Genomic DNA, 56,464 nt, shown 5'->3' on the forward strand with positions numbered 1-56,464 from the left:
ACTCACAAGCAGGGAAATATTCGAAACCGCCTTAGCCGCCGGTCACACTCATGTGCCTGCTGACGCTTGGCCGGTTGTGGCGGCGGTCGATAATGAAATCGTGGCCCTTCGGCTTGAGCCCGATCGCCCGGTCGATGGTGGCTGCGAGGAGGGAGTCGTCGCTGGATGCCCGCAGAGGCTTGCGCAAGTCGGAGGCGTCCTCGTGGCCGAGGCAGGTGTGGAGTGTCCCGGTGCAGGTGACCCGGACGCGGTTGCAGGATTCGCAGAAGTTATGGGTCATCGGCGTGATAAAGCCGAGCCTGCCGCCGGTCTCGGAGACGCGGACGTAGCGCGCCGGTCCTCCGGTGTCGTCCGGCAGGTCGGTCAGGGTATAGCGGGCGGCGAGGCGGGCACGGAGCAGTGACAGCGGCAGGTACTGGTCGATCCGGCCCTCGCCGATATCGCCCATCGGCATGACCTCAATCAGGGTGAGGTCCATGTCCTTGCCGTGCGCCCACTCCATCAGCGAGGGAATCTCGTCCTCGTTCAAGTTCTTGAGCGCGACGGCGTTGATCTTGACCTTGAGGCCCACGGAGCGCGCCGCCTCGATGCCGCGCAGCACCTTGTCGAGGTCGCCCCACCGCGTAATGGCCCGGAATTTCGCGGCATCGAGGGTATCAAGCGAGACGTTGATACGACGTACCCCGTTGTCCTTGAGCTCGGCGGCAAATTTCTCGAGCAGCGAACCGTTGGTCGTCAGTGTCAATTCATTCAGCGCGCCGCTGTCGAGATGGCGCGAGAGGGAATGTACGAGCGACATCACATTGCGCCGAACCAGAGGTTCGCCACCGGTCAGGCGCAGCTTGCGGACGCCCTTGGCGATAAACGCCGAACACAGCCGGTCCAATTCCTCAAGCGTAAGCAGGTCGGATTTGGGCAGAAACGTCATGTCTTCGGACATGCAATAGAAGCAGCGCAGGTCGCAGCGGTCCGTCACCGAGACGCGCAAGTAGCTGATCGACCGCCCGAAGGGGTCGGTCATCGCAGATGTCGTGGCCAGGGAACTTGGAAAAGGTTCACTCATTCAGCGCCATGCATATTGCTTTACCCGGCGGGCCGCGCCCGCCGTGGTATCCCAAGCACAATCTAGGCACGATGAAGCGCGCTTACAAACGAATCCAGCTATGCAGACAGCACTAACGGAACGGTGTCAGCGGGCCGGCGGCGGCGGAAACGGCGACTCCTCTGCGGGCGCGGCTGCGGCCGGCGCAGAGCGTGGCTTTTTGGCTTTTGGAGCGGCTTTGGGTGCACCGCGCGCGCCTTTCTTGCCGGGAAGCGCCGGTTGCAGCTCCGCATAGACCGGATTCGGGTCGACCGTCACGCCAGGACCGCTGGGATCTCTGAGGAGCTGAACGGGCACGGTTTCAGGCTGGTACTTCGGCAGCGAGAATGTCACGGAAAAATTCTCGGCCGCCACCACCGAAAGCGAGCAGGGGGTTTTACAGGTCTCGCCGCTCGACGCACGCGCCTCGGCGCCCGCCGGCAGCGATTCAAGCTGAATCGTCGCGCTCGGCGGCGTCGATTTGAACATGTCAGGCATGGAGAACGATGAGCAGCCCGCCAGGCCAAGGCCCGCCGCGACGACAACAATGATACGCATGGTGCATCCGTCATGTGATGCGGTGATAGCCGCATAGTCCCCGCGCGGGACCTTAGAAGTGTCATTCTGTCCGCGCAACCGGGCGCGGTACATTCCTTACGCAAAGGTTAACGCCGGTTCCGAATCTGTGTGAACAGGCAAAACCGTATACCTTTCATCGGCTTGCAAAAGAAGCCGCCAGATTTTTCACGGCCCCCGGCAGTTCCCGCATATGACCGATGACAAGGTCGGGTTTAAGTTCCGCGATGGGGATTTCTGTGTACCCAAACGTGACCCCAATTACCGGAATACCGGCCCGGCGCGCAACCCCGACATCCGGGCCGGAATCGCCAACCATGATCGACCTGGAGACGTCTCCGCCGGCCCGGGCGATGGTCTGGCGCAGGATGGTCGGGTCGGGCTTTGCCACACCGAATGTGTCGGCGCCGCAAATCGCCGCAAAGCGCTTTGTCATGTCCAGTTCCGCGAGCAGAAGCTTTGAAAGCCCCTCGAGCTTGTTGGTGCAGACGGCGAACCTGAAACCGCGTCCCTCCAGTTCGTCGAGGGCGGCGTAAAGGCCCTCGAACGGCTTGGAAGCATCCGCGATGTGCTCCGTGTAATAGGCAATGAAGTCGACGGTCAGCCGGTCGATGTCCGCCACGCTCATGGCGCGGCCCTCGAGTTCGAGCCCGCGCTCGATCAACTTCCGCGCACCGGCGCCGATCATGGTGCGAGCGGATGCAACCGGCACGAGTGGCAGCCCTTCGCGCTGGAGGACGAAGTTCAGGGCGCCGACGAGATCGGGGGCTGTATCGACGAGAGTGCCGTCGAGATCGAAGACAATAAGGGGGGAGGAGGTCATGGCGGATCGCTAGCGGGCGAAGCCGGATCATGCAAGGGCTGCGGCAGGATTGGACTTATGTCCGGCCTTTTTGGCCGTTTTTCAGCCCCAAGGCCGTATCCACCGTCGCGGAAACCGCGCTATATGCCTCGCGTTCCACGGGAACGGAACGTCGAGGATACGATGTCGATGGACGATCTAAAGAGGCAGGCGGCGGCGCGCGCGGTCGAGCAGGTGCGGGACGGCATGAAGCTTGGGCTCGGCACGGGCTCAACGGCCAAACACTTCGTCGAGCTGCTAGGCGAACGCGTGAAGGCAGGTCTCAAAGTCGTCGGCGTTCCAACATCGGAAGCGACGCGTGCTGACGCCGAGCGCTGCGGTGTCCTGCTGACAACACTGGACGAGGTTGATCGGCTCGACCTTACCGTGGACGGCGCCGACGAAATCGACCCCAATCTCGAGCTTATCAAGGGCGGCGGCGGGGCATTGCTGCGCGAGAAGATCGTCGCGGCGGCATCCGACCGAATGATTGTGATCGCGGATGAATCGAAATGGGTCCCGGCCCTCGGCCGCTTCCCGCTTCCGATCGAAGTCATCCCGTTTGGGCTCGGCGCGACCCGCCGGGCCATCGAGGCGGTCTTTGCTGAAAATGGCGTTTCCGGGCAAATGGATGTCCGCAAGGCCAAGGATGGCCATGCTTTCGTCACCGATGGCGGCCACTGGATTATCGATGCCCACCTTGGGCGGATACCGGATTCCCCCAGACTGGCGGCAGCATTGAATTCGATCCCTGGCGTGGTGGAGCACGGCTTGTTTATCGGTCTTGCGCGGACGGCTGTGCTCGCAGGCCCTCAGGGTATTCGCGTTGTTGAACGGCGCTAGTGTGGTGCGCAATTGAGGAGAATTGATATGAGAAAGTTTTCGAACGTTCTGCTCGCGGCAGGCGCAGTGCTGGGCCTGATGCTGGGCAGCGCGGTGGCGCAGGCTCCGAAGCCGCCGACCCCCGCGGCCATCGGCTATGCCAAGGAAATCCTGGCGTCCAAGAATGTCAGCGCGATCTATCAGGGCGCCGTTCCCGGTCTCGTGCAGCGGACCAAGGACGTGCTGCTGCAGGCCAACCTGAACTACCAGAAGGACCTCAACGAGGTTGCCGTTCAGGTCGCGAAGGATCTCGCCGGCCGCGAAAAGGAGATCGGCGAGGAAATGGCGCGGATTTACGCCACGGCCTTCACCGAGCAGGAACTGAAAGAGCTCGCCGCGTTCTACAAGTCGCCGCTTGGCGTCAAGGTGATCGCGCAGGAGCCCGTGGCATTCAACGCCGCGCGTCAATATATGGATCAATGGGCGCAGAAGTTCGGCGAAGAAATCAACGGCAAGTTTCGTGCTGAAATGAAGAAGCGCGGCAAGGAAATCTAAGCACGATCGGAAATTCCAGATGGCGGACTTGGACGTTGATCTGTTCGTAATCGGCGGCGGTTCCGGCGGCGTACGTGCTGCCCGGATCGCCGCCGGTTATGGTGCAAACGTCATGGTCGCCGAAGAATACCGGATGGGCGGCACCTGCGTTATCCGCGGGTGCGTCCCGAAGAAGCTGATGGTTTATGCGTCCCATGTCCGGCATGAAATCGAGGACGCTGCGGGTTTCGGCTGGACCATTCCACCCGCGACGTTTGACTGGCCGACCTTGATCGCCAACAAGGACAAGGAAATCGCCCGGCTCGAAGCGGCGTACACGTTCAACGTCGAGAAAGCCGGCGCCAAAATCGTGAAGGCGCGCGCGACGTTCGAGGATGCGCACAGGCTGCGGCTTTCGACCGGCGAAACCGTCAACGCAAAGTATGTGCTGATCGCCACCGGCGGCGCGCCAAACCATGGCGAAGCCATTCCGGGCATCGAGCATGTGATCTCGTCCAATGAGGTGTTCCACCTCCCGAAATTCCCGAAACGCATCGTGATTCAGGGCGGCGGCTATATTGCGTTGGAGTTCGCCGGCATCTTCGCCGGACTTGGTTCTGACGTGACCGTCATCTATCGCGGCGAAAATATCCTGCGCGGCTTCGACGATGATGTGCGGTCGCACGTTCGCAAGGAGATGGAGAAGTCTGGTATCAACGTGATCACCGGCTGCATCGTCACCAGGGTCGAAAAGCATGGCGACGCCTTCACCACGCATCTGTCGAGCGGTTCAAGCATTGCATCCGACCAGGTGATGTTTGCGGTCGGCCGGCATCCGAATGTCAAAGGTCTCGGACTTGAGGAGGCCGGTGTCGAGCTGAACCCCATCAACGGCGGCGTTGCCGTGGATGGTTTTTCGCAGACCAACGTGCCGCATATCTACGCCGTTGGCGACGTCACGCATCGTCTCAATCTGACCCCCGTTGCGATCCGCGAAGGACATGCCTTCGCCGATACAGTATTCGGCAAGCGGCCGACGCGTGTCGATCATGCTGACATTCCGACGGCGGTTTTCACTCAGCCCGAGGTTGGCACGGTCGGACTGAACGAGGCCGAGGCGCGGGCGCGGTTCACCCACGTCGACATCTACAAGACCGACTTCCGCTCGCTGAAATCGACACTGTCGGGAAGCGAATCCCGGATCATGATGAAGCTGATCGTCGACGCCGCGACGGACCGGATTCTCGGCTGCCATATTGTCGGGCCGGAGGCGGGCGAACTGATCCAGGTGGTCGGTATCGCCGTCAAGATGAAGGCGACCAAGGCCGATTTCGACGCGACAATGGCGGTCCATCCGACGGCCGCCGAAGAACTCGTGACCCTGCGCACGCCCAGCGCCCGGCACGTCCGTCAGGCGGCGGAATAGCCGTCTCCTTGCGCCACAGTGAGCGGAAGCGGGCTTTCAGCCCGGGCAAGTCCTTGAGACTTCATGCCGATTTGCATCTGGCAAGACCGTACCCACCTGTGTATAACCCGGCGCATCACAAGATTGCCGTTTCCTGAGGAGTTTCAGTCATGTCCGAGCGGTGGACGCCCGACAGCTGGCGCAAGAAGCCAGTCATGCAAGTGCCAGACTATCCCGATGCGAAGGCATTGGCCGATGTCGAGGCGCAGCTTGCTACGTTTCCGCCGCTGGTTTTTGCAGGTGAAGCGCGCAACCTGAAGAAGTCGCTGGCCCGCGTAGCTGCCGGTGAGGCCTTCCTGCTTCAGGGCGGAGACTGCGCCGAGAGCTTCGCCGAACATGGCGCGAACAACATCCGCGATTTCTTCCGCGTGCTGCTGCAGATGGCGGTGGTGCTGACCTATGCCGGCGCGCTGCCGGTGGTGAAGGTTGGCCGCATCGCCGGCCAGTTCGCCAAGCCGCGCTCGTCGCCGACGGAAAAGCAGGGCGACGTCGAGCTGCCGAGCTATCGCGGCGACATCGTGAACGACAACGCGTTCACGAAGGAAGCGCGCACGCCCGATCCGCAGCGCCAGTTGATGGCGTACCGCCAGTCGGCGGCGACGCTGAATCTGCTGCGCGCCTTCGCGACCGGTGGCTTCGCCAACCTCGGCAGCGTGCATCAGTGGATGCTCGGCTTCCTGAAGGATTCGCCGCAGTCGCGCCGTTACAAGGAACTGGCCGACCGGATTTCCGAGGCGCTCAACTTCATGCGCGCCTGCGGTCTCGATCTGGAGAGTCATCCGGAACTACGTTCGACCGATTTCTACACCAGCCACGAGGCACTCTTGCTCGGCTATGAGCAGGCCTTCACGCGCGTGGATTCCACGACCGGCGACTGGTACGCGACCACGGGCCACATGATCTGGATCGGCGACCGCACTCGTCAGCTCGATCATGGTCACATCGAATACTTTCGCGGCATCAAGAATCCGATCGGTCTGAAGTGTGGCCCGTCGCTGAAGCCGGATGAACTGCTCAAGCTGATCGATGTCCTCAATCCGGACAACGAGCCCGGCCGGTTGACGCTGATCAACCGGTTCGGCTCGGACAAGGTGGACGCGCATCTGCCGCAGTTGATCCGCGCCGTGCAGCGGGAGGGGCGTTCGGTGGTTTGGTCGTGCGATCCGATGCACGGCAACACCATCACCTCGACGTCCGGCTACAAGACCCGGCCGTTCGACCGCGTGCTGTCGGAGGTGAAGTCGTTCTTCACCATCCATGCGGCCGAAGGCACCCATGCGGGCGGCGTCCATCTGGAAATGACCGGACAGGACGTCACCGAATGCATCGGAGGCGCGCGCGCGATCACCGACGAGGATCTCAATGACCGCTATCACACGGTCTGCGATCCGCGCCTGAATGCCGAGCAGTCCATCGACATGGCGTTCCTGATTGCCGAACTGCTCAAGCAGGATCGCTCCGGCAAAGCGAAGCCAATGCCGGCCGTCGCGGGCTTCTAATGCTCCGTAAGGTGCTGTCGCGGATGTGGAGCGCCACGATCAACAGCCGGAACGGACTGGCGTTTGCCTTCCGTTCCGAGCAGGCTTTCCGTGAAGAGGTCGTCGCACTTGTTATCGCCGTGCCGCTGGCTTTCCTGATCGGCGTGTCGCCGGAACGCAAGATCCAGTTGATCTGTATCGTGCTGCTGCTGATGGTGGTCGAATTGTTGAACACGGCCATCGAGAAACTGGCCGATCGCCTGACGACCGACCACGACAAGCAGATCGGCCGGGTCAAGGACATGGGGTCGGCGGCCGTCGGCGTCACGTTGGTGATCGCCGGAGGGGTCTGGCTGTTCGCCATCGCGGAGCGCATAGGTCTCATCTGATTTATGCTCATATTGAGCAATTGCGGACTTCTCGCGGAGCGGGCTAAATGCGGTCATGACCAAAGCCACCCAGCTCACGATCACGCTCGCACAGCTCAATCCCATCGTTGGTGACGTCACCGGCAATGCCGCGAAGGCCCGTGCTGCCCGGAAACAGGCGGTGTCCGACGGCGCTGATCTGCTGGTCCTCCCTGAGCTGTTCATCGCAGGCTATCCGCCGGAAGATCTGGTGCTGAAACCGGCATTCCAGGCCGCATGCCGCGCCGAGATCGAGATGCTGGCGCGCGAAACGTCCGACGGTGGTCCGGCTGTGCTGATCGGCACGCCCTGGGTCGAGGACGGCAAGCTCTACAACGCCTGCGCGTTGCTCGACGAGGGGCGGATCGCGGCGCTGCGCTTCAAGGCCAATCTTCCGAACTATGGCGTATTCGACGAAAAGCGCGTGTTCGCGCGCGGGCCGGCGGCGGGGCCGGTGACCATCCGCGGCGTGCGGGTCGGCGTTCCCATCTGTGAAGACACATGGATGGAAGAGTCCGAAGACTACGAGAACGTTGTCGAATGCCTCGCGGAGACCGGCGCGGAAATCCTGATCGTGCCGAACGGATCGCCCTATACGCGCGAAAAGAACGACATGCGCCTGTCGGTATCGGTCGCACGTGTGGCCGAAAGCGGATTGCCGCTGGTTTATCTTAATCAGGTCGGCGGACAGGATGAACTGGTGTTTGACGGTTCGTCGTTCGCGTTGAATGCCGACCGCTCGCTGGCGTTCCAGTTGCCGGGGTTCGTTGAAAACATCACGACCGTCCGATGGACCAAGGGCGACGGCGGCTGGACCTGCAAGGGGCCGGTGACACCGGTGCTCGACGGCGACAAGGGCGACTATGCTGCCTGTGTGCTCGGCCTGCGCGATTATGTGGGTAAGGCCGGTTTTCCCGGCGTGCTGCTCGGCATCTCAGGTGGTATCGATTCAGCGCTGTGCGCGGCCATCGCTGTCGATGCGCTTGGCGCGGACAAGGTACGCGGCGTGATGCTGCCGTTCCGTTTCACCGCGCAGGAATCACTCGATGATGCGGCGAAGCTGACGAAGCAACTCGGCATCCAGTACGAGGTATTGCCGATTGCCGCTGCGGTTCACGGCTTCGAGGACATTCTCAAGCCCGTCTTTGCGGGCCGGGAGCGGGACGTCACTGAGGAAAACCTGCAGGCGCGCACCCGCGGCGTTCTGCTGATGGCTATTTCCAACAAGTTCGGCTCGATGGTGGTGACCACCGGCAACAAGTCGGAAATGTCAGTCGGCTACGCCACGCTCTATGGCGACATGAACGGCGGCTACAATCCGATCAAGGACATCTACAAGACCGAGGTTTTCCGGCTTTCGACCTTGCGCAACTCATGGAAGCCCGAGGGCGCGCTTGGTCCGTCCGGCGAAGTCATTCCGCCCAACATCATCACGCGTCCTCCGACTGCCGAATTGCGCGAGAACCAGACCGATCAGGACTCGCTGCCGCCGTACGATGTGCTGGACGCCATTCTTGTGCGGCTGGTGGAGCGCGAAGACTCGGTCGCATCGATCGTGGCCGAAGGCTTCGACATCGACACGGTGACCCGCATCGCGCGCCTGCTCAACATCGCAGAATACAAGCGCCGTCAGGCCGCGCCCGGCGTGAAGGTGACGCGCAAGAATTTCGGTCGCGATCGCCGCTACCCGATCATCAACAAGTTTCGCGACAACGGAAAGGCGCTGCCCGCGCCGGATCATTCGCTGGTGACGCGCTCCAGCCGAAATTCGGCGGAAGCGTTCGAAGGCTGATCAGCCATGCGTGCGCGCGGAAAAAATCCCGCGCATTTGATTTGCCCATATGGATCGGTCATTTCCGCACACAGCTAAGTTTAAAACAGAATTCCGATCGATCCGGATTGCGGCTATGCGCTTGGCCGCAATGGACTCATATGATTTTCGTCATCTAAATCGTCCGGATACTTCGGCGTTGCCGAGATTATCCGGGGGTGAAAATGACGATCGATACCGTTCAGCACAAGTTCGCTTACACAAATGGCATCCGCATGCATTACGTGGAGGCGGGGACGGGGCCGCTGGTGTTGCTGTGTCATGGATGGCCGGAATCCTGGTATTCTTGGCGTCATCAGATTCCGGCGCTCGCCGCGGCCGGTTTTCGTGTGATTGCCCCTGATCTGCGCGGCTATGGCGATACCGAAGCGCCAGCCTCTATCGAAGAGTATGACATTCTTCATCTCGCGAGCGATCTTGTCGGGCTTGTCCATGCCGTCGGCGAAGACAAGGCGATTTTGGTCGGTCATGACTGGGGCTCGATCATCGCGGGGCCAACCGCGCTGCTGCGCCCGGATATGTTTCACGCTGTCGCGCACCTGAGCGTCCCGTTTCTTCCGCGGCGTGCCGTGCGTCCGCTTGTCAGGTTCTTCAATCTGACGCGCGAGAAGCATTTCTATCAGGATTACTTCCAGCAGCCCGGGCGCGTCGAGCGTGAACTGGAGGAAGACGTGCGCCGTTCACTGCTGGGCATTCTCTATTCAGCATCGGGCGACTGCCGGCGAAGCGATGCGTCCTTCACGTTTGCGTCGTTTCCCAAGAACACGCGCATGATCGACAATCTGGCGATCCCTGAGAAGATGCCGGCATGGCTCACCGAAGCCGACATCGATTTTTTTGCCGCGCAATTCAGAAAATCTGGCTTTCGCGGGCCGATTAATTTCTATCGCAACTTCGATCGCAACTGGCTGCTGACACCGTTTCTCGACAAGGCCAAGTTGCGGCAGCCGTCGATTTTCATCGCCGGCTCTCTTGATGGCGTGCTGCTGATGGCGGCGGATGAGGTCAAGTCGATGCACGAGAACGTGCCGAACCTGTCCGGCAAGCATATCATCGACGGTGCGGGACACTGGATTCAGCAGGAGCGGCCGGAAGAGGTCAACAAGCTGCTCGTCGACTTCGCCGAGGCCAATCGCAACCCGCGGCAGCTCTTTACGTGAGGAGCGTCTGAACGCTAACGCGCCGGAATAAACGTCGGTCCTACCGAGCGGATCGGCTTGTCACCTGAAGCAGGGGGCGTTTCTGGCGCCGCGCCGGTTGGCAACGGTTGTGCGTTCGCGGGCGTTGCGACGGTGCCTGATTTCTTCTGCGCCGATGCTGGAGCCGCCTTTTGCGGCTGTGACATCTTCTTCGAGCTTTCATCAGTGACGATGATGTCGCCTTGCTGGGCGGCAGCCGCCTTGTCGTCGATATTCTTCAGCGCGTCGGACCAGGTCTGGCCGACCGCCTTGCAACTGCATGACTTGTCGAATGCCTGGCGATATTTGAATGCGTTCGGCGACTGCGAATAGGGCTGGCCGCTGATCGACACCGCCTGATTCATGTCTTCGCCGGGATTGCGATAGGTGAACAACGTCGCGTCCGCGGCGGGGCACAGGGCCTTGCAGGTGCGTTCGTCGTCGGCGAAACGGCTGGGCACAGTGGCGAACGAGATCGGGAAATAGAACCCGTCGCAGCTTCGTGCGCAGACCGTGCGATAGGTGCCGGATGCCGCACCGTTGTCCATTGGCGCGCTGCCGGGGTTATTATTGCCGCCGAACAGATTGTCGAGGAAGCTTCCACCGCCGCTGTTGCGAAGTTGTGCCGCGTATTGCGGGCCGCAATTGTTCTGGGCGAGCGCCATCAACACTGAGCGACGCTGGTTCTCGCGTTCCGAACCGCCAAAGCCGCCGCCGCGCAACCGCTCAAGATTGCCGGTGATCTGATCGAGATTCGACCGCATCTGCTGGATTCGCGTGTTGACCGGGCCGCACTGCGCGGACTGGCCGCTGAACAGCGAGAAAAATCCCGAACTGTCGCAGCCCTGGCGCTTGGCCTGGTCCTGCACGCGCTCCAGTTCGGCCTGCTGCCGGCTCTGCGCCTCTACATAACGCTGGATCTGATCCGCCTTGGCGTTGTCGCCACCGCCGCCGTCGATGGCCGATAACTGCCCGACCAGCCGCTGGCAGATCGGATTTGCGGTTCCGGGCTGGGCCGCCGGTGGGGGCGGAAAACCCTGTTGTCCCATCGCGCCATGGGTCAACAGCGCCGCGCTCACAAGCGCAGCGGTGGCAAAAGTCCGTCGCAAGAACGTAGAATTCGGCAAGCTGTCACGATCCTGGCTGACCGCGGCGCGGCCGACGGGCTCACATACAAGCTTCCGGCGGCAAGGTCACGTCGATTCAGGGGCCAGATAAGGCAGAGAATCGTGACAAAAAGAAGCCCCGTGGAACCGGGGCTATTAGCGCTGACAGGTGATGGCGACGAACTCACCGCTGCTGCGGGCCCCGCCTGTGGAAGCCGGAATAGCGCCGGTCACTTCATCTGGATCGACGCGACGGTAACCGGTAGCCTGCGCAAAATCCCGTGACTGGCAATAGGCGCGCGCCGCCGGAGCCCCGCATTTTTCACCCTTGGCAAGACACTCATCGACGCCGTAGCCGTCTGACTGATTGGCAATAATAAAAACGCGGCTGTCGGCGCGGGTCTCGGTCGCGGCAAGCAGGGATACGCAGGCAGTCAGTGTGAGCAGGAATCGCATGGTGGCACCGGTTCGGGAGAAGCACAGGCGCCTCCATTCTTAAGCCCGAACGGTTAAGAATGATTAAGGGCGGCAATTCCGTGGCAATGGGGGTATGAGACGCCGAAATCCTGGAGGTGTGACCTTGACGCGGTCCCCCCGGCTGGACCATTGTGCGGCCCATGAACGGTTCGATCTCCATTTTCGGCATTTGCCGCGAGATTATTAGCTAGCGATTCGCTGGCTGGAGCCGTCTTTTCTCAAACGAGATCATGGGAGGACGACCCGGCCGCAAGGCAAGGGATTCGATTTCCATGGAGCTCAAGCTCTACGACACGCTGACGAAGGAGAAGCTGCCGTTCCGGCCGCTCGATCCGAAGAACGTGCGCATGTATGTGTGCGGGCCGACGGTCTATGACTTCGCGCATATCGGCAATGCGCGTCCCGTCATCGTGTTCGATGTTCTGTTTCGCTTGTTGCGGCACATCTACGGCGTGGACCACGTCAAGTATGTCCGCAACATCACCGATGTCGATGACAAGATCAACGATCGCGCCGCGCGGGACTTTCCCGGCCTGCCGCTCAGTGAGGCGATCCGCAAGGTCACCGAGGAGACGGAAAAACAGTTTCATGCGGACGTCGATGCGCTTGGCTGCCTGCGTCCGACCGTCGAGCCGCGCGCGACCGAGCACATCGCGGAAATGCGTGCGATCATCGAGAAACTGATCGCGGGCGGCAACGCCTATGTCGAGCAGGATCACGTTCTGTTCAACGTCGCGTCCGATCCGAACTACGGCAAGCTGGCGCGGCGTTCGCTCGACGAGATGCTGGCTGGTGCGCGCGTCGATGTCGCGCCCTACAAGCACGATGCGATGGATTTCGTGCTGTGGAAGCCGTCAAAGCCGGGTGAGCCGTCATGGCCTTCACCGGGCGGCATTACAACGCAGGGACGTCCGGGCTGGCACATCGAGTGCTCCGCGATGGCGTGGAAGCATCTCGGCGAGCAGTTCGACATTCATGGCGGCGGGATCGACCTGGTGTTTCCGCATCACGAGAACGAACTGGCGCAATCCTGCTGCGCGTTCCACAAGGATCGCATGGCCAACGTCTGGATGCACAATGGCTTCCTGCAGGTCGAAGGTGAGAAGATGTCGAAAAGCCTCGGCAACTTCGTCACGATCAGGGAGTTGCTGACAGGCTGGCGCGGCCGTTCATGGCCTGGCGACGCATTGCGGTTTGCAATGATGCAAACCCAATACCGTTCACCGATCGATTGGTCGTTGGCTGCGTGTGACAATGCATTCAACACGCTGAAGGACTTTTTCAGCGTAGCGGCGCCGCCCTCAGGAGAACCGCCTCCTTCTGTTATCGAAGCCCTGGCTGACGATCTGAATACACCCAGGGTGGTTGCCGAACTGCACGCCTTGCGCAAGCAGGTTCGCGACCCGGGAGATGAAGCCGCTGTTGCGCTTGGTAACGCGCTCGCGTTTCTCGGTCTCGATGCCGCGCGGTTTGCGGCGTGGGTTGCCAAGGCTGATGCCAGCGCCGTTTCCAAAGCGGGCAATGTCGATGATTTGATCGCCGATCGAGCTGCCGCACGTGCGCGGAAGGATTTCAAGGAATCGGACCGCATCCGCGACGAACTTGCTGCCAGAGGAATCGTGTTGAAGGACGGCAAGGATGCCGACGGCAAGCCTGTGACTACATGGGAGATTGCGCGATGACAAAGCCTGACACGCCTTTTCCCAAGCACTGGCGCTACTATATCGCGATCAAGTGGCTGCTGATTGTTGCCGCCATCGCGCTCGCGCTCAAACTCGTCAACGTCTGGTAAGGCAATGGGCCAATCCATCCCAAAAGTAGGCTTGCGGCCGTTTCTTCCCGAGGACACTCCGGTGCTCGCGGCGATCTTCGTCGCCAGCATCGATGAGTTAGCTGAGGATGACTATTCGGATGCTCAGCGTGAGGCGTGGGCAGGTGCCGCCGAGGACGAAAACCAATTCGGCAGGCGGCTTGCGGGCCAGTTGACGCTGGTGGCGACCATCGAAAGTTCGCCGGTGGGCTTTGCCTCGCTCAAAGGCAAAGATCATCTCGACCTGCTCTATGTGCATCCGGGCTTTGCGCGGCAGGGCGTCGCCACGGCACTTTGCGAAGCACTGGAAAAACTGGCCGGTGCACGCGGTGCGACCGCGCTGACGGCCGAAGCCAGCGACACCGCCGAGCCGTTTTTCGTCAAGCGCGGTTATACGGCCCAGCAGCGGAATACGGTGTCGGTCGGCGACGAATGGCTGGCCAACACCACCATGAAGAAATCACTGGGCGGCGCTGCGCCGCAAGGCGAGATGCCGGGAAGACCATCATGAGCCGCGAGCGTCTCTATCTGTTCGACACGACGCTGCGCGACGGAGCGCAGACCAACGGCGTTGATTTCACGCTGCACGACAAGCAGATCATCGCCAACATGCTCGACGATCTCGGGATCGACTATATCGAGGGCGGTTATCCTGGCGCGAACCCCTCGGATACGGAATTCTTTTCCTCAAAACCGAAATTCGATCATGCGAAATTCACCGCCTTCGGCATGACGCGCCGCCCGGGCCGTTCGGTGTCGAACGATCCCGGCGTCGCGGGTTTGCTCGAGGCGAAGGCCGACGCGATCTGTTTTGTGGCCAAATCGTCCGAATATCAGGTGAGGGTGGCGCTCGAGACCACCAACGAGGAAAATCTCGCCTCGATCCGCGACAGCGTCAGCGCGGCGAAGGCGTCGGGCCGTGAAGTTATGCTCGACTGCGAGCACTTCTTCGACGGCTTTAAGGAGAACCCGCAATTCGCTGTGGCCTGCGCGAAAGCGGCGTACGACGCCGGCGCGCGCTGGGTGGTGCTGTGCGACACCAACGGCGGCACGATGCCGAACGAAATCGAGAGCATCGTCGGCGAGGTTGTGAAGCATATCCCCGGCGATCATCTCGGCATCCACACGCATAACGATACCGAGCAGGCAGTTGCGAATTCGCTGGCTGCTGTGCGCGCGGGCGTGAGGCAAATCCAGGGTACGTTGAACGGGCTGGGTGAGCGCTGTGGCAACGCCAATCTCTGCTCGCTGATTCCGACGCTGAAGCTGAAGAAGGAATTTTCCGACAAGTTTGAGATCGGCGTATCGGACGAAAAACTCGCCACACTGGTTCATGCCTCGCGCGCGCTGGACGATATCCTCAATCGCGCGCCTGATCGTCATGCGCCCTATGTCGGCGAAAGCGCATTCGTCACCAAGACGGGCATCCATGCCTCGGCGGTGTTGAAAGACCCACAGACCTACGAACACATCACGCCGGAAGCTGTCGGTAACCACCGCAAGGTGCTGGTTTCCGATCAGGCCGGACGCTCCAACGTCATCGCCGAACTGGAGCGGGCCGGTATTCCGTTCGACAAGAACGATCCGAAGCTGACGCGTCTGGTTGAGGAGATGAAGGAGAAGGAAGCGGCGGGCTATGCCTATGAGTCCGCGGATGCTTCCTTCGATTTGCTGGCGCGCCGGACGCTCGGCAAGGTGCCTGATTATTTCAAGGTTGTGCAGTTCGATGTGAACGTCGAGCAGCGTTACAATGCGCTGGGACAGCATGTCACCGTGGCGATGGCGGTGGTGAAGGTTGATGTCGCCGGTGAAATGCTGATCTCGGCGGCGGAAGGCAACGGCCCGGTCAATGCGCTCGACGTCGCGCTGCGCAAGGATCTCGGCAAGTATCAGAAATACATCGAAGGTCTGAAGCTGGTCGACTATCGCGTGCGTATCCTCAATGGCGGCACGGGGGCGATCACCCGCGTGCTGATCGAGAGTGAGGACGAGGCGGGCGAACGCTGGACCACGGTGGGCGTATCGCCCAACATCATCGATGCATCATTTCAGGCCCTGATGGATTCGGTCGTCTACAAGCTGGTGAAATCCAACGCACCTGCGTGATCCATCCAAAGAGGAAGCGTCAAAATGCTCGATCATGTTTCGGTGGGGGTTGCCGATCTTGAACGGGCGGCGCGCTTTTATGAGGCCGCGCTTGCGCCACTCGGCCTGACAAAACTGATCGTGCGGCCCGCGACCGTCGGATTCGGAAAAAGCTATCCGGAATTCTGGATCAATCTGCGTCCGAACATGGCGCGCGTGTCGCCGGACAGCGGCACGCACATCTGCCTTCGCGCCAGAACAACGGGCGAGGTTGAAGCGTTTTATGCCGCAGCTCTCGGGGCAGGTGGCGCGGACAATGGACCGCCCGGCGTGCGTCCGCATGACCGCGTCAAATACTTTGCCGCCCTCGTTGCCGACCCGGACGGCAACCGCATCGAGGCGGTGACATTTCTCAAAGACGATAAGCCGGATTACAGCCGGCTTGCGACCTGATCGTCCATCAGCTTGGCTGATTCCGGCACCTGCGCCGCAACCTTCTGAAGCGTCGGGAGAATATCCTCAACGCGATCAGCGGTGAGAACATCGACCCACAGGTTGGCGCGGATGAACGCCGTCTGCTTCATGTGATCGATCAGCACGAGCAGCGGATTCCAGAAGCCCGCGATATTGGCGAGCAGGATCGGCTTGCTGTGACGGCCGAGCTGCGACCAGGTCATCTGCTCGACGAGTTCTTCCAGCGTGCCGACGCCGCCGGGAAATGCGACGAATGCGTCGGAGTGCTCGAACATGAGCTGTTTGCGCTCGTGCATGTCCTTCGTGACGATGAGCTCCTGCGCGTCTTTCAGGACGTGCTCCCGTTTGGTCAGAAAGGTCGGGATGATGCCGGTGACCTTGCCGCCATTTTCAAGTGCACCGGCCGCAACCGCGCCCATCAGGCCGATGGAGCCGCCGCCATAGACCAAGCCGACGCCGTTTTCGGCAAGGGTCTTGCCGAAGGCTGTAGCGGCTTTAACGAATTCGGGATTGGTACCGGGGCCGGAACCGCAATAAACACAGACGTTCTTGATAGTATTCATCTTATGCGATGTGGCATCGCATTGCGACATCGTCAAGACGCGTATCTTGCGGCGCACAGTCGATTGTTTCTCGAATCGCCGTTTTTTAAGGAAAGAGCCGCCGGGCAGGGTGCGAAAGGGGCGGGAACGCTCTATATGACGCATATGACTCCACCATGCGATATGGCGGCAAGAGCCGCCTCCGGCAGCGTCCGGCAGCCCCAAGGCGACCGACGCTAAAATGGCCGATCTCTATCCCGCCGAGCCTCCGGAGGCGCTGAATGACGCCCAGCCGGCAGCAGCCACCGAAGTGAATGCCGAAAAAGCCACGCTGTTCGGAACGCTGGCGCATCTATGGCCGTATATCTGGCCGGGCGACCGTGCCGATCTGAAGATGCGCGTCGTCTGGTCGATGGTTCTGCTGTTCATCGCCAAGGCGGCGACACTGTTTGTTCCCTTCACATTTAAGTGGGCCGTCGATGCACTGACCGGCGCCGACACCGCGCCGGTCCAGTCGTCGAACTGGCTGCTGTGGCTGATCGCTTCGCCGCTCATCATGACGCTCAGCTATGGCGCCATCCGCATCGTCATGATGGTGCTGACGCAGTGGCGTGACGGTCTGTTCGCCAAGGTGGCGATGCACGCGGTGCGCAAGCTGGCGTTTCTGACCTTCGTGCACATGCACGAACTGTCGCTGCGCTTTCATCTGGAACGCAAGACAGGTGGCCTGACCCGCGTGCTGGAACGCGGCCGCACCGGCATCGAGACCATGGTTCGCATGGTCATTCTTCAACTTGCGCCGACCATCGTCGAACTGGCTTTGATGATGGGCGTGCTGTTGTGGCAGTTCGACTGGCGGTACGTGCTCGTGACGTTCGTCACCGTCGTCGTGTACATGCTCTACACTTACTACGCGACCGAATGGCGGATCGAGATTCGCAAGCGGATGAACGATTCCGATACCGAGGCAAACACCAAGGCGATCGATTCGCTGCTGAACTACGAGACGGTGAAATATTTTAGCGCCGAGGAACGGGAAGCACGGCGCTACGATAAATCCATGGAGCGCTATGAGCGCGCCAGCGTTCACACCTACACCTCGCTCGCGGTGCTGAATACCGGGCAGGCGGTGATCTTCACGTTCGGCCTCACCGCAACCATGCTGATGTGCGCCGTCGGAATCCGCAACGGCACCAATACGGTCGGCGATTTCGTCATGATCAACGCCATGATGATTCAGCTTTATCAGCCGTTGAATTTCATGGGCATGGTGTATCGGGAAATCAAACAGGCGATTATCGACATCGAAAAGATGTTCGGCGTGTTGTCTCGCAATCCGGAAGTGAAAGATATTCCGGGCGCGAAGCCGTTGCAGATTTCAGCCGGTACGGTTCGTTTCGAAGACGTTCGTTTCTCGTACGATCCTGAACGGCCGATCCTGAAGGGGCTCTCGTTCGAGGTGCCCGCAGGCAAGACCGTCGCCATTGTCGGTCCATCGGGAGCGGGAAAATCGACAATCTCCCGGTTGTTGTTCCGGCTGTACGATGTCAGCGGCGGTCAGATCACAATCGATGGCCAGAACATTCGTGACGTCACGCAGTCGTCGCTGCGCGCGTCGATCGGGATGGTCCCGCAGGACACCGTGCTGTTCAACGACACCATCCGTTACAACATCCGCTACGGCCGGTGGGATGCGACCGACGCGGAAGTGGAAGCGGCCGCGACGATGGCGCAGATCGACGGCTTCATCCGCATGTCGCCGGACGGCTATGAGACCGAAGTCGGCGAACGCGGGCTGAAACTCTCCGGTGGCGAGAAGCAGCGCGTCGCGATAGCGCGTACGATCCTGAAGGGTCCGCCGATTCTGGTGCTCGACGAGGCGACATCGGCCCTCGACAGCCATACCGAACGCGAAATCCAGGACCAGTTGGAAAAGGTCGCACGTGGCCGAACGTCGCTGGTGATCGCGCACCGGCTGTCCACCATCGTCGGTGCGGACGAAATTATCGTGCTGGATCAGGGCCGCATTTCGGAGCGCGGCACTCACGCGCAGCTTCTGGCGGCAAACGGCCTTTACGCCAGCATGTGGAACAGGCAACGTGAGGCCCAGGAAGCGCGGGAAAAGCTGGCCATGATGGCCGACGAGAACATCGCGCCCAATCGCACGCCGCCGCCGGTCGATGATCCGCTGGCAGCGCCGGAAGCCGCAGAATAGTTTTAGGTCAATTCAACCCAGGTTCTTGAACGCATGTCCGTCGTTAAGTCCATTCGCGACCAGATTCCGCCGATCCATCCGGAAGGCTACCCATTCATCGGAGCTTTCGCCTTCGCCAGCCTGATCCTGTTTTGGATATGGACGCCGCTGGGCTGGATCGGGTCAGCATTGACGGTCTGGTGCGCATTGTTCTTCCGCGACCCGGTCCGGGTAACGCCGGTGCGGGAAGGCATCGTGGTGTCGCCGGCCGATGGCCGCGTCTCGATGGTGGTGCAGGCCGTGCCGCCGGCCGAACTCGGTCTCGGCGACAAGCCGCTGCCGCGCATCTCGATCTTCATGAGCGTGTTCAACTGCCATGTGAACCGCAGCCCGGTGGCCGGACGGATCGATCGCATCGCCTACCGCCCTGGAAAATTCCTCAACGCCGATCTCGACAAGGCGAGCGAAGACAACGAGCGCAATTCGTTGGTGATCTCGACGCCGGCTGGCCGGATCGGTGTGATCCAGATCGCCGGGCTCGTGGCGCGGCGGATCGTGTCATTCGTGAAAGAGGGCCAGGTCCTCGGGGCAGGCGAGCGCTTTGGGCTCATACGATTCGGCTCGCGGCTCGACGTGTTCCTGCCCGAGGGGGCCAAGGCGCTGGTGTCGGAAGGCCAGACGGCCATTGCCGGTGAAACCGTGCTGGCCGACTTCAAGCTTGGCGACGGCGGCCGCAGCTACCGGGTGGATTAACCAAGCCCGCGATCATCCTCCTGCCGTTTTGCCACAATGGCGAAGCATTGAGGGGATTGCTATATAAAGGCTTATGGACATGCCTTCCGATCCCAGAGCGCCTGATCTGCGCCGTCGCCGGTTTCGCCAGATTCCGATCCGGATGCTTGTGCCTAACGTCATCACGTTGCTGGCGATCTGCGCCGGCCTGACTGCAATCCGGCTGTCGATCGAAGGGCGCAACGAACTGGCGCTGGCGGCGATCGTGTTCGCGGCTGTGCTCGACGGCATTGATGGCCGCGTGGCGCGCATGATCAAGGGGCAGTCCCGCTTCGGAGCCGAACTGGACAGCCTCGCGGACTTCGTCAACTTCGGCGTTGCCCCCGCGCTCATTCTCTATTTCTGGCAGTTGCACGAGCTGAAGAATGTCGGCTGGATCGCTGCGATGATCTTTGCGATCAGTGGCGGTCTGCGGCTGGCCCGTTTCAACGCCACCATGGACGATCCGAACAAGCCTGCCTTCGCCGGAAACTACTTCACAGGCGTGCCGGCTCCGCTCGGCGCGCTTTGCGTTTTGCTGCCCATGTACCTGGTGTTTATCGGCGCGCCGCAACTGCCGGCTCCGATTACGGCGGTGTTCACCTTGTCGATCGCGTTCCTGATGGTGTCACGGCTGCCGGTGTTCTCGGGCAAGATGATCGGCGGCAGGATCGCACCGGACATGGTTCTGCCGGTCGTCGTCCTCGTGGTGTTGTTCATCGCCGTTCTGATCAGCTATCCGTGGCATCTTCTGACCGGCGGCTCGCTGATCTATCTGCTCAGTCTTCCTCTCGGGTGGGCGTCCTATCGCGCACATGAGCGCCGCGCGCGCGAAGAAGCCGCCGCTGCAAGCGAACCAAACTATTCGAGCCCTGCGACGGCAGATTTCAACGTCGTTTCCGATTCCGTTGAGAATGAACGGCCGCCACGGCTGAACTGACCGTCAGCCGCCTTGGCGCGATTATGGTTAATGAATTCCTGAGATTTTTCACGATCGCTTCCACCGGAATGCGGCTTTCCGCATATATATCCGGTGTTTGCGTCCGGTTTCTGCGATGCTCACGGCAATCTTGCCGCGCCATGGCATCAATTCGATAACCTTTACCCGAACTTAATTGCACCGACGTTAGTGTTCAAATGCGCGCTCAGAACGGGCCGCGCCGTATCGTTGCGTCGGAGTTTGAAATGGATATCGCCACCGGGGCAGGCCTGCTCGCTGGTATTGCCGTTCTCGTCACCCTGATCCTGATGGGCGGCGATTTCCGGATTTTCTACGACATTCACGCCATCATCATCATTGGAGGTGGCTCTTTTGCTGCAACGCTGATCCGGTTTCCTTTCGTTGCCATGCTTCATGGCATGCCGATGGGGCTGAAGTACGCGTTCACGATGCGGCAGACGACATCGCGCGAACTGGTCGACGAACTGGCGCAACTTGCGGAAGTCGCCCGGAAGCAGGGACCCGTGGGGCTTGAAAAAGTTGAAACCGACGATCCGTTCCTTGCCAAGGGCATCCGTTACGTCGCCGACGGCTACGACATGGATTTTATCCGCGACAACCTTGAGCGCGACCGCGACAATTTCCTGATGCATCTCGACGAGGGACAAAAGATCTATCGCGCCATCGGCGACTGCGCGCCGGCGTTCGGCATGATCGGCACCCTGATCGGCATGGTGCAGATGTTCTCGAACATGTCCGATCCGTCGAAGCTGGGTCCTTTCATGGCGGTGGCGCTGCTTGCGACGCTGTACGGTGCGCTTGTTGCGAACCTGTTTTGTTTGCCGATCGCCGACAAACTGCATGTCAAACTGACGGACGAAGATACCAATCGCACCCTGATCATCGACGGAATCCTGATGATCCGCGACGCGAAGTCGCCGACGCTGGTCCGCGAAATGCTGCTGGCCTATCTGCCTGAAAAGCATCGCCATGAAGAGGGCGAGCCGGTTCCGGCTTGATCTTTCGCGCTGACGTAAGGCGGCATAGGCCATGGCCAAGAAAAAGAAGGGCGCAGCACACGGGGGAGGTCACGGCTGGTTCGTGACCTTCGCCGATCTCATGGCGCTCCTGATGAGCTTCTTCGTGATGCTGGTCGCGTTCTCAACCCAGGATCAGCAGAAGCTCAAAATCGTTGCTGGTTCGATGCGGGATGCCTTCGGCGTCCAGAACGCATCGCGCTTCTCGGGTCTCATCGAGTCTGATGGTTTGCCGACACGTCCCAAGATGCGGAACGTTGCGCACATTCCGCCGGAGGAGGCATCCAATAATCCGACGCCGGATCAGGAAGACAAGAACAAGACGGCCGGCGCGCGCATGAAGACCGACCGCGAATTCGCGCTCGCCTCCGCCTCGCTTCGTCAGGCGCTGCAGGACCTGCCGGAGATTTCCGAGTTGTCCAAACACATCATGTTCGAGGAGACCAAGCAGGGGCTCAACCTCGAAATCGTCGATCAGGACGGCCGGTCGATGTTCGCCGACGGCTCCAAGCAGCCTCTGGAGCGGACGCGGCGCCTGCTTCAAAAGCTTGCCGCGCCACTCAAGGCCACGCCGCTTCGTGTCGCTATTGTCGGTCACACTTCGGCAGGCTTCCTGCCATCGCGTTCCGGGTATGACGGCTTTGACCTGTCCGCAGACCGCGCCAATGTCGTCCGCCAGATCCTTGAACAGGAGGGCTTGCCGACCTCCCACGTGTTCTCCGTCGCGGGCAAGGCCGATACTCAGCCGCTGTTTCCGGACGATCCCTCACTGGCCGCAAACCGGCGTGTGACGATTACATTGATGCGGGAGGACCCGCCGTTGCCGCCCAATCTGAGGCCCTGATCTAGGTGTATTATTATACCATCTGGCCGTGTTCCGCGGTTCCTGCGGACGCGTCGCATTGGACATCGGATGGCAGTGATATAAGAAGCGCCACTCCAAAGTGATCGCCGGGCTTGCCGGGATCAAAAGACACCGTCAGGGCGTTCCTTCGATCATGGCTGCCAGCGATACATCCGCCGATACGCCCCAAGAGGTGCCGGTAACAACCGGATTTTGGGCTCTCACTCTTGGAAGCATCGGTGTGGTGTTCGGCGATATCGGCACGTCGCCGTTGTATGCCTTCCGCGAAGCCGTCCACAACGCGACCCATGGCGGTCCCGTCTCGCGGGAGATCGTGCTCGGCGTTTTGTCGCTGATCCTTTGGTCGCTCATCGTCGTCGTCACCATCAAATATGTGCTGCTGCTGCTGCGCGCAGACAATAACGGCGAGGGCGGAACGCTGTCGCTGATGGCCCTTGGCCAGCGAGCGCTGGGCAGGCGCAGTTGGGTGCTCCTGGCGCTTGGCGTGATCGGGGGCGCGATGTTCCTTGGCGACGCGATGATTACGCCGGCCATTTCCGTGCTTTCCGCGGTCGAAGGTCTGAAGATCGCCGCCCCGGCGCTTGAGCACTATGTCGTCCCGCTGGCGATTGTGATTCTCGTCTGTCTGTTTGCTCTGCAAAGCCGTGGAACCGCCATGGTCGCCAGCGCCTTTGGTCCCGTCATGATCATCTGGTTCCTGACCCTCGGCGTGATGGGATTGATGCACATCAGCGACGATCCGGGCATCGTGCATGCCATCAACCCCATATTTGCCGTCCAGTTCTTGCTGACGCACGGCATGATCGGGCTGGTGATTTTGGGGGCGGTGTTTCTGGCCGTGACCGGCGGTGAGGCGTTGTACGCCGACCTTGGTCACTTCGGCCGCAAGCCAATTCAGGCCGCGTGGTTTTATTTCGTCCTGCCGTGCCTGCTGCTGAATTATTTCGGCCAGGGCGCTTTGGTTCTGGCGCATCCGGAAGCCATCGAAAATCCATTCTATCGCATGGTGCCGGAAAGCGTGCTGGTGCCGCTGATCTGTCTTGCGACTGCGGCGACCGTCATCGCCAGCCAGGCGGTGATCACCGGCGCATTCTCACTGGTGCGTCAGGCCATTCAGCTCGGACTGCTTCCGCGGTTTGAGGTTCGCTATACGTCCGAAACCCACGCCGGGCAGATCTATCTGCCGCGCGTCAACGTGATGTTGCTGATCGGCGTATTGCTGCTCGTCGGCCTGTTCCGCTCGTCCAGCAATCTCGCGTCGGCCTACGGCATCGCCGTGTCCACCACCATGGTCTGCGACGGCTTGATGTGTTTCGTCGTGATCTGGAAGCTCTGGAACTGGCGCGCCGCAACTGCGGCCGCGCTGATCGTGCCTTTAGTGATTGTCGATCTGACGTTTCTGACCGCGAATCTCCTGAAGCTTCTTCAGGGCGCTTGGGTGCCGGTGTTGTTCGGGATTTTGATGGCTGGTCTGGTTTGGACGTGGCGCCGTGGTACCGTGATTCTCATCAACAAGACCCGGCGCACCGAAGTGCCGTTAGCCGATCTCATCAAGAGTCTCGAAAAACGGCCGCCGCACATCGTGAAGGGCACCGCGGTTTTTCTCACCAGCGATCCCGCATACGTTCCGACCGCGCTCCTGCACAACCTCAAGCACAACAAGGTTCTGCACGAGCACAACGTCATATTGACCATCCACACCGCCGAGACACCGCGTGTCGATGTGGCCGATCGCGTGCGGATGGAGAAGATCAGCGACAAGTTCTCGACCGTCCGGCTCACCTTCGGCTTCATGGAATCACCGAACGTGCCGAAGGCGCTGGCAATCGCGCGCAAGCTCGGCTGGCAGTTCGACATCATGTCGACGTCGTTTTTCGTGTCCCGGCGCTCGCTAAAGCCTTCCGCCCAATCTGGTATGCCGCTGTGGCAGGACCATCTCTTCATTGCCATGAGCCGGTCCGCGAACGATGCCACCGACTATTTCCAAATTCCGACCGGGCGCGTGGTGGAAGTTGGCACTCAGGTAACTATCTGATTAGTCTTGTTAAATGCAGATCTGCCCTAGAGGGTATATGCGTTTAGGACATGCCTGTGGCATGAAAACAGTTTAACGTGTGCGCGAAGCGCGGGGGTATAGGCCTGCCGCGCTGCAATTGTGCAGTGAATTTCGAGGCAATCTTCCTGATGACCGATACGACATCAGCCGCGGCGGACACGCCGGCGGCAAATGGACATGGTGAGACGCATTCCACCGCGTCCTTCAAGGGACTGATGCTTGGGAGTATCGGCGTTGTCTACGGCGATATCGGCACCAGCCCCCTGTACGCGTTCCGGGAAGCTGTGACAGCAGCCGGCGCGACGGCCGCGACGGCCAACACGCAAGCCGTGCTCGGCGTGCTGTCGCTGATTCTATGGGCCCTTATTGTCGTGGTCACGCTCAAATACGTCGTGATCCTGCTGCGCGCCGATAACAACGGCGAGGGCGGAACGCTTGCATTGATGGCGCTGGCGCAGCGCGCGCTGGGCACCAGCGGCGGCGTTGTTGTTCTGCTCGGCATCATCAGCGGTGCGCTTTTCTACGGTGATGCGGTCATCACGCCGGCGCTGTCGGTGCTGTCTGCGGTCGAAGGCATCAAGCTCGTAACGTCCGCGCTCGATCACTACGTCGTTCCTATCACGATTATCATTCTCGTCGCATTGTTTGCTGTCCAATCGCGCGGCACGGCCCGCGTCGCCGCTTTCTTTGGCCCTATCATGTGTATCTGGTTCGCCGTCATGGCGGTGGCGGCGCTTCCATTGATCGCACAACAGCCAAGCGTGCTACTCGCATTCAATCCCGTATATGCGGTTTCATTCCTTCTCAATCACGGGATCATTGGTCTGGTCACGCTCGGCGCGGTTTTCCTCGCCGTGACCGGCGCCGAAGCGCTTTATGCCGATCTTGGTCATTTCGGCAAACGTCCCATCCAGACGGCATGGCTGTTTCTGGTGTTGCCGTCGCTGGCACTGAACTATCTCGGGCAGGGCGCACTGGTCATCGGCAATCCTCACACGATCGAGAATCCGTTTTTTCTAATGTTTCCTGAATGGGCGCTGGTTCCGATGGTTGTGCTCGCAACGGTCGCGACCGTGATCGCGAGCCAGGCCGTCATTACGGGGGCTTATTCCTTGACGCGGCAGGCCATTCAACTCGGTCTGTTGCCACGTTTCGAGATCACTCACACATCCGAAGCGCATTCCGGCCAGATCTACATTCCGCGTGTCAACACGTTGCTGCTTGTTGGCGTTTTGATGCTGGTCATGATGTTTCGCTCGTCCAGTTCGCTGGCGTCGGCCTACGGCATCTCGGTCACTGGCACGATGGTGGTCACGGCGATGATGGGTTTCGTCGTCATCTGGAAAGTGTGGAGGTGGTCATCATTCGCAGCGGCCGCTTTGATCTTGCCGTTTCTTGCGATCGATCTGACATTCCTGACGGCAAACCTGCTCAAGGTTTTCGAAGGCGGCTGGGTGCCGCTGGCGCTCGGCGGCGCGGTCATGCTTTTAATGTACACATGGCGGCGCGGGAGCAGGCTGCTCTATGAAAAGTCGCATCGGCAGGAAATTCCTCTCACCGATCTGATTACGATGCTGGAGAAGAAGCCGCCGCAGCGCGTGCCCGGCACGGCAGTCTTTCTGACAAGCAATCCGGATTATGCTCCGACCGCACTGATGCACAGTCTGAAACACTACAAGGTGCTGCATCAGAAAAATGTCATTCTCACCATCGAGATCGCATCGACACCGCGCGTGGATATCGCAGAGCGGGTACGGCTAGAAGATGTCGGAGAGATGTTCTCCAAGGTCACGCTCAAGTTCGGTTTCATGGAATCGCCGAACGTTCCGAAAGCGCTCGCCATTGCCCGCAAGCTCGGCTGGCAGTTCGACATCATGTCGACATCGTTCTTTCTTTCGCGCCGCGCCTTGAAGCCCGCTGCGCAGTCTGGAATGCCGCGCTGGCAGGATCATCTGTTCATCGGCATGAGCCGCTCGGCAAACGACGCCACGGACTACTTCCAGATACCGACCGGCCGTGTGGTGGAAGTCGGCACGCAGGTCACGATTTAGGGATAACCGGCGGCCCGCCAAGCTTGATTTTCTTGTCACAAAAAGAGAGGTTGTGCGCCGTTCGCGCTTAATCTTGGGGGCCGATCTTCTGGATTACCCTCGTGGAGGTCGATGTGTCACAGGCTGAAAAAGTTCACGATTTGACGGCGGAAGAGGTGTCCGCCGGAATTGCACAGGGGCGCTATCTCCTGATCGATGTGCGTGAGCCCAATGAGGTCGCGGCCGAGGCCTATCCGGACGCGGTGGTGCTGCCGCTCTCAACGTTTGATCCGGCTGAGATCCCAGATCCTCAGGGCAAGACGGTGGTTTTTGCCTGCCGCTCCGGCAAACGCTCAGTAACGGCGTCGCTGGCCGCACAGGCGGCGGGCAAGCCGTACGACTCGCATCTTGCAGGGGGCATGCTGGCGTGGAAGGCTGCCGGACTGCCGTCCAAAACAGGCGGCTGATCCTCGTGAACCGGATTTTCGCGGATCTCCCGAACACCATTTTTGACGTCATGTCGCAGGCTGCACGCGACCTCAACGCGATCAATCTCGGCCAAGGCTTCCCGGAAGATCCCGGTCCGCTCGACGTCAGGGAGAAGGCCGCCGACGCCGTCCTGAACGGCTACAACCAGTATCCCTCGATGATGGGGATTCCGGAACTGCGCCAGGCTATCGCGACCCATTACGCCCATTGGCACGGCCTGCAACTCGATCCCATGAGCGAGGTGATGGTGACGTCGGGCGCCACCGAGGCGCTGACAGGATCGATCCTCGGCCTCGTGCAGCCGGGCGATGAAGTGCTGCTGTTCCAGCCGATGTACGATTCCTATGTGCCGATCATCCGGCTCGCGGGTGGCATTCCCAAGTTTCTGCGCCTTGAGCCGCCGCACTGGCGTCTGCCGGAAGAGGCGATCCGCGCTGCCATTACTCCAAAGACGCGTTACGTCATTCTCAACAATCCGCTGAATCCGGCTGCCGTGGTCTATCCGCGCGAGGACCTCGAGATGCTCGGGCGGATTTGTCAGGAGCATAACCTGATCGCCATTTGCGATGAGGTCTGGGAGCATGTGGTGTTCGACGGCCGCGAACACATTCCGCTGATTTCGATTCCCGGCATGCGCGATCGCACGGTGAAGATCGGATCGGCCGGAAAGGTCTTTGGCCTGACCGGATGGAAAATTGGTTTCGTCTGCGCCGCGCCGCAGATCCTGCGTGTGCTCGCGAAGGCGCATCAGTTCATCACCTTCACGACGGCGCCCAGCCTTCAGGTTGCAGTCGCCTACGGCCTCGGCAAACCAGATGACTATTTCCTGCAAATGCGGGCGGATCTGGCGCGCAGCCGCGATCGTTTGAGCAAAGGCCTCTCAAATCTTGGTTTCCCGGTTCTGCAATCGCAAGGGACTTACTTTCTCAACGTTGATCTCGCGCCGCTTGGATTGAATGAAAGCGACGTGGCTTTCTGCAAGCGCATCGTCCATGAGCACAAGGTTGCCGCCATTCCTGTGTCGGCCTTTTATGAAGAGAACCATGTCACATCTGTCGTGAGATTCTGCTTCTCGAAGAAAGATGCAACGCTCGACACGGCGCTTGAGCGGCTGACGCACGTTCTTCACGGTTAAGGAGAATACGGTGATCGCTGGTGGAAAGAGGGGACTGACCCTTGCTGTAATTGTTGCAGGTGTTCTTTTAGCTTCGACGCCATTCACGCAGGCGCAGCAGCGCAGCGTGAATTTCTACAACTGGTCGAACTATATGGCGCCCGGTGTCCTCGAGCAGTTCACCAAGGAAACCGGCATCAAGGTCACCTACGACACGTTTGATGCCAACGAGACCGTCGAGACGCGGCTCTTGGCGGGCAAGTCCGGTTACGATGTGGTCGTGCCGACGGCGTATTTCCTGCAGCGTCAGATCGCGGCCAACATTTTCCAGAAGCTCGATAAGACGAAGCTGCCTAACCTTGCTAATGCGTGGCCAGAAGTAACTAAACGCCTTGCGATTTATGATCCCGGCAACGCGTTTGCCGCCAATTACATGTGGGGCACCACCGGCATCGGCTACAACGTCAAAAAGGTGCAGGACATTCTCGGCGCTGACGCCAGGATCGATTCATGGTCGGCTGTTTTCGTTCCCGAGAACCTCGCAAAGTTCAAGGATTGCGGCATCCACATGCTGGATTCCGCGGATGATATCCTGCCGGCCGCGCTGAACTATCTTGGCCTCGATCCGAATTCGACCAAACAGGCTGACCTTGAAAAGGCCGCCGACCTTGTCAGCAAGGTGCGGCCTTATGTGCGCAAGTTTCATTCATCAGAGTATCTGAACGCACTGGCCACCGGCGAAATCTGTTTCGTGGTCGGCTGGTCGGGCGATATCAAACAGGCGCAGAGCCGCGCGGCGGAAGCCAAGAACGGCGTCGAAATCGGATATGCAATTCCGAAAGAGGGGGCGCAGATGTTCTTCGATAATTTTGCGATCCCTGCGGACGCGAAGAATGTCGCCGAGGCCCACGAGTTGATCAATTACCTTTACAGGCCGGATGTCGCTGCCAAGAACTCGGATTTCCTGTCTTATGCCAACGGCAATCTCGCCAGCCAGAAGCTGATCGATCCGAAGGTCATGAATGACAAGACCGTTTATCCGGACGAAGCGACTTTGAGCCGCTTGTTCGTGATCACAGCGCGCGATCCGGCGACCCAGCGCATCATCAACCGGCTATGGACGCGGGTTAAGACGGGTCGCTGATCACCGCCACCGGCGGTGTAGCCAGAGCCATTGTTCGGGATGTTCGCGCACCCATCCCTCGATCACGCTGTTGATGGCCTGCGTGGTGCCTTGCACGTCGATCTTGCCTTCGGCGTCGCGTACCGGCGTCACTTCGTCTGACACCTCGATGCGAAAGCGATGGTTGGGGAGACGGATGATGCGCACGCCGTGGATCGGGACTTCGATCTGCCGCGCAAGGCGCGCGAGCAATGGATTGGCTTTCGTCTTTCGCCCAAAGAATGTGATATCGACGCCGCGGCCGAAGTGCTGGTCTACCAGCATGCCGACGTGGATGCCGCTCTGCAGGGCCTGCGCCAGCCGCAGCGGTGCGTCATGGGTGGTGGCGACCATCGTGCCCATGTTGACGGCACGAATGTCCTGGATCGCGCGGTCGACAGCCGCGATGTTCGGGCGGCGGAACAGTACAGCGGATTCGAGACCGTAGGCCGGAGCGGCGAGGGCGGGCAATTCCCAGTTGGCGAGGTGGGATGCGAAGATCAGCGCGCCCTTGCCGTCGTCGCGAAGTGCAAGAAATTTCTCTATGCTGCCGGGAGCAGGCTCGATGCGTCCACTCTCCCAGCTCTCCGGATTGAGATCCCAGAGGTGGTCGATATGCGCGAACTCCGCGCCGACGCGGCCGAGATTCTCCCAGACGCCCATCAGGATGGTATCGATTTCGGCCGGTGATTTTTCCGGAAAAGCCGCTGTCAGGTTGGCGCGGCCGATCTTGTGTTCCCGCAGCCATGGACCGATGGTTCGCGTGACCGAGCCGAAGAAATTCGCGGTCTTGTCGGGATCGAAATAGCGGGTAGCGCGCAACAGTCCGACCGCAATCGCGCCGACGATCGCCCCTGTCACAGGCTTGAGCGCGTCGCGCAGAATAGCCCTGGTACGGAGGAACAGGCGGCGCATCACAGTGTGACGATGATCTTGCCGAACACTTGCCGGCTTTCCATCCGCTTGAGCGCGGTGGCGACGTCCTCAACCGGCACTTCGGTGTCGATGACTGGCTTCATGCCGGCGGCCATTTTGTCGAGGCTCTCGGCGATGTTCTTGATGGTCGCGCCGAACGATCCGAAGATGCGGTACTGCTGCTGGAAAAGCTGCATCAGGTTGATCGTGGTGGTCGGCCCCGAGGTCGAACCGCAGGTGACCAGCCGTCCGCCGCGCTTCAGGACCAGCAGCGAGCCGTTGAAAGTATCTGCGCCGACATGCTCGAACACCACGTCGACACCTTTTTTCCTGGTGATTTTGCGTGTCTCACCTTCGAAGCGGTCTTTGCGATAGTTGATGACATGGTCCGCGCCGAGCGCCTTTACGCCCTCAATCTTGGAGTCATCGCCAACCGTGGTGATGACGGTGCAGCCGATGGCCTTTGCCATCATGATCGCGACCGTACCGATGCCCGAGCCGCCGGCGTGTACCAGCAATGTCTCGCCTGGCAGCAATTTGGCGTTGTCGAACAGCATGTGCTGAACGGTCGAATACGCGATCGGCGCGCAGGCCGCGTCGCGATCGGAGACGCCGTCCGGCACCGGGATCACCAGCCGCTCGTTGAGGTTCATCAGCTCGCGGGCGAAGCCGTCGACATGAAATCCCATGATGCCGGCGACGTTCTCGCAGAGATTGTCACGGCCGGCCTGACATGCGGGGCAGGTGCCGCAGGTCAGCGCGCCGTACATCACGACTTTCTGTCCCGGCTTGAATCGGGTTACGCCGTCGCCGATGGCTGCAATCTCGCCGGAGGCTTCCGCGCCGACCACAAGCGGCAGCTTGCGTTTGGCGAATGCCATGCCGCGATAGCCCCACACGTCGATGTGGTTGAGAGCGACAGCCTTGACGCGGATTTGCACCTCGCCCGCGCCGGGCGGCGGCGGGGGTGGTGCATCCGCGACCACGAGTTGGCGGTCGGCAACGAGGGTGAGGGCACGCATAAAGGCGTCCTGAAAGGCTGTTTTTGCTTGCAGATTTAGGCGTGGGTATCGCCGGTTCGGCGGAAGCCGTCAACCGCCGAACACCCTGGCCGGAAGCCTTTAGACGGGCTCGCGGGCCAGGATCAGGGATGCGTTCTGACCGCCAAAGCCGAATGAGTTCGACATCACTGCTGTCACGCGCGCATCGCGGGCCTTGTTCGGAACCACATCGAACGGGATTGCCGGATCGGGCACATCGTAATTAATGGTCGGCGGAATTCGCTGGTTCTCCAGCGTGAGCAGCGAGAACACGGCTTCCACCGCGCCCGCAGCCGAAAGCGTATGTCCGATCATCGACTTGTTGGACGAGACCGGAATCTGCTGTGCGCGATCGCCGAACACCGTAGAAATGCCAAGATATTCCATCTTGTCGTTTTCCGGCGTGCTGGTGCCGTGAGCATTGATGTAGTCGATCTGCTCGATACCCATTCCGGCATCGGACAGTGCATTCTTCACGCAGCCCACGATCGGTTTGCCGTCAGGGCTTGAGCGTGTGCGATGGAATGAGTCAGCAAGCTCGCCGCATCCAGCGACGATGCCGAGAATCTTCGCACCGCGTGCAGTGGCGGCTTCAAGGCTTTCCAGCACCAGCGCACCGGCGCCTTCCGCCATGACAAAGCCGTCCCGATTCTTCGAGAACGGGCGTGCCGCCGCATGTGGCGGTTCGTTGTTGGTGGACAGCGCGGACAAAAGTGAGAAGCGAATAAGCGCCTCTGCGTTAACTGAGCCGTCGGTTGCGACGCACAGCGCCGCATCGGTTTCGCCGCGGCGGATCGCTTCGACACCGAGCTGGATCGCGGTCGCGCCGGAGGCACATGCCGTCGACAGCGAAATCGGAGATCCCTTGGTGCCGAAAGTCTCGATCAGATGATCGGCGACGGAGCCGAACAGAAAGCGGCGGTGCAAGCCGGTGAAACGGCCGTTACCACTGGCCTTGAGCAGCGCGTCATAATCGATACCCGCGCTCATCCCCGTCGCGCGGGCGATGTCGTTGCGGGGTTCCCATTCGAGTTCGATCGGGGCGACCGCCAAAAAAAGCGGGCCGGGGAAGTCACCCTTGCTGCCGATGCTGGACTGCGCAACCGCTTCCTCGACAGCTACGTCGGCCAGCCGCTCGGAGAGTGAAGTCGACGAGAACGGTTCGACCGGAATGAAGTCGACGGTGCCGGCTATTGTCGTCTTCAGTCCGTTGGTCGGGAAACGCGTGATGGTCCGGATGCCGGACTCGCCTGCGGTCAATTTGGCCCAGTTGTCGGACTTGCCTGCGCCGAGGGATGTGACAACACCCATGCCGGTGACGACTACGATGGGTCGTCCGAACTTGTCGCGAGTCGTCGTCGTCATGGTTTTTCCCCGCTTAGACGGCCTCAACCAGCGCCATGCCTTCGCCGCGCCAGTGACCGGCCCCGATCACCACAATCTGGGATGGCGCCTTTGTCATTTCAATCTCGACGCCGGTTTTATCGTTCGGCGGAAACAGCGCGCCGCGCGAGATCGACAGCGCCGCGAGCGCCAGACCGAGCGGGAATTGAGCCTCTACGACATGGCCGAAAGGGGTGGCGGTGCCGCGGGTTGGAATATCGCGATGCTTATTGAGGAACGCACGCTCTTCCGCAGTCACGGGGGCAGCTCCGGTCGCGCCGGTGATGATCGCGCTGTTCTCGCCGATCGCCCCAATCTTTGACCACAGTCCCTCGAGGACTGCCGTCACGTCACCGGGGTTCTTGCGCCGTGCATGGTCGGAAAAGACCTTAGTCAGCTTTGCATAAGGCTTTGCGCCGCGCGCCTGGGCGTGTTCTTTCGACTCGATGACCAGAAACACGCCGCCCGCGCCGAGTGCGAAGCCGTTGTCGCGTTCCCAGACAGGCATAAACTTGTTCTTCAGGTTGAAATCGCCGAACTCGTAGAGCATCAGCATTTCCTTGCGCTCGCTGTTCTGGGCTGCGCCGACAAGGGCAATGTCGCTTTGTCCGTCAAGAATGCGCGCCAGTGCGATACGAGCAGCGTCCACGCCGGCGGATTCCTCGCCCATGAAGGTCCGGGACGATCCTGTGACGCCGTGAACGATGGAGATGTTGCCGGCGAGCAGGTTCGACAGCTGTGCCAGAAACAGCGTGGGGCGCAGGTCGTTCATCAGCCGTTCGTTGAGCAGAGCCGGATCGGCGTTGCCCTGGATGTTGGCGTTGACGATCGAGGAATCCACCGCAAGGTCACGTTCGCCGCCACCCGCGGCAACGATCATGTCCATGCGCGAGAGGATCTCGGCATTACCCTTGACGCCAGCGGAGTCGAGCGCGAGACCCGCCGCATATGTACCGATGCGTTGCCATGCTTCCATCTGGCGCTGGTCGCCCTTCTTGGGGATCTGCGCGTCGAAGCTCAGCTTGGTCATCGGATGGACGATGTAGGGCGCGAAGGTTGTCTCGTCGACGTTGATCGTCTTGGCATTAAGCGCGTCCCAATGCGCGTCCAGCCCCTCGCCGAGCGATGTGGCGAGGCCGATGCCCGTGATCCAGGCTTCGCGCGGTCCGCCTTTTGATGAAGGGATCTCAGTCATGAGCGATTGCCTGTTCGGGAAAGCCGATACGCTTCGCCATCGCTTCCATGTGGACGCGCAAGTCCGGGTGAGGGAATGGCGTATGGCGGAAGGTTAGTGTCGCGTTGCATTTCAACTTGCCACCGATACGGACGTTGGCGTCGGTGACAGCGAAGCCCGAGCCGTCATGAACGAGGCTCGCGTTGATCGTTAGCAGTTCGCCAGGCTTCACGAAGTCGCGCATCTTGGCTTCCTTGACGCTGGCAAGGAATGGCATGCGCTCGAATTTCAGGAGCGCGATCAGGAGCCAGCCGGACGTCTGTGCCATCGTCTCGGTCAGCAGCACGCCCGGCATCAGCGGATAGCCGGGAAAGTGCCCCTCGAAGACGGTACTGGTTTCGGGGACCTGCGACTCGACCGTAATCGTCCGCTTACCGACGTCGAGGTCGGTGATGCGGTCAACCATCTGGAAGTATTCGAGCTGCATGGCAGGGGCGTCAGGCGCCCTTGGCGGCGACCAGTTCGTCGATGCGCGCGCTGAGGTTCTTCAGGACAAAGTACTGCTCGGTCGTGGCCTTACCGTCGTTGACCTCCTGCGTCCACTTCTCCAGCGGCAGCTTGATGCCGAACGCCTTGTCGATGGCGAAGGCGATGTCGAGGAAGTCGAGGCTGTCGATGCCCAGATCGTCGATCGCGTGGCTTTCCGGGGTGATCGTGTCGCGAGGAATGTCGCACGTTTCCGCAATGATCGTGGCGACCTGATCGAATGTAGACGACATGCTAAACCTTTGAGATTTTTGAGGTAAATGCCATTTCTGGCATGGGGCGCTGGGCTCGAAACCGTGCCACAAGCCCCTTTGGACGGGTTAAACCCCGTATATCGGAGCCATGATCCGAGTTCAATGGCGCAACGTGACAGCGAAATGACCCGTTTTCGACCCTAGTTGTGGCGAATCGGATCGGTTTTCTGTGCTGAAATGTGCGCGCAATCCCGTCGGCCCATCAGGACGCAGTCCTGCGTGTTCCGGAGATCGGCAAGGGTCATGGCGAGCCACATGCCGGCCCCCGTCAGCGCTGCCGTAAAGGCAATGGCAGCGGCATTCGCGATCATGCGATGACGATAGTCGTCGGGACTTTCGTTCGCCCGTTCGTAGCGGGACAGGTCGGGCGCAAGTTTGTCGGCCCGATTTACCGTCGGGGACCGTGCCCGTGTGCGCGGGCGGAATTTCAGCACGCGATGATCGCCGTCAGTCATGAAAGACAGTCCAAATCAGCAAAGCCATCCTAAGTCGGTCGCGCAACTATATCTTCCGCGAAGAAGGTATTCCTGTGATGCCGAAAAGAATAGGCCGGAATCGATCCAGCCGAGCATCGGCTCGAAACACGTTCGTGGCCTGTAAAATAATGCCTTGAAAGTGATGTTATCGGCCGCGCTTCTCTGCGCGGGGTTGGCTAAGGTCTGGGAACTTCCACCGGAGTGCCGTCCAATGGCCAACAAACGCGAACCGATCCTTGAGCCCGTTTCAATTCTGTCCCTGCGGCCGACCCAGATGACTGTCGGCATGCGGGAGGTCGGCGAGAAGCGCAAGCGATGGCGCGCTCACAAATCGAAGAAGAAGGCCGAGCTTCTGGGGCGCCACATGATCCCGGTCGTAGTCGGGCCCGACAAGCGAAACTATGTGATCGACCATCACCACCTGGCACGCGCGCTTCATGAGGAAGGTGAAAAAGAAGTCCTCGTCTCGGTGGTCGCTGACCTGACGATGGTCGATCCGAAAGCGTTCTGGATCGTGCTCGACAATCACCGGTGGGTTTATCCTTATGATGTTAAGGGCGAGCGCCGTAACTACAGGGATTTGCCGAAAGATGTGACCGGGTTGAAGAATGATCCATTCCGAAGTCTGGCAGGTGAATTGCGCCGGGCCGGTGGCTTTGCAAAGGATACAACGCCATTCAGCGAGTTCCTGTGGGCGGACTTCCTGCGCCGGAGAATGTCGCGCAAGACGGTCGATAATGATTTTGCAAAGGCAATCGAGCAGGCGCTGTCGCTGGGCAAGAGCAAGGACGCGATCTATCTGCCCGGATGGTGCGGGCCGGCGAGCGACGACTAGGCCGGCGCTCAATGAAATCCCGTTGTTAGTTCGGCGGCGGTTCGTCAGGGCTGCCGCGGAAAGCACGATGGAGCGAGCGCTCGAAGGGGCCGCCAAACGCGAGGACGATGAGCGCTATCGCAAGGGCGATTGTCACCAGCCGCCATTGTCCGAGACCGCACACGATTCCAATACAGGCCGTGAACCACACGCAGGCTGCGCTGGTCAGGCCTCTTACCTTTGCCTGCTCGCTGTGAACGATAACCCCTGCGCCCAGAAAGCCGATGCCGGTGAGCAGCCCCTGGATGACGCGACTGGTTGCATCGGAGAGCCGGCCGGCTTCCAGGGCTTCCGGATTGGCAAGCAGGACGACCGTTGCGGTGGCGAGACCCACCAGACTCAGCGTGCGAAGGCCAATCGGCTTTCCATGCAGGTCGCGGTTAAGGCCGATGATCCCGGAGGCGACGGTCGCGACCCCGAGCCGCAGAATGATGTCCCACCAGTCAAGCAACGCAGTCGCCTTTCCAAACAAACACGTTACGCCTTCGGTACGCGGCCCATCATATAGAATTCGTCGTTGGGCCGCATGTCGGTCACGCTTGCCATGCGATTTGACAGTGCAAAGAACGCTGCAATCGCCGCAATGTCCCAGATATCGTCGTCGCTGAAACCGTGGCCGTGCAGCACCTCGAAATCATGCGCCGATGCCCTTTGCGATTCCAGGCAAACCTTGACCGCGAAATCCAGCATGGCGCGCTGCCGCGGCGTGATGTCGGCCTTGCGGTAGTTGTTGGCGATCTGGTCCGCGATCAGCGGATTCTTGGCGCGGATGCGCAGCACGGCGCCGTGCGAGACGACACAGTAATGGCACTGATTGGCGGCGCTGGTCGCAACCACGATCATTTCGCGCTCGGCCTTGCTCAGGCCGCCGTCCTTTTCCATCACCGCATCGTTGTAGGCGAAGAAGGCCCGGAATTCGTCCGGACGATAGGCCAGCGCGAGAAACACGTTCGGTACAAAGCCAGACTTCTCCTGCACGCCGAGAATGCGCGTTCGAATGTCGTCGGGCAACGAATTCAGGGCAGGAACGGGGAAGCGGCTGATGGGAGGCGTGCTCATGTCAGGGTCCGATGAGGAGGGGAGGAGACCGTCTGTACCAACCATAGTCGAGGACAGCCCCCGCGCAAAGCTGAGGCTGTGCACGGCTCTCCCGCAGAGGGCCGCGATCAGCGCAGGGGCTTCTTCAGCAGTGAGAAACGATCGGGATCGAGACCGAGCGAGGGTTGCAGCATCGGCGCTTCCGGCACGCGGGGAACGGGACGCTCCGCGATGCCCCGGTCGAATATCGGATCGTTCGGCGTTTCGCGATGGGATGTCGCGCCGCGCCAGCGCTCCAGCACAGAACCGACAAAGGTGATGTCGTGGCCACTGAGTGCCGAAGGCGTGGTCGCAATGGTCGCTTCGCTGCGCGGCAATTGATGCGCCGGAACCTCCTTGAAGCGCAGCCGGGTCGGGAGAGCTACGCCTTCGCCGAACGCCAGCACTTCGCGCGTTCCGAGCGAGGGCACGAACGACAGAAGGTTTGCGGCGGCATCGGAAACTGCGGAGCGCAACAGCATCTGGTCACGCTCGTTTGCAAGCCGCATCGCAAACAGCGTGTTGCACTGGGAGATGATTGTTGCGTCGAGTTCGGCGGGGCGCTGCGTGACCAGCGCGAGATAGACGCCGTATTTGCGGCCTTCTTTCGCAATACGTGACACGGCCTTGCGTGTCGGTCCGAAACCTACGCCGCGATCCGCGGATGCATAGCGATGTGCTTCTTCGCAAACGAACAGCATCGGTGACGCGCCATCGCTCCATAATCCGAAATCGAACGCCATCCGGCACAGCACGGACACGACAGAATCCACGACTTCTGCCGGGAAGCCCGCGAGCTGCATCACCGTCATCGGGCGGCCATTCGCAGGCATGCGGAACAGGAGGCTGATGACCTCCGCCATCGTGTCGCCGCCGACGTTGGCGTTCTCGAACATGAAGGCGTAACGCGGATCGTTCTTGACGGTTTCGATACGCGTAATCAGCTTGTGATAGACGATACGGGAGGAGCGGTTTTCCAGTTTGCCCATGCGCTCGTCGATCAGCGAAATCAGATCGACCAAACGATATGGTACCGGCGTATCGGCCGTGTAGCCGACGGTCTTGGCGTCGACGCGTTTCAGGCCAAGGCGATCCGTGTTTTGGTATTGCGTGTACGTCGTCTTTGCCACCGGAATAAGTTCGATGAGAACTTCGAGTTCTTCTGGAACGCTGGGGCGTCCGCCGAAGATGACGTCGACGAACTCCTCGAAATTGAACAGCCAGAATGGCAGCTTCAGATTTCGGGGATTGAGCACGAGCGCCTTGTCGCCGAAGCACCGGCCGTATTCGTTATGCACGTCGAGCAGGAGCACGCGCAGATTGGGCCTTACGCGCAAAATCTCGTTCAGCAGCAGCGAAACGCCGCTGGATTTGCCGACGCCGGTGGAGCCCAGCACCGCAAAATGCTTGCTCAGCATGTCCTCGACATCGACATAGGCGATGACGGACGGATCCTGTTGCAGCGTGCCGACGTTGATCTGCTCGGCTTTTGAAGGCGCGTAGACGGTTCGCAATTGCTGGTTGGTCAGCACGTCCACCAGATCGCCGATGGTCGGATAACTGGTGACACCGCGCTGGAAGCGGCCGGACGGGCCGGTGGCGATTTCCCCCAGCAGGTCGACCGAGGCGATCGCGATGTAATTGTCGGTCGCGGGCAGGTTTTCGCGGCTGACCTCGGTAATCATCGCGACGATGATGGTGGTCGCGGTCCGGATACCGAAAAACTGGCCAACGGTGGCGCGTACATTGGCGTCATTGATCTGGCTGGTCGCCATCAGGCCGACGCGCGCCTGCGAGCCGCGTACCGAAATGACGCGCCCGAGCGAGGCTGGCTGCGGTGAAGTCAACATAGAGAGATCTAGCCCGTCTGATGGTCTGAATTTCCCCGATCGTACAAAGGCTTGTTGCAGGAACTGTTAAACGGTCCTGGAGTTTGTCGCGCTCCCCAAAGTGGTCCCCGGCGCGGCGTTACAACCGGTGAAATCCGTCGGCGAGTTAAAGTCCCGTAGAACAAGGGGTATTTTCATCCTGACAAATCGGACCTGCTAGCCGCCTTCCGTTGACGTTAAGTCTTTGTTTACCTTGGATTAATGGATGGTTCGCGGAGATGCCCGCAAACTCGGGCAGCCTCATTTCGAGAGCGCGATCAGGGGATAGGGCAAGGCAGGGGTAGACCGCGGCGCAGCACCGCTTTATATCCAGCGCGCGATATCGATTTGCTGATTTGGACAACGATCCGCCGGCGCCGGACCGCGCGTAATGATCTGGTCCGCGATCGATTGGGGAATGGTGTAACGGTAGCACAACAGACTCTGACTCTGTTTGTCTAGGTTCGAATCCTAGTTCCCCAGCCAAACGTTCCGGGTTTCGGAGAATTTCTTTCTTTTGTGAGAGAAAGGCCCGCCAATAGAGGGCTTTTTAAACCCACTGTGTCTCTCCAGAGACCGGAATAGAAACCGTCACCTTCCCAAATTGGTCGGTATTCTCTGGCCAACCATTGAAGAATTCCCGTTTTCTAGAGTCTCGTTCCAGAGACAGAAGAATAAAACCACTGCGTGACGTCCATGCAGTGGTTCGGGCGTCGCCACTTAGCAACTGATCTGATCGATTGGTGTCGTTCCATCTCGTAGTGACTTACGTAGGTTTATCAACACCGGTTCGGAGCATGACCAAAATCTGCTTTGCGATCGATGCCGGTGTGTCGCGATCCTTCTTGTACCAGAACAATGACCAGGAGAGGGCCCCGATCAAGGTGAGGCGGAGATAACGCTTATCGACCTTGGGGCGCAGCGGGAGCTCCTCGATCAGACCCGTGAAGATCTTTTCATATTCATCGCGCAGGGAAATGACCCTAGCCTTGATGCTTTCCGGGTAGTGCCAGGGAGGCATTACGAACAAGACCTGGTTTGCACGCCGCCAGTCGAGCAACCCGGTAATATGCGCAATGCACGCTGTTTCCATCCGCTGCCATGGATCGGTTTTGAGCGCGATCGCATCGGTCACGCGGTTGAGCAGTTCGACCCCGCCTTTCTCCCAGACGGCCCAGAGCAACTCCTCCTTGGAGTCGAAGTGATAATACATCGATGCGGGCTGCATTTCGGCGGCGGCCGCAATGTCACGCATCGATGCTCCGTCGAATCCCTGCTTGTTAAAGAGCGCTTCGGCGACAGAAATTATTCGTTCCCGCGCCTGCTCACCCTTTGTCAGCTTCTGCTTTTCACCTGGCATCTTGTTGCCCGATTTGGCTTTTTTTGCCTTAGCCAGTGTCGTCGATGCCATGGAGGACCTCTTTTCGCAGCGCTTGATTTTCTAACGATCGTTCGGTAATAAATATTCTAACAGTCGTTAGATAATAACAGTTAACTCCAGATGAGGAAGCCATGGCCGTCCCCGCACGTCTAGATAAATTCGTCACAACCGAGAAGCAGCGGCACTTTCCCAAAGATTTCATGACCGGTTGGGAAGACTATGAGACCTGGGCAGACGCCACCGTTGGCCAATCCGGTCCCGCCCAGCGCACTTTCGTTATCACCGAGGAAGATATCCTCGACTACAACAAGGCATGCGGCGAAACCGATCCGCTGATGGTCGATCCCGACTATGCCCGCAAGAACTCGCCGACCGGCGAGCTGTTGCAGCACCCGATCTTTGTCACCACGATTGCCTTTTACAGTCTCGGTGAAAAGGGCATCGGCACCTGGATCCGGACCCCCGGCGCACGCAACCCCCAGCAGCGAATTGAGATCATCGAGCCGTTCAAGTACGGCGAGGTTATTACAACGACAGTGACCACTTCCCAGAAATTCGTTCAGCGCGGCAAGCCTTACCTGCAGATGCTGCTCGACTTCCACAATGAGAAGGGCGTGCTTAAGGCGCGCTGGTGGTGCTCGCTGATTCTTCCCGAAACGCAGGCGGATGTCGCCCGCTTCGCAAACGCCTGATCGAGGAGTTTTTCAATGTCCAATCCAACCTTCGGCGAGATCGACACCGGCTACGCGTTTCCGGGCGTCGCTCAGTCTTATGCTCAGTCCGCCATCGATCACTACGCGCTCGCATCGCTGGATATGAACCCTGTCCATACCAACGAGGAATGGGCGGCGCGCGCCCAGGTTTTCGGAATGCCGATCACCGTCGGGCACGGCATGATGACCATGTCCACCCTCGCATCGGTAGTGACGCGGGCATGGGGCGTGATCGGAAAGAACGGTGGCTCCATCCGCTACGTCGATGCCAAGTTCACCAAGCCGGTGAAGGTGGGTGAAACGGTCACCGCGACGGCCAAGGTCAAGCAGAAGCACTTCAATGGTCCCGGCAAGAACTGGGTTCAGGTGCTGGTCGAAGGCAAGGATTCCACCGGCGATCTGATTGGATTTGCCGAGGTCGGCTACAACCTTCCGGATTGATTCAAGAAAACACGGGGCCGGAATTTCCGGCCCCGCCCTGCGACGTGCTGCTTCATTGAATAAAATAATCAAACGTACGATCGTTCGAAGAATAAACGAGCGACAGGGAGAGCGCCATGCCGAGCCGTATCGGGGATGCGTTGCATTGGTTTGCGACGTACACGCCACGGAAGACAGCCATTATATCTAGTCTGGGGTCTCAGACATACGAACAACTGTGGTCGCGGGTGCGCCGTCTGGCGAACTCTCTCTCCGGGATTGGAATCAAGCCGGGTGATCGTGTTGCGCTGCTAATGCAAAACGGCAGCCGCTATCTTGAACTTTATCAGGCGGCGGCCCTGATGGGCGTGGCTGTTGTGCCGCTCAATTTCCGCTTTGTCGCAAGCGAGATCGAATATGTCGTCAACCACTCCGGTGCGAGTGCGCTTGTGTACGACGCTGCGTTTGGTGACACGGTCAGCTCGTTACGCAGCAAGCTCCCCTCGATTGGTGATCGCCACATCGTTTCCGACGGACCCGGCGGTGAGGGTGTCTATTCTTACGAAGGATTGATAGAAGCGGGCGCCGAGGTGGTCCCTGACGTTCCAGCCGATCTCGAGGCTTGCTATTTCCAGGGCTATACATCAGGGACGACCGGCTTCCCGAAGGGATGCGTCAATCCGCACCGCGCATTTGCGGATTGCCTGCGCCGGATGGCCACGATCTACGGCATCACGGCGAATGATCGCGAGTTTGTGGCCGCGCCGCTTTTCCATGAAGCGCCTGCACTGTTTTCACTGCTTCAGTTATTTTGCGGGGGAACGGTTATCGTCACCAGCGATACCACGCCGGCGAATGTGTTCAGCATGATAGATCGCTACAAGGCGACCTGGGCTTTCATGGTGCCGACCATGTGGGCTGCGATGATGACGAGTGACGAGATCAACGAGTTTGATCTCGGATCGCTACGCATTGTCATCAGTGGCGGGTCTCCGCTGCAGACTCATACCAAGGAGGCCATCCTCAAGCGCTTCCCTCATGCGGGCCTCAACGAATTTTATGGCGGCACGGAAGTCGGTCTGGTTACCAACCTTCCTCATCAAGATCAGTCCCGAAAGGTGAGGTCGGTCGGACGTCCGGTGATCGGCATGTTTGTCGAATTGAGGGACGAGAACGGAAAGGTCGTGCCGCAAGGCGAAGTCGGCGAAATTCATATCGGCGGGGCCACGCTGATCCGGGAATATTACAACAATCCGGAGGCGACCGCCAGCGCTCGCAGCGGCAGCTTCTTCACGCTGGGCGACATGGGCCGATTCGATGAAGAGGGGTATCTCTACATCGTGGATCGCAAGAAGGACATGATCATCAGCGGTGGCGAGAACATCTTCCCGAATGACATCGAGGATGTTCTGTACAAGCACCCGGCGGTGAACATGGTCGCCGTCGTCGGCGCGCCGGACCCGAAATGGGGAGAGATTGTCGTCGCGGCTGTCGTGCTCAAGCAGGGGCACTCCGCAACCGAGGCGGAGCTGATCGCGCACTGCAAGGAAGCTCTTTCGAATTTCAAGGTCCCCAGGAAGATTGATTTCCGCGATCAGCTTCCGATGTCGTCCTTCGGAAAAATCCTGAGGCGCGACGTGCGCCAGCCTTACTGGGACAAGCAGGAGGTTCAGGTCTGACCTGACCGTCTGACCAAACGATTTCGGACAAGGCCGGCATCGTGTCGAAAGAATCAGAAGAAACCAAAAACATCACAATGCGAGAGAGGAACGTCATATGAGGTCAGCCAACTATCTTCGCACTTACATGCTAGCCGTCGCCGCGGCCGCGATTGCGGTGGTCGCGCAGCCCGCTGGCGCTCAGCAAACTTATAAAATCGGAGCAATGCTCGATGTCACCGGCGGCGCATCCTTCCTCGGAAAGCCGGAACACAACGCCGTCATGCTTGCGGTGGAAGAAGCCAATCAGGCCGGCGGCATCCGCGGCAGCAAGGTCGAACTCGTTTTTGAAGACAGCAAGAGCACGGAGACCGATACGGTGCTTGCCGCGCGCAAGCTGATCAATCAGGCAAAGGTCCTCGCAATCGTCGGGCCAAGCCGGACCGGTGGCGCGATGGCAGCCGTTCCGATTGTCACCGAAGCGGAAGTTGCAATGTTGTGCCCGGTGTCCGGCGTCGGCGTGATCGAGCCGGTTGCCGAGCGCAAGTGGGTGTTCCGTCCGGGACAGGGTGGCGATCTCTCGGTGGCCAAGGTGCTCGATTACGCGCGCCGCGCAGGATGGAAGAAGCTGGGCATTCTCTATTCCGCCGATGCCTATGGCGAGGATGGGCGCGACAACATGCGCAAACTTGTCAAGAGCGCTGGCGTTTCTCTCGATCGCGAGGAATCGTTCCCAGCCAATTCGACCGATCTGAAGCCGCAGCTTGCCAAGCTGAAATCGGCTGGCGTCGATGCGATCTTCATGCATGGCCTCGGCGCGCCTTCGGCCATCGTCTACAAGAATGCGCGCGAACTTGAACTGGCTACTCCGATCATCTCCGGGCATGGCCAGGCCAACAGCGCATTCCGGAATGCCGTTGGTGACGCGGTGATAGGGCAGCCGATTGTCGGTGCGCCTGTTCTGGTGTGGAGCGAGTTGCCGGGCTCGCACCCGCAGAAGAAGGTTTCTGAATCCTTCGTCACTAAATACAAGGCAAAGTTCGGTATCGCGCCGGACATGTTTGCGGGCGTCGCGTATGACTCCGCCAATATGGTCCTGCAGGCGATCCGGGAAACCAGCGGCGAGCGCGCCCAGATTCGCGATTGGCTCGAGAACAAGGTGAATAATTATGTCGGCGTGACCGGGGTCTTCAACTTCACCTCTCAGGACCACGGTGGACTGAAGAGCGACGCGCTGGTGATGATGATCGCTGACAAGGACGGCTGGCGTCTTGCCGATTACGAGAAGTAAGCCATCATGGATTGGGGCGCGATTCCGCAGTTCCTCGCCGGAGGACTTGCCATCGGTGCGGTGTATGGACTGATCGGCGTCGGCTTCAGCCTGATCTACAGCACGAGCAAGGTCATCAATTTCGCACAGGGCGAGTTCGTCGTTTACGGCGGACTCGCGACTGTGTCGCTGACCTTGTTCGACATTCCCGCGTCTGTCGCCCTGCCACTATCGCTTGCCGCCAGCATCGTCATGGGCGGAGCGTTGCAGGGACTACTGTCGACCGCGCGAAAAGGCAGCAATGAACTGACTTACATCATGACCACGATCGGCGTCGCGATCGCGCTGCAAGGCCTCGCCCATCAGATATGGGGAACAGACTACAAGACGTATGCGCTGTATCCGCAAGGTGCGATCAAGGTGCTCGGCGCGAGCGTTAACTACGCAACGATCACCATTCTGGTCATGACCGCCCTGGTCTGCGTCGCGTTATGGGTCTTCCTGTTCCGCTCCATGATCGGGAAGGCCATGCGTGCATGCGCCAATGACAGCCGCGCGGCCCGGACGGTTGGCATCCGTCCGCGGCGCATGGTGTTGCTCGCCTATTTGGCCAGCGCCGCCATCGGCGGTCTCGCCGGAATGCTGATCACACCCTCGCAGATGATGTCTTACGACAACGGCGTCATTCTCGCTATCAAGGGCTTTACGGCCGCAATTGTCGGCGGATTGGCCAATCCGTTCGGTGCCGTGATCGGCGGGCTCGTGCTGGGTTTGCTGGAAGGGCTGGGCGTCGGCCTGATATCGTCGGACTTGCAGAATGCATACGCGTTCCTCACGCTTTTGGTGATCCTTCTCGTCCGGCCGCAGGGCCTGTTCGGCCGCGCCGAGTCGGGATCGGCCCGATGATGGTGCGATCTCTCATGCCGGCTGTATCGATGAGGCAGGGGCCCATGCTGGGCATTCTTGCTTTATTTGCGATTGTTCCGCTTGTTTCGCAGGATCCTTATGTCCTGGGCGTGTGGACTTTCCTGCTTCTCAATATCCTCGTCGTCGTGGGATTGGATCTTCTGCTCGGATACGCCGGACAGCTTTCCCTTGGCCATGGCATCTTTGTCGCGATCGGCGCCTATGCGTCCGGCCTGCTGACCACCAAGGCTGGGTTTTCTGGCTGGGCTGCGATGCCCGTCGGTATGCTTGCTGCAGCCCTGCTGGCAGCGATCGTGGCGGTCCCGACGCTTCGACTGCGCGGCTACTATCTGGCGATGGCGACGCTGGGTTTTCCGGTGATGTTCGACGCGGCTGTCCGTGTGACATCGCAATGGAGCGGAGGCTCTTCTGGAATCATCTCGATTCCGCGGCTCAAGATCGGTGGTTACATCCTGCGCGATCCCTTGGTGTATTACTATCTCGTTCTCGGTGTTGTCGCCGTCGTACTTCTGGTTGTGTGGAATCTCGCCAATTCGCGTCTTGGCCTGAAGCTGCGGGCGATCCATGCCGATGAAACGGCAGCTTCCGCGCGCGGGATCAACGTCACCTCGCTCAAGGTCATGGTGTTCGTCGCGAGTGCCACGATCGCAGCGCTGAGCGGAAGCCTGTACGTTCACAACGTTCAATTCGTGGCGCCCGATACGTTCGGCCTCAACTATTCCCTGACACTAGTCATTATGCTGGTCGTGGGCGGGATGGGACGCATCTGGGGCGGTATCCTCGGTGTCGTCCTGCTGGGCTGGATGCCCGAGCTATTGCGTGAAGCCGCGACATGGCAGCCAGTGATCTTTGGATCGATCTTGGCCATCATTATGCTGTTCGCACCCAGCGGACTGGCCGGATTTGTGCGCAGACGCTCGTTCTTCTTGCCCGAGGAAGCGCCGGCCGGGCCGCCATCGAAATCGAGCGACAAGCCGGTTCTGGCGGTCAGAGATATCGGCAAGGCATTTGGCGGTGTGCAAGCGGTCAAGGGATTGAGTTTTGACGTGCGCGCGGGTGAGATCAAATCGATCATCGGACCGAACGGGGCAGGGAAATCGACTGCGCTTGCGCTGATCTCGGGTGCAATCGCCGTGGACAGCGGCACGATCAAACTCGGCGGACAGCCTGTCGAGCAGACACCGGCCTATCATCGCGCGCGTCTCGGGCTTGGGCGCACATTCCAGCATGCCCGATTGATCCCGACGCTGACGGTCTACGAAAACATGGTGCTGGGGGCTTCGGTGCTCGGTACCCGCTACGAGGCCGAGGCAAGCACGATCTTGCACCATCTCGATCTTGTGCACGTCGCCCACGCCTTTCCCGGGGAAGCAAACCAGTACGAACGCAAGCTCATCGAGATCGGCACGGCGTTGGCCGCAAGTCCTGCTCTTCTATTGCTGGATGAACCCGGAGCCGGTCTGTCGTCTACGGAAATTGAAAAACTGGCTAAATTGTTGCGCGAGCAGAAAGAAAGGGGCTGTGCCATCGTTCTGGTCGATCACATCATGAGTCTCGTGATTCCGCTTTCTGACAGCATTCTGGTGTTGAACAGCGGTAGTCCGATCATGGATGGAGAGCCGGCAGAGGTGATCGCTGATGCCGAGGTCCGGCGCGCCTATCTTGGCGAGAGGAGCGATGTCCATGCTTGAGGTGCGGGGACTTCAGGTTCGCTACGGAACAATCCTTGCGGTGGAGCATCTCGATCTTCACGTCAATGCAGGCGAGATCGTTGTTCTCATCGGCGCGAACGGAGCGGGGAAATCCAGCGCGGTTAATGCGATCACCGGGCTTGTGCAGCAGGTAAAGGGTGAGATCAGCTTTGGCGGAGAGGATGTTTGCCGATTGGATGCGGCGGAGCGGGTCCGGCGCGGTCTCGCGCTGGTGATCGAAGGGCGTGGTATTTTTTCCGAGATGACTGTTCGCGAGAACATCGAGCTTGGTGCCTTTGCCAAACCTGAATTGCGTGGGTCATCGTTACAGTCAGCGATTGACCGCGTCGTCGCGATGTTCCCGCGGCTCGGTGATCGGTTTTGTCAGATCGCCGGAACCTTAAGCGGCGGCGAACAGCAGATGCTGGCGATCGGGCGGGCATTGATGAGTTCACCCCGTCTGCTCGTTTTGGACGAGCCGTCCCTCGGACTGGCGCCGCGCATTGTCGATGAGATCGCGGAGCGTTTGGTTCAGTTGGCGCAGAAATCCGGTGTGACGGTATTGATCGCCGAACAGAACGCGGCGCTGGGGCTTAATATCTCTGACCGGGCTTATGTGCTGCAGCGCGGGCGGGTGGTACTTGAAGGATCGGCATCCGAACTGCGAGCTAATACTGATCTGATGCGGGTATATCTTGAGGGCTAACTAAGCACCGGTTAGTCGCAAGGACTGATATGGAGCAACCCCCCAATATAACAGCATCTTAGAAGAGACCGGTTAGATCGGAAGTGCGTGAGTTCGATCCCGCTCGCTCCATCGACGCGAAGCTGAATGGAACCGGCGCGCGGGGTCCGGTCCGCAGTCGCAACAGCAACAAGCTGTTATAGCGACGCAATTCTATTGAGGATTTCTCGATCGCCCATGGGGAAAGACAATGTACACGGCCATGCCGGCGCGCCAGCGCCGTGACCCACCAAGCGATATATTGAGCTTCGCGTCGGCATAAGTATTGTTTGGCACGTACTTCACGTTTGCCCCGTTTGTCTTGGCGTCATCCGACTTTCCTCGATTGAGGGATTCTGGTGGGCCGTGCACGTCATACATAACTGATAAAATTCCCGACCGCTGTTGCAATCTTGCGACAGCAGTTCCTTACGATGTTGCTTGCCGTACATTATTAGATTCATGCTGATTATTAGATTGGAGACGAGACGTTGGGACCCGAACGCCATTTCCTGTCGGCCGACTCGCAGTGTCGGATTGGCGTTGATGCGTCGCTAAGTCATGCCGAAACACGCGCATTGCAAAAGTGCAAACCGAAAAATTGACCTGATGATGCAACCGGCACCTTCATTGCATCGGTCTCGGCGGCACGGAAGAACGCATCGTCGGCGTTCATGATCCGGGCAGGCTGACGTGATGCGTGATCAGCCGACGCCGCTCGATGCGCTTCAAGGTCTTTAGCGACATTCGGTATGTTCGAACGCCGTGTTCCATGAGCATGAAGATCAGCAAGGTTGGAAAATCGTGAGCGGCGTGAACCAGTCGCGTCCAAGTTTTACTAGTCCCTTGCCTTGATCGGCGACGGCATAGGCTGCGCCAGCGCGGCGCTCAGCGGTACGGAGATTGAGAAATATCCCGCCGTGCCTTCCATCCGGTTGACCGCACTGAACTCGCGATAGACCTTGATCCGGGTTGCAAGGGGAATCTTGCCGATCTCGAACGTGTATCCGACCGAGCCGCCAAGTGCGACAACCCGACCTTCAAACGCGCCAAGCGTGGCACCAGTTCCGCTGTCGGCGGTCATCTGCTGATAGTAGTAGCCGACAAGGCCGATGGTGAATTCCTTGGTAAGATATTTGGTCGCAGCCCATTCGAGATGAAACTCGTTTCCGCTTTGGTAATCGGTCGCCCGATTGCGCTGGTTGAAGGTGAAGCCAGCGGCAGCGGAGAGGTCTAGTCCGATCGCCGGATCAAGCCATGTCAGCGTGCCGAACACATCGACCGCGGGGCGATTGAGGGAGGCGTTGGACAGTTGCCCCAGGACGTAGCTGCCCGACGGAACAACGCCGCTGACGCCAAGTTGCCAGTGAAAATTTCCGGCGTGCCACCCCAGAAACGAGCCCAGCTGATAATCACTCAGATTGGTCTTTTCATCGGTGACGTTAAGACCGACCGGTCCAAAGCGCGGAGAGTTCACCAGCAAACCGGCATTGACGCGCGGGGCGCCGAAGGTCGGAATTGTTGCCGAGAATGCGAGGTCGCCACCAAGAATCTTCGCAGGCGTTACCCAGAGTGTCGTCGGAAGATTGAACCAACTCTGAGCGCTCACATTTGCAACAAGCAGGCCGCCGGTTGGAAGTGCGCGGCCACCGCCGATCTTGCCCGAATAAAAATACGTATCATCCTCGAAATAAACACCCGGCGGCGGGGTGACGCCGGCGCCGGGGCCGCGAGCGCCAAGAAGATAAACACTGGCGCCGCCTTCAGCAGCTCTTGCATGTTCTGTTGCAACAAGACCGCAGATCAACGCGACGCAGATACCAAGTAATGCGTGTAATTTGCATCGCATTGCCAAATCCCACCACGACCGGATTGCATACTGAGGCAGTCTATGCAGAAGCGGGAAACCCGCACAACGGATTTATGCAGCCGGTTTGCTGATCTGTCTCCGGTGGTGCCATCGCGAAACATTGAGGCAAGATATTGCGACGGCGAGAATCTCGACATTTGTAAAAAGACAGCAACGCTTCCCTAATGCGGCACATTTACAGATAAGACGTCCTCTACTAGCATTACACTTCTTACCCCCAACTATTATGATCGTCCGTGGTGCAAACGAACGGACGGGTTTGCTTCGCTGCATTCGAGGAGCGTTAACAGAGAGAGCTGCCATCGCCGCCAACAAGCGGCACCGGAAGGGGAAGGTCTCGGCCATGCAATCAGTGTTGGTTATGTTTCGCCGCCGCCCGGAAACATCGCGGAGCCTTCGCCGCATTGCATGTGTATCCACTCTGACTACAGGCGCGCTGACTTTTCCGGGCTCTTCGGCGCATGCAATTCCCGCAGCCACTTCTTCTTCCCAGCCTGATGCGAATCGAGGCGATCTTGTCGAGAAGATGGTTGTTGTTCGGAGAAGCCGCGCAGCGGTCGGGCCGCGCGGCGGCGCCGCCTATCGCAGCCGTACTGTAGTCCGCCCGGGCTGGAATGGCGCCGGGACACGTTGGGCTCGCCCGGTTCGACCCGTTCGGCCTTGGGTGCGTCCGGCCCGATATTGGTGGCCAGTCGGAGGAGCAATTGTTGCGGGTGCAGCTGTCGGTTACGTCACGGCAGCGCCGGCGGCGGCGTGGGCCGGCGCGCCACCCGCGCCGGGCTATTGCTGGTATTATACCGATCCAAGCCGAACCAATGGTTTCTGGGACGTCTGTCCGTAGCGGCAAAGGCAAGCGATGTCAGTCGTATCGGTTGAACATCAGTCGCCCGGCCTGTCGAACGATGAGCAAACGGCGGATATGGTCTGGATTCCGGGCGGGACTTTCCGCATGGGATCCGACCATCATTATCCGGAAGAAGCGCCAAGCCATCGTGTCACTGTCGATGGCTTCTGGATGGATAAGACGCCTGTTACCAACCGGCAGTTCAAGCAGTTCGTGAAGGCCACAGGGCATGTGACCCTCGCAGAAATTCCACCCGATCCAAAAGATTATCCCGGCGCGCTGCCGCATATGCTGTACGCGGGTTCGCTGGTGTTTTCGCCCCCACGCGCGCCAGTGGATTTGCGTGACTGGAGCCGGTGGTGGAGTTTTATGAAGGGCGCCGACTGGCGTCATCCGTACGGTCCAAAGACCAATATCAACGTGCACGACAATCATCCTGTCGTGCACGTTTCATATTCGGATGCGCTGGCTTACGCAAAATGGGCCGGCAAGGATTTGCCCACCGAAGCGGAGTGGGAGTTCGCCGCGCGCGGTGGCCTTGATGGCGCCGAGTTCGCCTGGGGTGAGGAATTCACTCCCGGCGGAGTGCACATGGCCAATACTTGGCAGGGTGAATTCCCGCTGCAGAATCTCAACCAGGATGGCTATGAGCGCACCTCACCAGTAAGGGCATTCCCGGCAAACGGATACGGAATCCACGACATGATCGGCAATGTCTGGGAGTGGACCTCCGACTGGTGGTCCGCCGGGCATGAGGCCGACGCGCCGAAAGCGTGCTGCATCCCGGAAAATCCACGCGGCGGTCCGGAAAGCGCGAGCTATGATTCCTGCCAGCCGAGCATCCGCATTCCGCGAAAGGTGCTAAAGGGCGGTTCGCACCTCTGCGCCCCGAACTATTGCCGCCGCTACCGGCCCGCGGCTCGTCATGCCGAACCAATCGATACATCGACCAGCCATGTGGGCTTCAGATGTGTTGTTCGAGCGCCTGTCCTTCAACCTTCACCATCACCTTCTAAAACATAGGAGTGTCGAATGAGCGTTGATCTCGAGAACACGACCGCGACCGACAACAATAAAGCGATAGATCGACGGAATCTGCTTCTCGGCACGTCTTCGCTGATTGCCGCGGCCGCGATGACATCCGGCGCCGTCGCTCAGGCGCAGAAAGCCGCGCCCTCGACGTCCGCGACGCCAACCTCCTCCGGCAAAAAGCCAAACATTCTGGTGATCTTCGGCGACGACATCGGCCAGACCAACCTGAGCTGCTATTCCTTCGGCGTGATGGGCTACAAGACGCCGAACATCGACCGTATCGCCAAGGAAGGCATGATGTTCACCGACTATTATGCGGAGAATTCATGCACGGCTGGTCGTTCTGCCTTCATCACGGGACAGGCCTGCAAGCGCACCGGACTTTCCAAGGTCGGAGCACCCGGTGCGACGGTCGGCTTGCAGAACCGAGACATCACGATAGCTCAGGCGCTGAAGCCCCTTGGCTATGCGACAGGCCAATTCGGCAAGAATCATCTCGGCGATCGTGACGAGTATCTGCCGACCAATCACGGCTTCGATGAATTCTTTGGCAATCTCTACCATCTGAATGCAGAGGAAGAGCCTGAACATCCCACCTTTCCAAAGCCGGGCAGCGATCCGCTCTTCAAGCAGAAGCCGCGCGGCGTTCTCAAGAGTTCGGCTGACGGCAAGGTCCAGGATACCGGACCTCTGACGAAAAAGCGGATGGAGACGATTGACGACGAGACGTCAGATGCCGCGGTGGATTTCATGCAGCGACAGGCGCGTGCGGATCGCCCCTTCTTCTGCTGGTTCAACGCGACTCGCATGCACCTGTTCACGCACATCCGGCCGTCGATGCTGGGCCAAAGCGGTATGCCGGGCAATGAGTATGCCGACGGCATGATCGAGCACGATGGCCACGTGGGAAAGCTCCTCAAGACGCTCGACGATCTCGCCATTGCCACCAACACCATCGTGATCTACACGACCGACAACGGCCCCAACCGATGGTCGTGGCCGGATGCTGCGACGTCGCCGTTCCGCAACGAGAAGGACTCGAACTTCGAGGGCGCTTTCCGGGTGCCGGCGATGATCCGCTGGCCCGGTCAGATCAAGGCCGGAGAGATCTCGACCGAGATGTTTTCGGGGCTCGACTGGTTCCCGACGCTGCTGGCGGCTGCGGGCGACACCGATATCAAGGAACGGCTGCTCAAGGGCGCTCCTGTCGGCGGCAAAACGTTCAAGGTCCATCTCGATGGCTACAATCAATTGCCGCATCTAACCGGCCAGCAGCCAAAGAGCGCGCGTACCGAATTCGCCTACTTCAACGACGACGGCGTCCTGGTCGCATATCGGCTCAACGACTGGAAGGCCGTGTTCGTCGAAATGAAATATCCGGGCGGTTTTCAGGTCTGGCAGGAACCGTTCACGGTGCTGCGCATTCCGAAGCTTTTCAACCTTCGGATGGACCCGTTCGAGCGTGCCGACATCGTTTCCGACCAATACTTCGATTGGGTGGTCAGGAACGACTTCCTGTTGGCTCAGATCACCTCCCACGCAGCCGTCTTCCTCCAGACGTTCATAGAGTATCCGCCGAGCCAGGAGCAGGCGACCTTCTCGATCGACCAGGTCGCGCGCGACGTCGAGGCAAAAATCAAGGCGAACGCCGCCAAGGCTGGCGCCAAGTAGTTGCATCATAGGCGAGACGCCGGTGTCTTCCGGCGTCTCGCGACCAGCGAGACTTCAATGCCCGAGAGTGGTTCGGCCGAGGTGAGGAATCCGTCGGTGCCGCAAGGAGGCGTGGCGTCGATGGCCGGCATCTACGAATATGTCGGCATCGACTGGACGACCGGACAGACCAAGGCCCGCTGGGTATTTCCCGACGATAGCCGGAAATGGAACGCCTGCGGCGGCATAACTTCGATCCTCGAACACGGCGACATGATCGTGGGCGGCGCCTTCGCGATCAAGCGCCTTAATATCGGCGACGGCCAATGAGCGGCCACGACCTCTTCGCCTGGATCGTCCTGCTCATCCTAGTCACCAGCGCGATCGGAGTGTTCGGATATCGTGAGCGAGAAGTGAGGAGCAGACAATGAAATTCACAGGAACAATGATCGTACCGGCCGTGCTGGCTGCCCTGACATTGGCAGCGAATGCTCAATCGGCACCATCAAAAATGCCTCCCGAGCGGGTGCGCGAGGAGCGCGCTTACGCTGCCGGCGTCCAGACGGCGATCTGGGGCCGTCCATTTGTCGACAACGTCCACACGCTCTTCGCCGGCCTCAAGGTTGGCGCCGTGGGTCTCAACTACTATCGCAAGTTCCCTAATCTGAAGACGGCCGCGGACAAGTTCGTTAACACGCCGAACAACGTTTCGATCGACGGCTATGGCTGCGCCGACCTTTCCATCGAGCCCGTCGTCGTCAGCGTTCCGACGATCAAGGAAAACCGCTGGTACATCGTGCAGATCGGCGACTACTACGATCAGGTCGTCTACAACATCGGGGGCAGCAAGGGCGCCGAACCCGGGCTCTTTCTTCTTACGGGACCGGATTATCACGGACCTGTTCCCGCCGGCATGAAGGAGATCAAGGTACGCACGAAACTTGCCGTGATCGCCAACCGTGTCTTCGTGAGCGGCGACGCCGATCTCCCTGCGGCGCGTGAGGTCCAGAAAGGCTTCCAGGCGTTGCCTCTCTCGGTCTTTCAGAAGAACGGGCTGCGGTTCGAAATTCCCAAGCAGTACGAATATGCGCGTTTCGAATTCAAGCCCACGGCTCCCGAGGCTCTCCGCCTGTTCGACACGATCGGATTCGGCATGAAGACGTTTCTCTCGCGCAGCGACGATTTCGGAGACGCTGACGTCGCTGCAGCCCACCCCATTGGCCTCAGCGTGGCGAACGGCTTCGACTGGGAGAGCCTCGACGAACCGACCAGACGCGGACTTGCCAGGGCGGCCGTGACCGCGGAGGCCATCATCGAGGACACCTACGTCAATGCTGCCGAGACTGTCGCAGGGTGGCGCTACACGATGGGCGGCGGCCGTGCCGGTTCCGACTACGCCCTGCGCGCCGCAATGTCCGCGAATCTCACCGGCGCCAACGTGCCCGAGGAAATCCTCTACCCGAACACGCGGGTTGACGATCAGGGCTCACCGCTCACCGGCGTCAACAAGTATGTCCTGCGTTTTTCCAAGGATCAGATACCGCCGGTCTCCGTGTTCTGGAATCTCAACATGTACGACGAGAAGGAGTTCTTCATCGAGAACGATTTCAAGCGCTACAGCATCGGTAGCACCACCGATGGGCTGAAGACTGCGCCGGACGGGTCGATCACGATCTATATCCAGAAGGATAATCCCGGTCCCGACAAGCAATCCAACTGGCTGCCGGCCCCCGCGGGAAGCTTCAATCTGACCATGCGTCTCTATGGGGCGCAGACCCCGATCCTGGATGGCAGCTACAGGCTGCCGGGCGTAAGAAAGCAACCATGAGCGGCTACGACATCTTCGCCTGGATCGTGCTGATAATCCTGGTCGCCAGCGCCATCGGTGTATTCTGCATCGCCGGCTGGCTGCCGGGGCACATTGCAAAGACCCGTAACCATCCGTACGCGCAAGCCGTGACGGTCGCGGGATGGATTACGCTGATCTGTGGCTTTGCGCTTTGGCCTGTCGCCTTCATTTGGGCTTACGTCGACATCCCTTCGCGGAAGACGGGAGAGGCGTGATGGGTGCAGCAATCATCAACACCTACCTGGTGCTGCTCTTCCTGTTGGTGCACTTCAAGATCGTGCGCTTCAACCTGTTCTGGAAGCTTTCTCCATTCGTCGTGTTGCTGTTGGTCTTGTTCGGCCTTCTGATTCCGATGGGATGGGGTGCGCCAGAAGGCACGGCCTTGGTCGTCCGGAACGCGGTGGCGATCGTTCCCGACGTCGCTGGAGAGGTAACGGAAGTGCCGGTGACGGCGAACGCGCCTCTCAAAGCAGGCGACGTTCTCTTTCGGATCGATCCTGTTCCTTATGAAGCGCAAGTGAGGGCGATCCAGGCGCAGCTTACATTGCAGGAGCAGCGGCTGTCCCAGATGGGTGAGTTGCTCGCGCGGGATTCCGGTCGCGCCTTCGATGTTCAGCAGCGACAGGCGGAAGTCGATCAACTGAAAGCGCAGCTCGATGGCGCGAAGTGGAATCTCGACAAGACGACCGTGCGGGCGCCAGGCGATGGCTATGTCACCAACCTCGCGCTCCGCAAGGGAGCCCGCGTCGCCAACCTGCCGCTCGCGCCGGTCATGGCTTTTATCGACACGTCAGACACGATCGTTGGCGTGGAGATCGCACAGAACGACGCGCGTTATATAAGGCCGGGACAGGCCGTCGAACTGACTTTCAAATTTATACCCGGGAAAATCTACACGGGAAAAGTGGAAAGCGTTCTACAGGCGATCGCAACCGGACAAGCGCAAACATCCGGCACGGCGGCGATGCCGAAAGCGATTCAGGCAGTGCCATTCGTTGTCAGGGTCATTCTGGATGACGCTAAATTCTCTCGTACACTGCCCGCAGGTAGCACGGGGACAGCTTCGATCTTTACAGACAGACTGAAGGCCACCCATGTTGTTCGCCGCGTGTTGCTGCGGCAGACCGCAATCTTGAACTACGTCAACCCGTTTTAGCCGGGGCCGTGACTCGGAAAGTCTGGAAGGAGGTCCGTCGTGCGGTTGCCGACCGATGCGTGCTTTCACGTCGGGTGCAGACCGTCGATTATCCCGCTGTTCGTCGGAACCGTTCTGTTCGTTGGCTTGGCACTTGTATACCTGAGCTTTAGCCGAGTTGCGGCTATCACGCGCGCCGCGGCAAGTTCATTTCTGCGTACGGTGGCACAGCTTTCCGCCGATCGTATTGACCCCCAGCTTAAGACAGCACGCGATAGCATCGATATTCTACAAGGCGTGACCTCGGTGCGATCTGCTGCGATTCGGG

Annotated in this window: 54 protein-coding genes and 1 tRNA gene; 36 read left to right on the forward strand and 19 right to left on the reverse strand. The window is 59.8% G+C overall.

The window, feature by feature from the left end; translation table 11 throughout:
• Positions 1-31: 31 nt before the first annotated feature.
• From moaA to gph, 3 genes are all read right to left on the reverse strand, one after another.
• Positions 32-1,063, reverse strand: a complete 1,032-nt coding sequence (gene moaA / locus HMPREF9695_RS06440; protein WP_041711426.1) for a GTP 3',8-cyclase MoaA — start codon at positions 1,061-1,063, stop codon at positions 32-34.
• Between the two features lie 126 nt (positions 1,064-1,189).
• Positions 1,190-1,639 (reverse strand): PEGA domain-containing protein, encoded by a 450-nt coding sequence (locus HMPREF9695_RS06445; protein ID WP_006020015.1) that lies wholly within the window; start codon positions 1,637-1,639, stop codon positions 1,190-1,192.
• A 154-nt stretch (positions 1,640-1,793) separates the two neighbouring features.
• The gene (gph, locus tag HMPREF9695_RS06450; protein ID WP_006020016.1) at positions 1,794-2,480 is read right to left on the reverse strand and encodes a phosphoglycolate phosphatase; all 687 of its coding nucleotides are present in this window, start codon (positions 2,478-2,480) and stop codon (positions 1,794-1,796) included.
• Positions 2,481-2,642: 162 nt separating this feature from the next.
• On the opposite strand from gph, the gene rpiA reads away from it, so the two are divergent.
• The 7 genes from rpiA (at position 2,643) to HMPREF9695_RS06485 (ending at position 10,195) form a co-directional block, all read left to right on the forward strand.
• Positions 2,643-3,341 (forward strand): ribose-5-phosphate isomerase RpiA, encoded by a 699-nt coding sequence (rpiA, locus tag HMPREF9695_RS06455; RefSeq protein WP_006020017.1) that lies wholly within the window; start codon positions 2,643-2,645, stop codon positions 3,339-3,341.
• A 27-nt stretch (positions 3,342-3,368) separates the two neighbouring features.
• A complete protein-coding gene (locus HMPREF9695_RS06460; protein WP_006020018.1) occupies positions 3,369-3,875 on the forward strand; it encodes a DUF2059 domain-containing protein in 507 nt (168 codons plus the stop codon).
• Positions 3,876-3,894: 19 nt separating this feature from the next.
• Positions 3,895-5,280 (forward strand): glutathione-disulfide reductase, encoded by a 1,386-nt coding sequence (gene gor, locus HMPREF9695_RS06465; protein ID WP_006020019.1) that lies wholly within the window; start codon positions 3,895-3,897, stop codon positions 5,278-5,280.
• A gap of 149 nt (positions 5,281-5,429) precedes the next feature.
• Positions 5,430-6,818, forward strand: coding sequence for a class II 3-deoxy-7-phosphoheptulonate synthase (locus HMPREF9695_RS06470; RefSeq protein ID WP_006020020.1), 1,389 nt, complete (start codon positions 5,430-5,432; stop codon positions 6,816-6,818).
• 14 nt (positions 6,819-6,832) lie between these two features.
• Positions 6,833-7,186 (forward strand): diacylglycerol kinase, encoded by a 354-nt coding sequence (locus HMPREF9695_RS06475; RefSeq protein WP_024920969.1) that lies wholly within the window; start codon positions 6,833-6,835, stop codon positions 7,184-7,186.
• Positions 7,187-7,241: 55 nt separating this feature from the next.
• The gene (locus HMPREF9695_RS06480; protein ID WP_006020022.1) at positions 7,242-8,996 is read left to right on the forward strand and encodes an NAD+ synthase; all 1,755 of its coding nucleotides are present in this window, start codon (positions 7,242-7,244) and stop codon (positions 8,994-8,996) included.
• A 203-nt stretch (positions 8,997-9,199) separates the two neighbouring features.
• Positions 9,200-10,195, forward strand: a complete 996-nt coding sequence (locus HMPREF9695_RS06485) for an alpha/beta fold hydrolase (protein WP_006020023.1) — start codon at positions 9,200-9,202, stop codon at positions 10,193-10,195.
• Between the two features lie 14 nt (positions 10,196-10,209).
• Here the strand turns inward: HMPREF9695_RS06485 and HMPREF9695_RS06490 are convergent, their stop codons facing one another.
• Entirely contained in the window at positions 10,210-11,340 is a 1,131-nt protein-coding gene (locus tag HMPREF9695_RS06490; protein WP_006020024.1) for a DUF2865 domain-containing protein, read from the reverse strand.
• 135 nt (positions 11,341-11,475) lie between these two features.
• Positions 11,476-11,775 carry a hypothetical protein gene (locus HMPREF9695_RS06495; protein WP_006020025.1) on the reverse strand — a complete coding sequence of 100 codons (300 nt, stop codon included), beginning with the start codon at positions 11,773-11,775 and terminating at the stop codon, positions 11,476-11,478.
• A gap of 293 nt (positions 11,776-12,068) precedes the next feature.
• Here HMPREF9695_RS06495 and cysS point away from each other — a divergent pair, with 293 nt between their 5' ends.
• The 4 genes from cysS (at position 12,069) to HMPREF9695_RS06515 (ending at position 16,144) form a co-directional block, all read left to right on the forward strand.
• The gene (gene cysS / locus HMPREF9695_RS06500) at positions 12,069-13,478 is read left to right on the forward strand and encodes a cysteine--tRNA ligase (protein ID WP_006020026.1); all 1,410 of its coding nucleotides are present in this window, start codon (positions 12,069-12,071) and stop codon (positions 13,476-13,478) included.
• A gap of 114 nt (positions 13,479-13,592) precedes the next feature.
• A complete protein-coding gene (locus tag HMPREF9695_RS06505) occupies positions 13,593-14,117 on the forward strand; it encodes a GNAT family N-acetyltransferase (RefSeq protein ID WP_041711430.1) in 525 nt (174 codons plus the stop codon).
• Positions 14,114-15,712: a citramalate synthase gene (gene cimA / locus HMPREF9695_RS06510; RefSeq protein WP_006020029.1), complete on the forward strand. Its 1,599-nt coding sequence runs from the start codon at positions 14,114-14,116 to the stop codon at positions 15,710-15,712. The genes HMPREF9695_RS06505 and cimA overlap by 4 nt, the downstream gene beginning before the upstream one ends.
• Before the next feature lie 24 nt (positions 15,713-15,736).
• Entirely contained in the window at positions 15,737-16,144 is a 408-nt protein-coding gene (locus tag HMPREF9695_RS06515) for a VOC family protein (protein ID WP_006020030.1), read from the forward strand.
• Here HMPREF9695_RS06515 and HMPREF9695_RS06520 read toward each other — a convergent pair.
• The gene (locus tag HMPREF9695_RS06520) at positions 16,123-16,728 is read right to left on the reverse strand and encodes an LOG family protein (protein WP_041711947.1); all 606 of its coding nucleotides are present in this window, start codon (positions 16,726-16,728) and stop codon (positions 16,123-16,125) included. The two genes, HMPREF9695_RS06515 and HMPREF9695_RS06520, sit on opposite strands and share 22 nt — an antisense overlap.
• A gap of 220 nt (positions 16,729-16,948) precedes the next feature.
• On the opposite strand from HMPREF9695_RS06520, the gene HMPREF9695_RS06525 reads away from it, so the two are divergent.
• From HMPREF9695_RS06525 to HMPREF9695_RS06570, 10 genes are all read left to right on the forward strand, one after another.
• Complete coding sequence (locus HMPREF9695_RS06525) at positions 16,949-18,922, forward strand: ABCB family ABC transporter ATP-binding protein/permease (RefSeq protein ID WP_006020032.1); 1,974 nt, start codon at positions 16,949-16,951, stop codon at positions 18,920-18,922.
• 33 nt (positions 18,923-18,955) lie between these two features.
• Complete coding sequence (locus HMPREF9695_RS06530; protein ID WP_006020033.1) at positions 18,956-19,654, forward strand: phosphatidylserine decarboxylase; 699 nt, start codon at positions 18,956-18,958, stop codon at positions 19,652-19,654.
• A 79-nt stretch (positions 19,655-19,733) separates the two neighbouring features.
• On the forward strand, positions 19,734-20,612 hold the full coding sequence (pssA, locus tag HMPREF9695_RS06535) for a CDP-diacylglycerol--serine O-phosphatidyltransferase (protein ID WP_006020034.1): 879 nt from the start codon (positions 19,734-19,736) through the stop codon (positions 20,610-20,612).
• A 245-nt stretch (positions 20,613-20,857) separates the two neighbouring features.
• Positions 20,858-21,631 (forward strand): motility protein A, encoded by a 774-nt coding sequence (locus HMPREF9695_RS06540; protein ID WP_006020035.1) that lies wholly within the window; start codon positions 20,858-20,860, stop codon positions 21,629-21,631.
• Positions 21,632-21,662: 31 nt separating this feature from the next.
• Positions 21,663-22,493 carry an OmpA/MotB family protein gene (locus HMPREF9695_RS06545; RefSeq protein WP_006020036.1) on the forward strand — a complete coding sequence of 277 codons (831 nt, stop codon included), beginning with the start codon at positions 21,663-21,665 and terminating at the stop codon, positions 22,491-22,493.
• A 154-nt stretch (positions 22,494-22,647) separates the two neighbouring features.
• On the forward strand, positions 22,648-24,549 hold the full coding sequence (locus tag HMPREF9695_RS06550; protein ID WP_006020037.1) for a potassium transporter Kup: 1,902 nt from the start codon (positions 22,648-22,650) through the stop codon (positions 24,547-24,549).
• 149 nt (positions 24,550-24,698) lie between these two features.
• Positions 24,699-26,621: a potassium transporter Kup gene (locus HMPREF9695_RS06555; protein ID WP_006020038.1), complete on the forward strand. Its 1,923-nt coding sequence runs from the start codon at positions 24,699-24,701 to the stop codon at positions 26,619-26,621.
• Positions 26,622-26,722: 101 nt separating this feature from the next.
• On the forward strand, positions 26,723-27,067 hold the full coding sequence (locus HMPREF9695_RS06560; protein ID WP_034459405.1) for a rhodanese-like domain-containing protein: 345 nt from the start codon (positions 26,723-26,725) through the stop codon (positions 27,065-27,067).
• 5 nt (positions 27,068-27,072) lie between these two features.
• Positions 27,073-28,224, forward strand: coding sequence for an aminotransferase (locus HMPREF9695_RS06565; RefSeq protein ID WP_006020040.1), 1,152 nt, complete (start codon positions 27,073-27,075; stop codon positions 28,222-28,224).
• Between the two features lie 49 nt (positions 28,225-28,273).
• A complete protein-coding gene (locus HMPREF9695_RS06570) occupies positions 28,274-29,347 on the forward strand; it encodes a polyamine ABC transporter substrate-binding protein (protein ID WP_430648569.1) in 1,074 nt (357 codons plus the stop codon).
• Here HMPREF9695_RS06570 and HMPREF9695_RS06575 read toward each other — a convergent pair whose 3' ends face one another.
• The 7 genes from HMPREF9695_RS06575 to HMPREF9695_RS06605 form a co-directional block, all read right to left on the reverse strand.
• Positions 29,348-30,280, reverse strand: a complete 933-nt coding sequence (locus HMPREF9695_RS06575) for a lipid A biosynthesis lauroyl acyltransferase (RefSeq protein WP_006020042.1) — start codon at positions 30,278-30,280, stop codon at positions 29,348-29,350.
• A complete protein-coding gene (locus HMPREF9695_RS06580; protein WP_006020043.1) occupies positions 30,280-31,302 on the reverse strand; it encodes a zinc-binding dehydrogenase in 1,023 nt (340 codons plus the stop codon). Before HMPREF9695_RS06580 ends, HMPREF9695_RS06575 begins: the two co-directional genes overlap by 1 nt.
• Before the next feature lie 99 nt (positions 31,303-31,401).
• Complete coding sequence (locus tag HMPREF9695_RS06585; RefSeq protein WP_006020044.1) at positions 31,402-32,685, reverse strand: beta-ketoacyl-ACP synthase; 1,284 nt, start codon at positions 32,683-32,685, stop codon at positions 31,402-31,404.
• A 13-nt stretch (positions 32,686-32,698) separates the two neighbouring features.
• Positions 32,699-33,898 carry a beta-ketoacyl-ACP synthase gene (locus HMPREF9695_RS06590; RefSeq protein WP_006020045.1) on the reverse strand — a complete coding sequence of 400 codons (1,200 nt, stop codon included), beginning with the start codon at positions 33,896-33,898 and terminating at the stop codon, positions 32,699-32,701.
• Positions 33,891-34,364, reverse strand: coding sequence for a 3-hydroxyacyl-ACP dehydratase FabZ family protein (locus HMPREF9695_RS06595; RefSeq protein ID WP_006020046.1), 474 nt, complete (start codon positions 34,362-34,364; stop codon positions 33,891-33,893). The genes HMPREF9695_RS06590 and HMPREF9695_RS06595 overlap by 8 nt, the downstream gene beginning before the upstream one ends.
• Positions 34,365-34,374: 10 nt before the next feature.
• Positions 34,375-34,656, reverse strand: a complete 282-nt coding sequence (locus HMPREF9695_RS06600) for an acyl carrier protein (RefSeq protein WP_002711294.1) — start codon at positions 34,654-34,656, stop codon at positions 34,375-34,377.
• A 161-nt stretch (positions 34,657-34,817) separates the two neighbouring features.
• Entirely contained in the window at positions 34,818-35,132 is a 315-nt protein-coding gene (locus HMPREF9695_RS06605) for a hypothetical protein (RefSeq protein ID WP_006020047.1), read from the reverse strand.
• 232 nt (positions 35,133-35,364) lie between these two features.
• Between HMPREF9695_RS06605 and HMPREF9695_RS06610 the strand changes: the two genes are divergently transcribed.
• Positions 35,365-35,988 (forward strand): ParB-like protein, encoded by a 624-nt coding sequence (locus HMPREF9695_RS06610; RefSeq protein ID WP_006020048.1) that lies wholly within the window; start codon positions 35,365-35,367, stop codon positions 35,986-35,988.
• Between the two features lie 25 nt (positions 35,989-36,013).
• Here the strand turns inward: HMPREF9695_RS06610 and HMPREF9695_RS06615 are convergent, their stop codons facing one another.
• From HMPREF9695_RS06615 to HMPREF9695_RS06625, 3 genes are all read right to left on the reverse strand, one after another.
• Positions 36,014-36,478: an MgtC/SapB family protein gene (locus tag HMPREF9695_RS06615; RefSeq protein ID WP_041711949.1), complete on the reverse strand. Its 465-nt coding sequence runs from the start codon at positions 36,476-36,478 to the stop codon at positions 36,014-36,016.
• A gap of 26 nt (positions 36,479-36,504) precedes the next feature.
• On the reverse strand, positions 36,505-37,086 hold the full coding sequence (locus tag HMPREF9695_RS06620) for a peroxidase-related enzyme (RefSeq protein WP_006020050.1): 582 nt from the start codon (positions 37,084-37,086) through the stop codon (positions 36,505-36,507).
• Positions 37,087-37,193: 107 nt separating this feature from the next.
• Complete coding sequence (locus HMPREF9695_RS06625) at positions 37,194-38,954, reverse strand: ATP-binding protein (protein ID WP_006020051.1); 1,761 nt, start codon at positions 38,952-38,954, stop codon at positions 37,194-37,196.
• A 430-nt stretch (positions 38,955-39,384) separates the two neighbouring features.
• On the opposite strand from HMPREF9695_RS06625, the gene HMPREF9695_RS06630 reads away from it, so the two are divergent.
• Positions 39,385-39,458 (forward strand) — tRNA-Gln (locus HMPREF9695_RS06630).
• 280 nt (positions 39,459-39,738) lie between these two features.
• Here the strand turns inward: HMPREF9695_RS06630 and HMPREF9695_RS06635 are convergent.
• Positions 39,739-40,383, reverse strand: coding sequence for a TetR/AcrR family transcriptional regulator (locus HMPREF9695_RS06635; protein WP_006020052.1), 645 nt, complete (start codon positions 40,381-40,383; stop codon positions 39,739-39,741).
• Between the two features lie 101 nt (positions 40,384-40,484).
• Here HMPREF9695_RS06635 and HMPREF9695_RS06640 point away from each other — a divergent pair, with 101 nt between their 5' ends.
• From HMPREF9695_RS06640 to HMPREF9695_RS06670, 7 genes are all read left to right on the forward strand, one after another.
• Complete coding sequence (locus HMPREF9695_RS06640) at positions 40,485-41,045, forward strand: MaoC family dehydratase (RefSeq protein WP_006020053.1); 561 nt, start codon at positions 40,485-40,487, stop codon at positions 41,043-41,045.
• Between the two features lie 15 nt (positions 41,046-41,060).
• Entirely contained in the window at positions 41,061-41,507 is a 447-nt protein-coding gene (locus tag HMPREF9695_RS25225; RefSeq protein WP_006020054.1) for a MaoC family dehydratase, read from the forward strand.
• A gap of 116 nt (positions 41,508-41,623) precedes the next feature.
• Positions 41,624-43,165: a class I adenylate-forming enzyme family protein gene (locus HMPREF9695_RS06650; RefSeq protein WP_006020055.1), complete on the forward strand. Its 1,542-nt coding sequence runs from the start codon at positions 41,624-41,626 to the stop codon at positions 43,163-43,165.
• A 97-nt stretch (positions 43,166-43,262) separates the two neighbouring features.
• The gene (locus HMPREF9695_RS06655; protein WP_006020056.1) at positions 43,263-44,435 is read left to right on the forward strand and encodes an ABC transporter substrate-binding protein; all 1,173 of its coding nucleotides are present in this window, start codon (positions 43,263-43,265) and stop codon (positions 44,433-44,435) included.
• A gap of 6 nt (positions 44,436-44,441) precedes the next feature.
• Positions 44,442-45,320 carry a branched-chain amino acid ABC transporter permease gene (locus tag HMPREF9695_RS06660; protein WP_006020057.1) on the forward strand — a complete coding sequence of 293 codons (879 nt, stop codon included), beginning with the start codon at positions 44,442-44,444 and terminating at the stop codon, positions 45,318-45,320.
• Between the two features lie 44 nt (positions 45,321-45,364).
• Positions 45,365-47,032, forward strand: coding sequence for a branched-chain amino acid ABC transporter ATP-binding protein/permease (locus HMPREF9695_RS06665; RefSeq protein WP_006020058.1), 1,668 nt, complete (start codon positions 45,365-45,367; stop codon positions 47,030-47,032).
• A complete protein-coding gene (locus HMPREF9695_RS06670) occupies positions 47,025-47,738 on the forward strand; it encodes an ABC transporter ATP-binding protein (protein WP_006020059.1) in 714 nt (237 codons plus the stop codon). Before HMPREF9695_RS06665 ends, HMPREF9695_RS06670 begins: the two co-directional genes overlap by 8 nt.
• 577 nt (positions 47,739-48,315) lie before the next feature.
• Here the strand turns inward: HMPREF9695_RS06670 and HMPREF9695_RS26295 are convergent.
• The gene (locus tag HMPREF9695_RS26295; protein ID WP_157223911.1) at positions 48,316-48,588 is read right to left on the reverse strand and encodes a hypothetical protein; all 273 of its coding nucleotides are present in this window, start codon (positions 48,586-48,588) and stop codon (positions 48,316-48,318) included.
• A gap of 6 nt (positions 48,589-48,594) precedes the next feature.
• On the reverse strand, positions 48,595-49,605 hold the full coding sequence (locus tag HMPREF9695_RS06675) for a SphA family protein (protein WP_006020060.1): 1,011 nt from the start codon (positions 49,603-49,605) through the stop codon (positions 48,595-48,597).
• A gap of 877 nt (positions 49,606-50,482) precedes the next feature.
• Here HMPREF9695_RS06675 and HMPREF9695_RS06680 point away from each other — a divergent pair.
• The 6 genes from HMPREF9695_RS06680 to HMPREF9695_RS06705 all read left to right on the forward strand — a co-directional run bounded on the left by HMPREF9695_RS06680 (position 50,483) and on the right by HMPREF9695_RS06705 (position 56,157).
• Positions 50,483-51,493, forward strand: coding sequence for a formylglycine-generating enzyme family protein (locus tag HMPREF9695_RS06680; RefSeq protein ID WP_006020061.1), 1,011 nt, complete (start codon positions 50,483-50,485; stop codon positions 51,491-51,493).
• 9 nt (positions 51,494-51,502) lie between these two features.
• Complete coding sequence (locus HMPREF9695_RS06685) at positions 51,503-53,173, forward strand: arylsulfatase (protein WP_006020062.1); 1,671 nt, start codon at positions 51,503-51,505, stop codon at positions 53,171-53,173.
• Between the two features lie 57 nt (positions 53,174-53,230).
• Positions 53,231-53,482, forward strand: a complete 252-nt coding sequence (locus HMPREF9695_RS06690) for a hypothetical protein (protein WP_006020063.1) — start codon at positions 53,231-53,233, stop codon at positions 53,480-53,482.
• Positions 53,483-53,579: 97 nt separating this feature from the next.
• A complete protein-coding gene (locus HMPREF9695_RS06695) occupies positions 53,580-54,980 on the forward strand; it encodes a DUF1254 domain-containing protein (protein WP_006020065.1) in 1,401 nt (466 codons plus the stop codon).
• The gene (locus tag HMPREF9695_RS06700) at positions 54,977-55,216 is read left to right on the forward strand and encodes a DUF3302 domain-containing protein (RefSeq protein WP_006020066.1); all 240 of its coding nucleotides are present in this window, start codon (positions 54,977-54,979) and stop codon (positions 55,214-55,216) included. Before HMPREF9695_RS06695 ends, HMPREF9695_RS06700 begins: the two co-directional genes overlap by 4 nt.
• Positions 55,216-56,157, forward strand: coding sequence for an HlyD family secretion protein (locus HMPREF9695_RS06705; RefSeq protein WP_006020067.1), 942 nt, complete (start codon positions 55,216-55,218; stop codon positions 56,155-56,157). The genes HMPREF9695_RS06700 and HMPREF9695_RS06705 overlap by 1 nt, the downstream gene beginning before the upstream one ends.
• The last annotated feature ends 307 nt before the right edge of the window (positions 56,158-56,464 follow it).

This window comes from Afipia broomeae ATCC 49717 (assembly GCF_000314675.2).
In the GTDB taxonomy this organism is placed as follows: Bacteria; Pseudomonadota; Alphaproteobacteria; order Rhizobiales; family Xanthobacteraceae; genus Afipia; species Afipia broomeae.

Excerpts from the sequence above, each read along its gene's own strand:
- HMPREF9695_RS06675 (WP_006020060.1), bottom strand. The coding sequence starts at position 49,605 with ATGCGATGCAAATTACACGCATTACTTGGTATCTGCGTCGCGTTGATC.
- HMPREF9695_RS06660 (WP_006020057.1), top strand. The coding sequence starts at position 44,442 with ATGGATTGGGGCGCGATTCCGCAGTTCCTCGCCGGAGGACTTGCCATC.
- HMPREF9695_RS06480 (WP_006020022.1), top strand. The coding sequence starts at position 7,242 with ATGACCAAAGCCACCCAGCTCACGATCACGCTCGCACAGCTCAATCCC.
- HMPREF9695_RS06540 (WP_006020035.1), top strand. The coding sequence starts at position 20,858 with ATGGATATCGCCACCGGGGCAGGCCTGCTCGCTGGTATTGCCGTTCTC.
- HMPREF9695_RS06485 (WP_006020023.1), top strand. The coding sequence starts at position 9,200 with ATGACGATCGATACCGTTCAGCACAAGTTCGCTTACACAAATGGCATC.
- HMPREF9695_RS06705 (WP_006020067.1), top strand. The coding sequence starts at position 55,216 with ATGGGTGCAGCAATCATCAACACCTACCTGGTGCTGCTCTTCCTGTTG.
- pssA (WP_006020034.1), top strand. The coding sequence starts at position 19,734 with ATGCCTTCCGATCCCAGAGCGCCTGATCTGCGCCGTCGCCGGTTTCGC.
- HMPREF9695_RS06685 (WP_006020062.1), top strand. The coding sequence starts at position 51,503 with ATGAGCGTTGATCTCGAGAACACGACCGCGACCGACAACAATAAAGCG.
- HMPREF9695_RS06625 (WP_006020051.1), bottom strand. The coding sequence starts at position 38,954 with ATGTTGACTTCACCGCAGCCAGCCTCGCTCGGGCGCGTCATTTCGGTA.
- HMPREF9695_RS06695 (WP_006020065.1), top strand. The coding sequence starts at position 53,580 with ATGAAATTCACAGGAACAATGATCGTACCGGCCGTGCTGGCTGCCCTG.
- HMPREF9695_RS06585 (WP_006020044.1), bottom strand. The coding sequence starts at position 32,685 with ATGACGACGACGACTCGCGACAAGTTCGGACGACCCATCGTAGTCGTC.
- HMPREF9695_RS06590 (WP_006020045.1), bottom strand. The coding sequence starts at position 33,898 with ATGACTGAGATCCCTTCATCAAAAGGCGGACCGCGCGAAGCCTGGATC.
- HMPREF9695_RS06700 (WP_006020066.1), top strand. The coding sequence starts at position 54,977 with ATGAGCGGCTACGACATCTTCGCCTGGATCGTGCTGATAATCCTGGTC.
- HMPREF9695_RS06600 (WP_002711294.1), bottom strand. The coding sequence starts at position 34,656 with ATGTCGTCTACATTCGATCAGGTCGCCACGATCATTGCGGAAACGTGC.
- HMPREF9695_RS06620 (WP_006020050.1), bottom strand. The coding sequence starts at position 37,086 with ATGAGCACGCCTCCCATCAGCCGCTTCCCCGTTCCTGCCCTGAATTCG.
- HMPREF9695_RS06655 (WP_006020056.1), top strand. The coding sequence starts at position 43,263 with ATGAGGTCAGCCAACTATCTTCGCACTTACATGCTAGCCGTCGCCGCG.
- HMPREF9695_RS06595 (WP_006020046.1), bottom strand. The coding sequence starts at position 34,364 with ATGCAGCTCGAATACTTCCAGATGGTTGACCGCATCACCGACCTCGAC.
- HMPREF9695_RS06460 (WP_006020018.1), top strand. The coding sequence starts at position 3,369 with ATGAGAAAGTTTTCGAACGTTCTGCTCGCGGCAGGCGCAGTGCTGGGC.
- gor (WP_006020019.1), top strand. The coding sequence starts at position 3,895 with ATGGCGGACTTGGACGTTGATCTGTTCGTAATCGGCGGCGGTTCCGGC.
- HMPREF9695_RS06640 (WP_006020053.1), top strand. The coding sequence starts at position 40,485 with ATGGCCGTCCCCGCACGTCTAGATAAATTCGTCACAACCGAGAAGCAG.
- HMPREF9695_RS06690 (WP_006020063.1), top strand. The coding sequence starts at position 53,231 with ATGCCCGAGAGTGGTTCGGCCGAGGTGAGGAATCCGTCGGTGCCGCAA.
- HMPREF9695_RS06520 (WP_041711947.1), bottom strand. The coding sequence starts at position 16,728 with ATGAATACTATCAAGAACGTCTGTGTTTATTGCGGTTCCGGCCCCGGT.
- HMPREF9695_RS06665 (WP_006020058.1), top strand. The coding sequence starts at position 45,365 with ATGCTGGGCATTCTTGCTTTATTTGCGATTGTTCCGCTTGTTTCGCAG.
- HMPREF9695_RS06515 (WP_006020030.1), top strand. The coding sequence starts at position 15,737 with ATGCTCGATCATGTTTCGGTGGGGGTTGCCGATCTTGAACGGGCGGCG.
- HMPREF9695_RS25225 (WP_006020054.1), top strand. The coding sequence starts at position 41,061 with ATGTCCAATCCAACCTTCGGCGAGATCGACACCGGCTACGCGTTTCCG.
- HMPREF9695_RS06530 (WP_006020033.1), top strand. The coding sequence starts at position 18,956 with ATGTCCGTCGTTAAGTCCATTCGCGACCAGATTCCGCCGATCCATCCG.
- HMPREF9695_RS06445 (WP_006020015.1), bottom strand. The coding sequence starts at position 1,639 with ATGCGTATCATTGTTGTCGTCGCGGCGGGCCTTGGCCTGGCGGGCTGC.
- HMPREF9695_RS06550 (WP_006020037.1), top strand. The coding sequence starts at position 22,648 with ATGGCTGCCAGCGATACATCCGCCGATACGCCCCAAGAGGTGCCGGTA.
- HMPREF9695_RS06555 (WP_006020038.1), top strand. The coding sequence starts at position 24,699 with ATGACCGATACGACATCAGCCGCGGCGGACACGCCGGCGGCAAATGGA.
- HMPREF9695_RS06650 (WP_006020055.1), top strand. The coding sequence starts at position 41,624 with ATGCCGAGCCGTATCGGGGATGCGTTGCATTGGTTTGCGACGTACACG.
- HMPREF9695_RS06635 (WP_006020052.1), bottom strand. The coding sequence starts at position 40,383 with ATGGCATCGACGACACTGGCTAAGGCAAAAAAAGCCAAATCGGGCAAC.
- HMPREF9695_RS06580 (WP_006020043.1), bottom strand. The coding sequence starts at position 31,302 with ATGCGTGCCCTCACCCTCGTTGCCGACCGCCAACTCGTGGTCGCGGAT.
- HMPREF9695_RS06680 (WP_006020061.1), top strand. The coding sequence starts at position 50,483 with ATGTCAGTCGTATCGGTTGAACATCAGTCGCCCGGCCTGTCGAACGAT.
- HMPREF9695_RS06545 (WP_006020036.1), top strand. The coding sequence starts at position 21,663 with ATGGCCAAGAAAAAGAAGGGCGCAGCACACGGGGGAGGTCACGGCTGG.
- gph (WP_006020016.1), bottom strand. The coding sequence starts at position 2,480 with ATGACCTCCTCCCCCCTTATTGTCTTCGATCTCGACGGCACTCTCGTC.
- rpiA (WP_006020017.1), top strand. The coding sequence starts at position 2,643 with ATGTCGATGGACGATCTAAAGAGGCAGGCGGCGGCGCGCGCGGTCGAG.
- HMPREF9695_RS06495 (WP_006020025.1), bottom strand. The coding sequence starts at position 11,775 with ATGCGATTCCTGCTCACACTGACTGCCTGCGTATCCCTGCTTGCCGCG.
- HMPREF9695_RS06605 (WP_006020047.1), bottom strand. The coding sequence starts at position 35,132 with ATGACTGACGGCGATCATCGCGTGCTGAAATTCCGCCCGCGCACACGG.
- HMPREF9695_RS06610 (WP_006020048.1), top strand. The coding sequence starts at position 35,365 with ATGGCCAACAAACGCGAACCGATCCTTGAGCCCGTTTCAATTCTGTCC.
- HMPREF9695_RS06670 (WP_006020059.1), top strand. The coding sequence starts at position 47,025 with ATGCTTGAGGTGCGGGGACTTCAGGTTCGCTACGGAACAATCCTTGCG.
- cimA (WP_006020029.1), top strand. The coding sequence starts at position 14,114 with ATGAGCCGCGAGCGTCTCTATCTGTTCGACACGACGCTGCGCGACGGA.
- HMPREF9695_RS06525 (WP_006020032.1), top strand. The coding sequence starts at position 16,949 with ATGGCCGATCTCTATCCCGCCGAGCCTCCGGAGGCGCTGAATGACGCC.
- HMPREF9695_RS06470 (WP_006020020.1), top strand. The coding sequence starts at position 5,430 with ATGTCCGAGCGGTGGACGCCCGACAGCTGGCGCAAGAAGCCAGTCATG.
- HMPREF9695_RS06505 (WP_041711430.1), top strand. The coding sequence starts at position 13,593 with ATGGGCCAATCCATCCCAAAAGTAGGCTTGCGGCCGTTTCTTCCCGAG.
- moaA (WP_041711426.1), bottom strand. The coding sequence starts at position 1,063 with ATGAGTGAACCTTTTCCAAGTTCCCTGGCCACGACATCTGCGATGACC.
- cysS (WP_006020026.1), top strand. The coding sequence starts at position 12,069 with ATGGAGCTCAAGCTCTACGACACGCTGACGAAGGAGAAGCTGCCGTTC.
- HMPREF9695_RS06575 (WP_006020042.1), bottom strand. The coding sequence starts at position 30,280 with ATGCGCCGCCTGTTCCTCCGTACCAGGGCTATTCTGCGCGACGCGCTC.